This window comes from Streptomyces sp. NPDC058872, assembly GCF_042743065.1.
In the GTDB taxonomy this organism is placed as follows: Bacteria; Actinomycetota; Actinomycetes; order Streptomycetales; family Streptomycetaceae; genus Streptomyces.
Genome location: NZ_JBHYMK010000059.1, coordinates 1 through 49,335 on the forward strand (window position 1 = coordinate 1; position 49,335 = coordinate 49,335).

Consider the following 49,335-nt stretch of genomic DNA (forward strand, 5'->3'; position numbering starts at 1 on the left):
GGTGACGACGTCGCCCTCCCCGGCCCTTCCGCGTGCGCGCCGACCGGCCGGTCAACCGCCCATCAGGAGTGCCTGGTCGAGTGCCTGCAAGAACCGGTTCGTCGTCACCCGGTCGCGCACCGCGAGCCGCAGCCAGTTCCGGTCGAGCCCCGGGAAGGTGTCGCCCCGTCGGGCGGCGAACCCGAGCGAGCGCAGCCGCTCCCGGACGGTGTCCGCCCCGTCGATCCACAACAGGACGAAGGGGCCCTCGGCACCCGCGACCGTCCGCACCTCGTCGAACTCCGCAAGCCCGGCCAGCAGGTGGGACCGCTCCACGTCGATCCGGTGCGCCGCGTATTCCGCCTCCGCGAGCGCCGCCCGCGACATGCAGGCTTCGGCCGCCACCAGGGCCGGTGTCGACACGGGCCACAGGGGCTGCGTCCGCTCCAGTGCCGCTATCGTCTCCGGTTCGGCCAGTACGTAGCCGATGCGCAGGCCGGCGAGCCCCCAGGTCTTGGTGAGGCTCCGCAGCACCACGAGCCCGGGCACGTCGGTCCGGCCGGCCAGCGATTCCCGCTCGCCCGGCACCGCGTCCATGAAGGCCTCGTCCACGACCAGGATCCGCCCGGGGCGGGCGAGCGAGGCGATCGAGGCCGCCGGGTGCAGCACGGACGTCGGGTTCGTCGGATTCCCGATCACCACCAGGTCGGCGTCCTCCGGCACCTGCGCCGGGTCCAACCGGAAGCCGTCCTCCGCGCGCAGCAGCACCCGGTCCACCTCGTGGCCCGCGTCCCGCAGCGCCGCTTCCGGCTCGGTGAACTGGGGGTGCACCACCACCGGTCGTCGTATCGGAAGTGCCCGTGCGAGCAGCACGAACGCCTCCGCGGCCCCGGCCGTCAGGAGCACCCGCTGCGAGGGCAGGTCGTGCCGCTCGGCCACCGCCGCCCGTGCTGCCCGGCCGTCCGGGTAGGCCGCGAGGCCGGTCAGCGAGTCGGCGATCCGCTTCCGTAGCCAATCCGGCGGGGTGCCCGTCCGGACGTTGACCGCCAGGTCGACGAGCTTCTCGTCCCGGACCTCTGCGTCACCGTGGTGGCGCAGGTCGTGTGCGTCGGGGTGGGTGTGGGTGTCCATGGCCGCCGTGTGGGGGGTGAGGGGGATGGTGGGGGGTGAGCCAGGCTCGCCAGCGATGTACCCGGGCGTCAAGGGCAACAACCGTGCGACAGACGTCACTTCGTATGGACGAAAGGACGCAAATCCGGCTATTGCGCACGTCGCGCGTCGGGTTTTCCGCTTCGGTAAGAGCAGCATCGCGCCCGCCCCGGTGCCGCCCGCCGCCAGCAGCGCCGCCGCCTCCGCCACGGATGCCGTCCCCGTACCGGCCAGTGGCAGAGCCGACGGGTTCGGTACGGGCACGGCGGCGAGCTCCTCCGCCGCGAACCCCCGCACCGGCACCCCGAGCCGTGCGGCCGCCGCCACGATCCCCGGCTCCGCGGTGCGGGCGTCGAGCGTGCCGACCGACCGCACCCGCTCGGCCGCCAGCCCGGCCTCCCGCAGTGCCGCGCCGATCAGCCCGAGCACCTCCTCCGCCGGAACCCCGGCCCGGGCGCCGACGCCGAGGTGCACACCCGGCGTCCCATCCGATAGCAAAGCCCCATGGCAGTAGTCGTCGCGCTCGGCGCGTTCCTCATGACGCTCTTCGGCGGCTGGGTCGCCGGACGCGTCACCGACCGCCGCCACCTCGTCCTCGGCCTCGCCGGTGGACTCATGCTCGGCGTCGTCGGACTCGACCTCCTGCCCGAGGCCCTGGAGGCCGCGGGCCACGAGGTCTTCGGCGTTCCGGAGGCCCTGCTGCTCTTCGTCGGGGGCTTCCTCTTCGCCCACGTCGTCGAGCGCCTGCTCGCCGTCCGCCGGGCCGCGCGCGGCGTCGGAGCCGACGAGAGGGCTCCCCAGGTCGGACTCACGGCGGCCTCCGCGATGGTCCTCCACAGCCTCATGGACGGCGTCGCGCTCGGCGCCGCCTTCCAGGTCGGCGGCGGCATGGGGGCCACCGTCGCGCTCGCCGTCATCACCCATGACTTCGCCGACGGCTTCAACACGTACACGATCACGAGCCTCTACGGGAACGCCCGCCGCAGGGCCCTCGCGATGCTCGTCGCGGACGCCGTCGCCCCGCTCCTGGGTGCCGCCTCCACCGTGCTGTTCACCCTTCCGGAGGAACTGCTCGGCAGCTATCTCGGCTTCTTCGGCGGCGCCCTGCTCTACCTCGCCGCCGCCGAGATCCTGCCGGAGGCCCACCACGCGCACCCCGCCCGTTCCACCCTGCTGTGCACGGTGGCGGGCGTGGCCTTCATCTGGCTCGTGGTGGGCGTCTCCGGCGGCTGACCTCACGCGCAGTGCTCCACGAACCGCACGGCGACCTCGGGGGACCCCGCCCAGTGGGTGTGCACATAGCTGGCGTGGACCCCGTCCTGCACGAAGCCCTCCACCCGCCGCACCGGCTGCCGCAGCCCCCAGGCCGCCCGCGCCCCGGCATCCGGCTCGATCACGGTGCGGTGGAACTCGTGCCCCCGCATCCGTGCCCCGGCCGGCACCAGGACGCTGTCGCTCACCGCGACCGCGTCCCGGTAGCCCAGGGTCAGCCGCTCCGACATCCGTGCGTCGGCGTCGAGCACCCCGCACATGGGCGCGCCGTCGAGGGACCGCGCCAGGTAGAGGAGCCCGGCGCATTCGGCGACGACGGGCGCCCCGGAGGCGGCGAGCTCGGCGACGGCCTTGCGGAGGCGCTCGTTGGCGGACAGTTCGGGTCCGTACATCTCGGGGAAACCACCCCCGATGACGAGCCCGCGGGTGCCCTCGGGGAGGGTTTCGTCCCGCAGCGGGTCGAAGGTCACGACCTCGGCCCCGGCAGCCCGCAGCAACTCCGTGTGCTCGGCGTACGAGAAGGTGAAGGCCGCCCCGCCGGCCACCGCCACCCTCGGGGCGGACGGCTGCTCCGCCGGCGTGCCGGAACCGCTCGTGCCCGACCGGCCGGCGACCTCCGGTGCCCAGGGCTCGACGGGCAACGGCGGTGCCGACCGGGCGAGCGCCCACAGGGCGTCCAGGTCACAGCCGGCGCGCACCTGCTCCGCCTGTGCGGCCACCGCCTCCACCGCCTGGGCCTGCCGCTCGGCCACCGGCACGAGCCCCAGGTGCCGCGACGGCGTGGCGACCGCGGGCGCCCGCCGCAGGACGCCGAGGACCGGCACTCCCGATTCCCCGAGCGCTTCCCGCAGCAGGTGCTCGTGCCGGTCCGTCGCGACCTTGTTGAGGATCACGCCCCCGATCCGCACCTCCGGGTCCCAGGAGGCGAAGCCGTGCACCAGTGCCGCCACCGACCGGGACTGCGAGGAGGCGTCGACCACCAGCACCACCGGGGCCTTGAGCAGCTTCGCCACCTGCGCGGTGGACGCCAGCTCGCCCTGGTCGGCGGCCCCGTCGTACAGGCCCATGACCCCTTCGACCACGGCCAGGTCGCAGTCGCGCGCCCCGTGGGCGAAGAGCGGCGCGATCAGTCCCGTGCCGCACATGTACGCGTCGAGGTTGCGCCCCGGCCGGCCGGTCGCGAGCGCGTGGTAGCCCGGGTCGATGTAGTCGGGCCCGACCTTGTGCGGGGAGACGGCCAGACCACGGCCCGCGAACGCGGCCATCAGGCCGGTCGCGACCGTGGTCTTGCCCGCGCCGGAGGAGGGCGCGGCGATGACGAGACGTGCTACCACTCGATGCCCCGCTGGCCCTTCTGGCCGGCGTCCATCGGGTGCTTGACCTTGGACATGTCGGTGACGAGATCGGCGAAGTCCACGAGCTCCTGCGGCGCGTTGCGGCCGGTGATGACGACGTGCTGCTGCCCGGGACGGTCGCGCAGCACCTCGACGACCTCCTTGACGTCGATCCAACCCCAGTGCAGCAGGTACGCGAACTCGTCGAGGACGTAGAACGTGTACTTCTCCTCGGCCAGGTCCCGCTTGACCTGCTCCCAGCCCTCGCGCGCCTTGTCCTCGTGCGACTGCTCGCCCTCGGCGACCTCGCGCTGGATCCAGGACCAGCCCTCGCCCATCTTGTTCCAGGTGACGGTGCCGCCCTTGCCGGTCTCGCCGAGCGCCTTGAGGGCGTTCTCCTCGCCGACCCGCCACTTGGCGGACTTGACGAACTGGAACACCCCGATCGGCCAACCCTGGTTCCAGGCGCGCAGCGCCATGCCGAACGCGGCGGTCGACTTCCCCTTGCCCACACCGGTGTGCACCATCACCAGTGCCCGGTTCCGGCGCTGACGGGTGGTCAGACCGTCGTCGGGCACGACGGTCGGCTGTCCCTGCGGCATTATGCGGCCCTCCTGTTTGTCTGTCCTGCTGCCTGTACGTCTCTGACGAGGCCGGCGATCGAGTCGGCGCGCAGCTCGTCCAAGGTGACGGCGGTTCCGCCGAGTTCGCGCGCCAGGGTGCCCGCGAGGCCCAGCCGCACCGGTCCGCTCTCGCAGTCCACGACCACCGCGGCCGTGCCCTCGGCGGCGTGCAGCCGTGCGGCACGGGCCGCAAGGCCCACCGGGTCGGCGCCGCCGGTCGCCCGGCCGTCGGTCACGACGACGAGCAGGGGGCGGCGCGAGGGGTCCCGCAGCCGTTCGACCCGCAGCACCTCGTGGGCCTTCAGCAGACCGGCGGACAGCGGGGTCCGGCCGCCCGTCGGAAGCTGTTCGAGCCGGGCGGCGGCGGCGTCCACGGAGGAGGTCGGCGGCAGCGCGACCTCGGCGTCGCGCCCCCGGAAGGTGACCAGACCGACCTTGTCGCGCCGCTGGTACGCGTCGAGCAGGAGCGAGAGCACCGCGCCCTTGACGGCGCTCATCCGCTGCCGGGCGGCCATCGAGCCCGAAGCGTCCACGGCGAACAGCACCAGATTGCCCTCCCGGCCCTCCCGGGTCGCCTGCCGCAGGTCGTCCCTGCGGACCACCAGACCGGGCCCGGACCGACCGCGCGCCCGTTGGTGCGGGGCGGCGGCCCGGACGGTCGCGGCCAGGTGCAGCTTGGTCAGTGCGCCCCGGGGGCGGGTGGATCCGGTGGTGCGGCCGTGCTCGGTGCGGGCGCGGGAGCGGCGCCCGGCCGCGCCCTCGCCGAGACCGGGCACGCTCAGCACCTTCGTGCGGAAGGGTTCGGCGGCCTGCACGGCGGCGCGTTCACCGGTGCCGGGCGAGGGCGCGGGAGCGGGCGCCCCTCCGGGAGCGGGAAGGTCCTCGGGCGCCGGCACGTCCTCGGGCGCCGGCCCCTCGCCCTGCGGCGGGACCCCGCCGCCGTCGGGGCCGCCGCCGGGACCACCATCGCCCGGGCCGTCCGGTTCCGGGTCCTCGTCGTCGCCCTTGAACTGCTCCAGGGTCTCGTCGAGCTTGTCCTCGTCCAGGCCTGGCGCGTCGAAGGGCGAGCGCCGCCGTCGATGGGGGAGCGCCAGCAGGGCGGCCTGCCGCACGTCCTCCGAGGTGACCCCGGTCCGCCCCGCCCAGGCGGCGAGCGCGGTCGCGGTGCGGGCCATCACGATGTCGGCGCGCATGCCGTCCACCTCGAAGGCGGCACAGGTCGCGGCGATCTGCAGCAGCACCGCGTCCCCGAGCGCCACCTGCGGGAGCAGGGCGCGGGCGGCGACGATCCGGTCCCGCAGCGCGGCCTCCTCGCCGGCCCAGCGGGCGGCGAAGTCCACCGGGTCGTCCTCGAAGGCGAGGCGCCGCCGGACCACCTCCACCCGCTGCTCCGGATCCCGCGACGCCGCCACCTCCACGGTGAGCCCGAAGCGGTCGAGCAGCTGCGGACGGAGCTCCCCCTCCTCGGGGTTCATGGTTCCGACGAGCAGGAACCGGGCGGCGTGCCGCACGGAGACGCCTTCGCGCTCGACGTGCGAGGCCCCCATCGCGGCGGCGTCGAGCAGGTGGTCGATCAGGTGGTCGGAGAGCAGGTTGACCTCGTCCACGTACAGGATGCCCCGGTGCGCGGCGGCGAGGAGGCCCGGCTCGAAGGCCTTCACGCCCTCGGCCAGCGCCCGCTCGATGTCGAGCGCACCGACGAGCCGGTCCTCGGAGGCGCCGACGGGCAGTTCGACCATCCGCGCGGGGCGGGAGGTCCCGGGCGCGTCCTCGTGCGGCCCGTCCGGGCAGCTGCGATCGGGTGCCTCCGGGGCACAGCTGAAGCGGCAGCCGGCGACCACCGGCACCTCCGGCAGCAGCTCGGCGAGCGCACGTACCGCCGTGGACTTGGCGGTTCCCTTCTCGCCCCGCACGAGGACCCCGCCCACGGCCGGGCTGACGGCGTTGAGCAGCAGCGCGAGCCGCAGGTCGTCCATGCCGACGACGGCAGTGAACGGATACCGGGTGCTCATCGGGTCTTCCTTCCCTCACGTCCGTTCCGTCCGCCGGCGGTCGCCGACGACGGGTCCGTCCCCTGCCGGCGGCCGGAGCCGTTCGGCGGGTGCGGGTGGGAGCTGCGGCCCGGTCGGGGGCCGGGCGCCCCCCGGGTCACGGCGCGCCCGGCGGCACGAAGGGCAGTCCCGACGGCGCACCGCCCTCGATCAGCCGCAACAGCGCGTCGGTGTCGGCGTGCTCCTCGATCAGGTCGCCGAGCCGGTCGAGCTGCTCTTCCCGCAGCGCGCCGAACGAGGTGTCCGGCGCCGGGACGAACCGTCGGCCCGAAGCCGCCGCGACCTCCCGCAGGAACGCCCGGCGAAATCCGTCGCCCTCCAGGGAGCCGTGCCAGTGGGTGCCCCACACGGAGCCGACCCGACAGCCGTCGAGGAACGGTTCCCCACCCCGTACGTCCGCCACGCCGTGGTGGATCTCGTACCCCTCGACCCGTTCGCCCAGGGCCTCGCCGACCGGTCGGGCGAGGATCTTCTCGACCCCGAAGCGGACCCGTACGGGCAGCAGCCCCAGCCCGTCGACGAGGCCGGCCTTGGACTCGACCTCGTCCTCGATGCGCTCGCCCAGGGCCTGGAAGCCGCCGCAGATCCCGAGCACCGGACGCCCTTCGGCGGCCCGCAGGGCCAGCGCGTCAGCGAGGCCGCGCTCCCGCAGCCAGGCCAGGGCCCTGACCGTGCCCCGGGTGCCGGGCACGACGACGAGGTCCGCGTCGACCAGCTCCTCGGGCCGGTCGACGAAGCGGACGACGACGCCCGGTTCGGCGGCCAGCGCGTCCACGTCCGTGAAGTTGGACATCAGCGGTACGGCGCACACGGCGACCCGCAGGACGTCCGCGCCGACCGGCGGTGCCACGACCGACTCGCGGACCGTGCCCCGCAGGGAGACGCGCAGGCCGTCCTCCTCGTCGATGCCCAGCCCGTGTGCGTACGGCAGGACGCCCAGCGTGCTGCGCCCGGTCAGGCCGTGCAGCATGTCGAGGCCCGGTTCGAGGAGCGTCACGTCGCCCCGGAACTTGTTGACCAGATAGCCCGCGACGAGCGCCTGGTCCTCGGGTGCGAGCAGGGCCGTCGTGCCGAAGAACTGGGCGAAGACCCCTCCCCGGTCGATGTCCCCGACCACCACCACGGGCAGTCGGGCGGCCCGCGCGATGCCCATGTTCACGATGTCCGTGCGCCGCAGATTGATCTCGGCCGGGCTGCCGGCCCCTTCGCAGATCACGGCGTCGTACGTGCCCCGGAGCTCCTCCAGGCACGCCATGACCGGCTCGAAGAGCTCCTTCTGCCGGCCCCCGTGGTAGCCGCGGGCACTCAGCTCTCCCACCGGCTTGCCCATGAGCACGACCTGGCTGGAGCGGTCGCTGCCGGGCTTGAGCAGCACCGGGTTCATGAGCGCGCTCGGCTCGACCCGGGCGGCCTGGGCCTGCATGGCCTGGGCCCGGCCGATCTCGGCGCCCTCCCGGGTGACGAAGGAGTTCAGGGACATGTTCTGCCCCTTGAACGGTGCGACCTTCACGCCCTGCCGCACCAGCCAGCGGCAGATGCCGGCCGTGACCACGCTCTTGCCCGCGTCGGACGTGGTCCCGGCGACGAGCAACCCCCCACCCCTCATGCCTTCCTCCCCTTCAGCGCTCCGGCGATCGCGCGACCGCCCGCGCAGGCGACCAGGGCCAGCCAGGTCACCCGGCGGGACAGCCGGACCGCCCGGTCGATGTCGGCGACCTCCACGGGCCGCCCCGTTCCGTTCAGGACGGGTCGGTGCTCGACCCGTCCGCCGTACGCGAGGGTGCCGCCGAGCCGTACGCCGAGCGCACCGGCGAAGGAGGCCTCGACCGGGCCCGCGTTGGGGCTCGGGTGCTTCGCCGCGTCGGCCCGCCAGGCCCGTACGGCCCCGCGCGGGTCGTCCCCGGCGACGGCGGCGAGGGCGGCGGTCAGCCGGGCCCCGGGCCAGCCGGCGAGGTCGTCGAGGCGGGCCGAGGCCCAGCCGAAGCGGCGGTACCGGTCGGACGTGTGGCCGACCATCGCGTCGAGGGTGTTGACGGCACGGAAGCCGAGGAGGCCCGGTACGCCCGCGACGGCGCCCCAGAAGAGGGCGCCGACCACGGCGTCGGAGGTGTTCTCGGCGACCGACTCGACGACCGCACGGGCCATCGCGGGGCCGTCCAGGGAATGCGGGTCGCGTCCGCACAGGTGCGGCAGTCGCTCGCGGGCGGCCTCCAGGTCCCCGGCGGCGAGCGCCCCTCCGACGGTGCGGGCCTCGCGGCCCAGGGTGGTGCCGCCGACGACGGACCAGACGGCGGCGGCGGTGAGCGCGACGGACGCGGCACGGTCGTTCCGGACCGCGCGGGCGGCGACCGCTCCGACCGTCGCCACGGTTCCGGCGCAGACCGCCGCGTGCAGTGCGCCCCACCCGCGGTGGTCGCGCCAGAGGACCCGCTCGACGGCCGAGGCCGTACGGCCGAACGCGGCGACGGGGTGCCCGCGGCGCGGATCCGCGAGGACCCGGTCGAGGGCGAGGCCGGCCGCCGCGCCGTACGCGAAGACACCGGTGGCTCTGCTTCTGGAGACGCTGCGGCCGCGGCCGGGCATGGCGCTCTGTCCTCACTCAGGGTCCGCGCCCTGGATCGACGTGACCGGCGGCGAGAGTTCCTGACTTCCGGACCCCTGGGATCCGGTCACAGTGGCGGGACCGCGCCGGATTCGCACCGGACTTCCTCTCCTGCAGCCGTATGGCCCCGGCAGTCCACCACGGTCCGAGAACAGCCGTCAACTCACCCTTGACCTGCAACGGGTCACTGTGCGAAGCACCACAAACACGACGGCCGGGCGGCCCGCACCCGAAGGTGCGGACCGCCCGGCCGAGGTACCGGGGACCGTCAGGCGACGATCAGGTAGATGCCGTACGCCACGGCCGCCAGGCAGAGGCCGAAGCAGGCGTAGGCGCCGGTGCGGGCGGGGGCGGCGGAGCCTCCCCGGGCCACGGCCTCCTCCTGCTTGGAGAGGGCGACGATGCCGAGGGTGAACAGGCCCACGAGGGCGACGGTCGCGACGAGGCTGATGCCGAAGACGGAGCCGAGAGCTGCCCAGTCGATCTTCATGTGCGGGGTTCCAGTTCCGTGAGCGCGGTCAGACCGCGGTGGCGGGAGCCGGGGGAGCGGCCGGGTCCGCGGGGTTCGGGGTGGGGATGGTGGCCTTCAGGTCCTCGTCCGCGACGGCGGCGACGGAGCCGGCCGGCGGCGGGGTCACGGCCGCGATGGCGGTGGTGACGACACCCGCGGTCTCGGTCTCGTCCTTGGCCTCGGTCTCGACGTCGTTGACGTTGGTGTGGTCGACGACCTGGCGGCGGGAGAGCAGCCAGATGCCCAGGCAGGAGGCGACCAGGAAGGTCGCGACGGTGTAGACGCCCCAGTCGCCCTGGCGGGCCACGAACTCGGCTCCGGCGGCGACCAGGCCGGCGGCCGGCAGGGTCAGGCCCCAGGCGACGAACATGCGGGTGGCGGTCGACCAGCGGACGACGCCGCCCTTGCGGCCGAGTCCCGCGCCCATGACGGCACCGGAGACGGAGTGCGTGGTCGAGAGGGAGAAGCCCAGGTGGGAGGAGGCCAGGATGACCGTCGCCGCGCTGGTCTGGGCGGCGAAGCCCTGCTGCGGCTGGAGGTCGGTGAGGCCCTTGCCCATGGTGCGGATGATGCGCCAGCCGCCCAGGTAGGTGCCGAGCGCGATCGCCGTACCGGCGGAGACGATGACCCAGAGGGGAGGGTTGGAGCCGGGGGCCAGAACGCCGCCGGCGACCAGGGCGAGCGTGATGATGCCCATCGTCTTCTGGGCGTCGTTGGTGCCGTGGGCGAGGGAAACGAGGCCGGCGGAGGCGATCTGGCCGGCCCGGTAGCCCTTCTCCGTCGTCTTGCGGTCCGCCTTCTTGTCGAGGCGGTACGTCAGGCGTGCGGAGAACATCGCGGCCAGACCGGCGACCAGCGGGGCGGCGAGGGCCGGGATGAGCACCTTGGTGACGACGACGTCGCCGTGGACGCCACTGATGCCGATCGAGGCGACGGTCGCACCGATGAGGCCGCCCATCAGGGCGTGGGAGGAGCTGGACGGCAGACCGACCAGCCAGGTCACCAGGTTCCAGAGGATCGCGCCGACGAGCGCGGCGAGGATCACTTCGGGCTGGATGCCCTCTTCGTTCACCAGTCCCTTGGAGATCGTCTTGGCGACCTCCACGGACAGGAACGCTCCGACGAGGTTCAGCACGGCGGACATGGCCACCGCCGTCTTGGGCTTGAGCGCACCGGTCGAGATGGTCGTGGCCATCGCGTTGGCGGTGTCGTGGAAACCGTTCGTGAAATCGAACACGAGAGCTGTCACGACCACAATGGCGAGCAGCAGCGTGATGTGTTCCATTTACCCAGGCAATCGTTTGACGTCAGTGGCTGGTTGAACTTAGGCAACCTGGGTGAACGGAAGGTGAACTGAGACGGGCGACGTGGTGTCTCTATCTGGTGTCAAGAGATTCCGTTTAGGCGCTCCTGGTCCTCGATGTCCACGATGTGGTCACCTTGTGACCTCCGGTAACCCTTTTCCCTCCCGGCCCCCGCACCCCACCCCGGCCACTTCCCCGCTTCTCGGTCCCGCTCCCCGGACGCGGTCGGGCGACCCGAAGGGCCTCCTGGAGGAGACCCATGTCACGCCCCGGAGCCCTCCTCCGCTTTCCCCCCGTCGGCGCCCGTCCGGTGGCAGCCCCCCGTCACCCTGCCGAGACTGGGAGCGTGCGCCCGGCTACAGCGACGGCAGCGGCCGTCACCACCCTGATCGGTGTCGGTGCGGCTGCGGTCGCAGCCGGCCGGTACGCCAGCGACGTCGCCCTCAGGGCGCCGTCCGGACGACCACTGCCCGGAGACCCCAAGCTCACCGTGCACGCCACGGGGCCCGAGCGGATCACCCTCACCCGCAGCCTCGCCTCGCTGCGCCCCGGTACCTACGGGATGGAGGCCCCCGGTCTGCACGCCGTCCTCGGCCCCGTCCTCGACCGGGTCCCCCACACCGCCGACACCGTCGTCCGCCGCCTGGAGCGGGTCGAACTCGGGGTGCTCGGACCCGGTGCCCGCGTCCGACTCACCCCGCAACTCCACCGCGGCACGCCCACCGGCGCCCTCGGGCTGGCCCACGAGGACGTGGAGATCCCCAGCGAGCTCGGACCGCTGCCCGCCTGGCTCGTCGGGGGGCCCCGCACCACCTGGGTGATCGCCCTGCACGGCCTCGGCACCACCCGCGAGCACCCGCTGAACCTCGTCCCCTTCCTCCACCTGCGCAAGATCCCCGTCCTCCTCCCCGCCTATCGGGGCGACGAGGGGGCGCCGGCCTCCCCGGACGGCCTCGCCCACCTCGGGGACTCCGAGTGGCGGGACGTCGACGCGGCCATCCGCTACGCCGTCCGCCGCGGGGCCCGGAAGGTCATCCTGCACGGCTGGGGGACCGGAGCCTCGATGGCCCTGCGGGCCGCCGCGGAGTCCGGGGTGCGCGACCGGATCAGCGGCCTGGTCCTCGACTCTCCGGTGCTGGACTGGGAGGCCACCCTCCGCCACCTCGCCGCGGCCCACCACGTCCCCGGCCCCCTCCTGCCCCTTGCCGTCCGCGCCGCCCAGGCCCGTACGGGGCCGCACGGAGACCGCCTCGCCGCCGCCTCCTCACCGGACGCGCTCCACGTCCCGGTCCTCCTCTTCCACGGTCCCGACGACACGATCGCCCCTTGGGAGTCCTCCGTGGAGCTCGCCGCCCGCCGTCCCGACCTGGTCAGCCTGCAGACCGTGCGGCAGGCTCCGCACGCCTCGATGTGGAACGCCGACCCGGTCCGCTACGAGGAGTCCCTGCGCCGCTTCCTCACCCCCCTGCTCTGACGCCCCCGTTCCGCCGGGCTCGGGCCGCCGCGGCGCCCGTTCCGACGGGGCCTTCGATTCCGATTGGGCTTTCGGGCCGTCAGCGGGAAGACTGCCCTCGTGACGTCTCGAAAGCCCGATGAACCATTGGTGCGCAACTCCAGACTCCGACTCGTCCGCCCGCAGGCGCTGGCTACCGCTCGACGGGCCGTGACGACCCGGCGGACCCGGCCGGTGCCGAGGCCCCCCGAGGGCACTCCGCCCCGGGCGGAGCTCGCCCGTCAGGCCCGGCAGGTGCTTGCCGACGCCGTACGGATCGCCCGCTGGGTCGCCGTCGAGCGCGGGGCCGATGCGATGTCCCGGACCGACTCCGGCACCGTTTCCGTCGAGGAACGGGTCGCGACCGCCCTGGACCTGACACCCGGCCAGATCCGCGTCGGCTGGGACCGCGCGCGGCTCGCCGGACTCGTCGAGCTCCACGGTGACACCGCCCGCCCCGGCTGGCGGCTGCACGCCTGGGACCGTGACGACTCCGCCGTCCTGCGCGGCTGGGTCGCCCTCTTCGACGCCTGGTCACTGGTGCACCCGGCCCCCGAGGGCGTCGCCCCGAGCGCCGTCGCCGAAGTCGTCGAGGCCGTCCCGCAGGTCCTCTCGCTGCTCCAGCTCTCCCAGGGGCCGGTCCCGGTCCCCGCCCTCCTCGACCTCCTCGACCAGCGCGTCGAGGAGCTCCGTGGAGAACGCTGCGAGGTGCCTCCCGGCTCCGACGAGGAGGGCGAACCCGCGCTCGACCGGGGGATCGGCCGTGCCTCCGGGGCTGCGGAACCCCCAGCCGGTGACGGGCTCCCGGCCCTCCTGGACTGGGCCCTCGAAGGCTTGGCCTCGGTCGGCGCGCTGACCCTGGAACCCGGTACGGCAGACCGCCATGCCACCCTGACCCCCCTCGGCAATTGGGCGGTCTGGGTCAAGCTGGAGCAGATCTGCGTTGCCGCACAGAGCCCCGCGGGCAACATCGAGCAGTCCGCCGGGGACATGCTCCGCGGCTGCGCCCGGCTCACCCCCGGTCCGGCCCGCGACGAGTACCGCGCCTGGCTGGCCGCCCGCACCCTGTCCAGCGCCGTGAGCGAACTCCTGACCGTCGCCCGCGGTGAAGACGCCCTCCTGCGCGGGCTCGCCTTCGAGGCGCTCAGGGTCGTTGGCGCCCCGGCGGAGGCCGAGGTGCGAGCCACCGTCGCCGAACCCCCGCTCCGCCCCTACGCCTTGTTGTGGCTGGCCGAGTACGAGGGGGCCGACGCCGACGACGCCCAAGAGGTGCTGACCCGCGAGGAATCGACCTGGCTCTGGGTGGACACCGCGGCGGCCGTCGCCGACCACGGCGAGAGCGAGCTGCTCGTCCGCCACCTCGACTCCGCCGTGCAGGGCAATGTGCCGGCGCTGCTCGAAGAGGTGCGCGCCGTCGGCCATCCCCGTACCGTCCAGGTCCTGGTCGCCCTGGCCGCGGCCCATCCGGACCCGGCCCTGGCCAAGGCGGTCCGGCGGGCCGCCTTCCAGGTCCACACCGGCGGGGCCTGAACGCCGGACTATCCGGCCACGCCGGGGGCGTACGTGCCGAAGCTCCACACGTTGCCCTCGGCGTCACGGGCCGAGTAGTCCCGCGAGCCGTACTCCTGGTCCGTCGGCGGCATCACGATCTCCACGCCCTGCGCCACCGCCCGGGCGTGGTGCTCGTCCACGTCGTCCACGCGCACGTAGACCGTGACCGGTCCGCCGCCGGCCACGAGCCGGTCGAAGTCGGTGCCGCCGCCCTTGCTGCCGAGCATCACCATTCCGTTCCCGTACGACAGCTCGGCGTGCCGCACCCGGCCGTCCTCGCCCTCGTACACCGCGCGTTCGGTGAAGCCGAAGCCCTCCGTGAGCAGCTTGACCGCCGCCTTCGCGTCCTCGTACCGCAGCGTCGGGCAGATGTCGGACGTCCCGACCATCCCGACCACCTCCTCTGGATGTGACCTGGATCTCAGTCTTGCAGTCGCCACTGACAACTCAGCGGAAGGTGTTGCACCGGGCCATGTCGCCGGTGCGGTAGCCCTCGTAGAACCACTGCTGCCGCTGGGCCGCCGATCCGTGCGTCCAGCTCTCCGGCGTCACCCGGCCCTGGAACTTCTCCTGGATCCGGTCGTCCCCCACGGCCGCCGCCGCGTCCAGGCCGTCCTGGACGTCCTCGTCGGTGAGCCGCGTCAGCAGCGGCCGGCCGGTCTTCTCGTCCGGGGTGGTCGTCGCGTGCCGCGCCCACACCCCGGCGTAGCAGTCGGCCTGGAGCTCGACGCGCACGGCGTTGGAGTCGGCCCCGGTCCGTCCGTCCTGGGCGCGGCTCAGGGTCCCCATCAGGTTCTGGACGTGGTGCCCGTACTCGTGCGCCACCACGTAGGCCTGGGCGAAGGGGCCGCCGCTCGACCCGAACGTGGTGCGCAGCTCCTCGAAGAAGCCGAGGTCGAGGTAGACCCGTCGGTCGCCGGGGCAGTAGAAGGGGCCCACGGCGGAGGTGGCCGACCCGCAGGCGGTGCCGACCCGCTGGTTGAACATCACCGTGGTGGCGTTCGCGTAGTCGCCGCCCCGGCGCGGGTACTCGCTCCGCCAGTAGTCCTGGAGGCTGTTGACGACGGCGACGATCCGGCAGTCCTGGCGCGCGTTGGCGTCCGCGCCCTTCTTGCAGCTCTGGTCCACCTGGGTCGCGGAGGAGGAGCTCGCGACCGGTTGGTCGCCGCCGGAGGAGAGTCCGAGCTGATCGGGGCCGACGCCGAAGAACAGTCCCAGGACCAGGGCGACGAGGCCGATGACGCCGCCGCCGACGGTCGCCCTGCCGCCCGGGATGCGACCGTTCCGGACGTCCCGCACCTCCGAGGTGTCCAGATCGGCGTCGTCGTCGAACTGCACGGTCCACCATCCTCCGCGTCACCGTCGCGGCAGTGGCCGCCGTCCTGCACCGAGTATCGGACGACCTCGCGCGCACCGCCCCTTTTCCAGGGCATGGGCGGGAACCTCGGAAAGGCGCCATCCCGTTCCCCTGCCACGCATGGCCGAAAAGCAGTTGCAGGGGCCCGTTAGACTGGCTCCATGGACAGTCTTCCCCGGCACACCCTCCCCTGGGTGCATTAGCGGCGTCGCAGCCCGTCGCCAGTCGTCCCTTCCGCCGTTCCCACCGCCCTGGAGTCTGTCCGTGATCACCGCTTCCGGTATCGAGCTGCGCGCCGGCGCCCGCATCCTCATCGAGTCCGCCTCCTTCCGCGTCGCCAAGGGCGACCGCATCGGCCTCGTCGGCCGCAACGGAGCGGGCAAGACCACCCTCACCAAGTGCCTCGCGGGCGAAGGCCAGCCGGCCGGCGGCACCATCGCCCGCTCCGGCGAGGTCGGCTACCTGCCGCAGGACCCGCGCACCGGCGACCTCGACGTCCTGGCCCGCGACCGGATCCTCTCCGCCCGCGGGCTCGACGTCCTCATCAAGAAGATGCGGATGAACGAGGAGCGCATCGCCAACGGGGCCGGCGCCACCCGCGACAAGGCCCTGCGGCAGTACGAGCGCCAGGAGACGGAGTTCCTGACCAAGGGCGGATACGCGGCCGAGGCCGAGGCGTCCACGATCGCAGCCGCCCTCGGCCTCCCGGACCGGGTCATGGGCCAGCCGCTGCACACCCTCTCCGGCGGTCAGCGCCGCCGGGTCGAGCTCGCCAGGATCCTCTTCTCGGACGCCGACACCCTGCTCCTCGACGAGCCCACGAACCACCTCGACGCCGACTCCATCGTCTGGCTCCGGGACTACCTGAAGACCTACCGCGGCGGCTTCATCGTCATCTCCCACGACGTCGACCTGGTCGAGACCGTCGTGAACAAGGTCTTCTACCTGGACGCCAACCGTTCCGCGATCGACGTCTACAACATGGGCTGGAAGCTCTACCAGCAGCAGCGCGAGGCCGACGAGAAGCGCCGCAAGCGCGAGCGGCAGAACGCCGAGAAGAAGGCCGCGGCCCTCAACTCCCAGGCCGACAAGATGCGGGCCAAGGCCACCAAGACCGTTGCCGCGCAGAACATGGCCAAGCGCGCCGAGCGACTGCTCTCCGGCCTGGAGGCGGTGCGCGCCTCCGACAAGGTCGCCAAGCTCCGCTTCCCCGAGCCGGCACCCTGCGGCAAGACCCCGCTGACCGCCGAGGGGCTCTCCAAGTCGTACGGCTCGCTGGAGATCTTCACCGATGTGAGCCTCGCCATCGACAAGGGGTCGCGCGTCGTCATCCTCGGCCTCAACGGTGCGGGCAAGACGACCTTGCTGAGGCTCCTCGGCGGCGTCGAGAAGCCCGACACCGGCGAGGTCACCCCGGGCCACGGCCTGAAGCTCGGTTACTACGCCCAGGAGCACGAGACCCTCGATCCCGAGCGGACCGTGCTGGAGAACATGCGCTCGGCCGCGCCCGACCTCGACCTGGTCGACGTGCGCAAGACGCTCGGTTCCTTCCTCTTCTCCGGTGATGACGTCGACAAGCCGGCCGGGGTGCTCTCCGGCGGAGAGAAGACCCGGCTCGCGCTCGCGACCCTGGTCGTCTCCTCCGCCAACGTGCTGCTCCTCGACGAGCCCACCAACAACCTGGACCCGGCCAGCCGCGAGGAGATCCTCGGCGCGCTGCGCACCTACAAGGGCGCCGTGGTCCTGGTCACCCACGACGAGGGCGCCGTGGAGGCGCTCGACCCGGAGCGGATCATCCTGCTCCCGGACGGCGTCGAAGACCTGTGGGGTGCGGACTACGCGGACCTGGTGACCCTCGCCTGACGCTCCGGACGGGTCCTTCGGGGCCCGGGTGATCGTTCTCCACTGGATCATTCGGCTCATGGGTGATCCATCATCTGAGTGAGAGCGTCTCGTACCCCCTTGCCCGGTGCCCCGTCGAATCCTTCCGACCGGGCGACGCCCCTCACGCGTCCTTTCCGGGGCGCTGACCTGGAACTTCCCGTACCGCACGATTGATCCCTGGGTCTCCAGGGCATCGGAATGAGAGATTCCGATCGTGAGGGCTGCGTACTCGTCCACAAACCCGACGGGGCGGACCTCGTCGAATGGGTGGCCAGGAGACCCGAGAGGGGTGATCATGAGAAGTCCAGAGCGCACTTCCCATGAGGAGGCACGGGTGGCCGAGACTCTGAAGAAGGGCAGCCGGGTGACCGGCGCCGCGCGCGACAAGCTCGCGGCAGACCTGAAGAAGAAGTACGACTCCGGTGCGAGCATCAGGGCGCTGGCCGAGGAAACCGGCCGCTCCTACGGGTTCGTCCACCGGATGCTCAGTGAGTCCGGAGTCACGCTGCGTGGACGCGGCGGGGCGACACGGGGCAAGAAGGCGGCCTCGGCCTGACAACGGGGCGGCCCGACCGGTCCACCGGGGCCTCCCGGTGGGCACCCGGTCGGCCCTTTGGCCGACCAGGTGGTTACTGTGCAGTCACTTAGCATGTCTCGTGCAGTGCTGCACCGTACCGGAGGCGCCCCATGACCACGCCCGACGACTCTGAGCTCGTATTCGACAAGGACGGTGTACGGCTCACCGTCGAGGACGCCGTTGCCACGGTGACCCTGACCAATCCGGCGAAGCGCAACGCCCAGTCTCCCGCTCTGTGGCGGGCGTTGACGGAAGCCGGTCGGTCATTGCCCGGCAGCGTGCGGGTCGTCGTCCTGCGCGGCGAGGGCAAGTCCTTCTCCGCCGGACTCGACCGGCAGGCGTTCACGCCCGAGGGCTTCGACGGCGAGCCGTCCTTCCTGGACCTCGCCCGTGGTTCCGACGAGGACCTCGATGCGGTCATCGCCGAGTACCAGGAGGCCTTCACCTGGTGGCGCCGCACCGACCTGGTGTCGATCGCGGCCGTCCAGGGCCATGCCATCGGTGCGGGCTTCCAGCTCGCCCTCGCGTGCGACCTGCGGGTCGTCGCCGAGGACGTGCAGTTCGCCATGCGCGAGACCAGCTTGGGCCTCGTCCCGGACCTGACCGGGACCCACCCGCTCGTCTCGCTCGTGGGCTACGCCCGTGCGCTCGAGATCTGCGCCACCGGTCGTTCCGTGCACGCGGAGGAGGCCGAGCGCATCGGCCTCGCCAACCTGTCCGTGCCCGCCGAGGAGCTCGACGCGGCGGTACGGGACCTCGGCGCCGCCCTGCTGGCCGCGCCGCGCGCCGCGGTCACCGAGACCAAGGCGCTGCTGCAGGGCGTCTCCGGCCGCTCCTACGAGGAGCAGCGCGTCGCCGAGCGGGCCGCCCAGGCCCGTCGTCTGCGCGACCTCGCCGGCCTCGGCGACTGAGCCGCGCTCAGCGCAGTTCCGACACCAGCACCGTGACCGCCGTCGCCTTGCCGGCGGCTGCGGCCACGGCCTTCTGGACCGCCCGGGCCACGTCGAGGGGGCGGTGGCCGGACGTCACGGCCAGCTCCACGCGCACTCCGTCCGGGCCGCGGTGCACCGGCGGGCCCCAGGCGTCGGTCACGCCCGCCACGCCCTCGACCCGCAACACCGCGAGGGTCGTCGCGTCCGCTGCGGCCGGGGAGGGGCGGCCCGGTGGGGGAGTGGCGGGCCCGACCTCCGCCGGTGCCGCGTCGAGCAGTTCCGTCACCTCCAGGTCCACGGCCGCCACGGGCAGCCCGAGCCCTTCGCGGGCCGCCGTGAGCAGGGCGGTCCGCAGTTCCCCGGCCAGTTCCGGCAGCGGGCGGTCGCCCATCACCACCCCGAAGCCGGTGCTGATCCGCAGGGGGCCCGGGGTGAGGGCGCCCGGTGGAGCGGGGGCTGCCCCTCCGCCGTCTCCTGCCGCGGGGGCCGCTTCGAAGCGCAGTTCACCCGGCACCAGACCCCGTACCGCCGTCGCGGCCGGATCGAGGACCTGCCGCGCCGCGCGCTCGGTGATCCACGCCCGGTCCCCGGCCGAACCGAGCGGCAGCAGCCTGCCCGGAGCGAGCAGGTCCCGTACCGCAGCCGTCCATCCCTCAGCCGTCGTCATTCCCCCAGCCTGCCGCATCCCCAGGGCGAATACCGGCAAACGCCCTTAATGTGAGCGAGGAACCCCGAAATATCCCAGAAGGGGCGAAAACTCATGACGGACACCACGCACTCCGGGGACTCGACGAGGGACGAACAGCGCGAGTCGCGCCGCACCTCCGTGACCAAGCGGGGCGGCGGGGCGGCGGCCTCCCGCGGCCGGACCACGATCGCCGACGGCGTCGTGGAGAAGATCGCAGGACTCGCCGCACGCGACGTCGTCGGCGTCCACGCCATGGGCAGCGGACTCTCCCGCACCTTCGGCGCCGTCCGCGATCGGGTCCCGGGTACGGGGGGCGGCAAGGCGAACGTCACCCGAGGGGTCAAGGCCGAGGTCGGCGAAGTGCAGACCGCGCTCGACCTGGAGATCGTCGTCGACTACGGCGTCTCGATCGCCGATGTCGCCGGGGACGTCCGGGAGAACGTCATCGCCGCCGTGGAGCGGATGACCGGTCTCGAGGTCGTCGAGGTCAACATCGCGGTCAGCGACGTGAAGCTGCCCGACGAGGAGGACACGGAGCAGGAGTCGCGCCTCCAGTAGGCGCCGACACACCGACGGGGGCCAGGAAAGGGAATCGGAATGAGCATGGCAGTGGCCGGCCTCTTGGCCGGCATGGCTCTCGGCTTCGCCGGATACTTCGGTGGCTTCGGCGCTTTTCTGCTGGTCGCGGCCCTCGGGGCGGTCGGCTTCGTGGCCGGCCGGTTCCTCGACGGAGACCTCGAAGCGGGCGATCTGTTCCGCGGACGCGGCGATCGGCGGCGGTGACCCGAGGTGGTGACGGAGCTGGCAGACGACCCGGTGGCGGACCGGACCCGGGACCGCGGGGCGACCACCATCGCCGACCGGGTCGTCGCGAAGATCGCCGCCCAGGCGGCGCGGGAGGCGATCGACGGCGTCCCCGAAGGGGGATCCAAGCCGCACGCCTCGGTCGTCGTCCACCGCGACGCCGCCCGCATCTCGGTCAGCCTCGACCTCGACTACCCCTCGGACGTCGGCAGACAGTGCGGCGCCGTCCGGAGCCGGGTGCGGGCCCGGGTGGAACGGCTCGTCGGACTGGAAGTCCACGAGGTGGCCGTCCAGGTCGAGCACCTCCATTCCGCACACACCCGACACACCAAGCCGAGGGGCCGCCTCGCATGACCGCCACGCCGGAACCGGATCCGTCGAGCCCGGAGCACCGTGCCGGCGCCCGCCCCGAACCGGACGCCGGCGCCGCCCCCGACGCCCCCGTCCGGCGCTTCTGGGCCGTGCGCCGCATTCCGGCGGCCCTGCTCGCGGCGGTGCTCCTCGGCGCCACCGGGCTGCTCCTCTACGACGTCGCGGCCGTCCGTGCCGACCGCTCCGCGATGGCCTGGAGACGGGAACTCGCCGACGCCCTCGCGACCCGGCCGCTCGACGACACCGCGATCGTCATCGGCGCCGCGGTCGCCGTCCTGCTCGGCCTCTGGCTCCTCGTCCTGGCGTCCACCCCCGGGCTGCGCGCCGTCCTGCCGATGCGCCGCGAGCACGCCGACCTGCGGGCGGGGCTGGACCGCGAGGCCGCGGCCCTGACCCTGCGGGACCGCGCCATGGAGGTCTCCGGGGTGCAATCCGTCCGGGTGCGCGTCGGCCGTGCCAAGGTCGCCGTCCGCGCGGTGTCGCACTTCCGGGCCCTCGACGAAGTGCGCGCCGACGTCGAGGCGGTGCTCGCCAACGGGGTGGACGAGCTCGGCCTCGCCCACCCGCCCGCGGTGACGGTACGGGTGGCCCGACCGCCCCGGAAGGGATGAAGCGATGCACCACCGGAGAGGGAAGAGCCCGTGACCGTGGTCCTCCGGCGCGTCAACCGCGCCCTGCTCGGCCTCGCCGGGCTGTTCCTCGTCCTGGGCGGCGGGGCCGTCCTCGCCGCTTCCCAGGACCTGTCCGTGCCGTCCTGGTGGCCCTGGTCGGGCCCGGCCGACGTGCTGCTCTCGACCGCCGACCGACAGCGCTGGCGGGACGAGGGATGGTGGTGGCCGGTGGTCATCGCCGCCCTCGGGCTCGTCGTCCTGCTCGCCCTCTGGTGGCTGCTCGTCCAGTTCCGCAGGGCTCGGCTCCGTGAGCTCCTCGTGGACACCGGCGACGGGGAGGCGGCGGTCCTGCGCGGCCGTGCCCTGGAGGGCGTCCTGGAGGCCGACGCCGCCGCCCAGGACGGCGTGGCGAAGGCCCGGGTCTCGCTGACCGGCCGCCGAGGCGCCCCCCGCACCCGGATCGCGCTCCTCCTGGAGCCGCACGCCTCCCCGGGTGCCGCCCTGAACCGCCTGAGCTCCGAGGGGCTCGCCCACGCCCGCACCTCGGCGGGCCTCTCCGCGCTGCCCACCGAGGCGCGCCTGCGCGCGGTCAAGCACCGGGCCCGCCGGGTCGCCTGAGCCCGGGAGGCGTTCGAAGGGCCCCCTCCGGCCCGCCGCGCCCCCGGACGGGCGGCAGCCCTCAGAAGCCGGAGCGGGCCCCTCCGTCGACCGGCAGCATCAGTCCGGTGAGGTACGAGGCGGCCGGCGACAGCAGGAAGGCCGCCGTGCGCCCGAACTCCTCCGGGGTGCCGTAGCGGCGCAGCGGGATCGTGAGCTCGTTCGCCGCGCGGGCCGCGTCCGCGTCGCCGGAGAGCGCGTCCAGGGAGCGGACCCGGTCCGTGTCGATCCGGCTCGGCAGCAGGCCGACCACCCGGATCCCGCGCGGGCCCAGGTCGTTGGCGAGGGACTTGGCGAAGCCGGCGAGCCCCGGGCGCAGCCCGTTGGAGAGGGTCAGCCCGGGGATCGGTTCGTGGACCGAGCCGGACAGGACGAAGCCGATGACCCCGCCCTCGCCGAGGGCGTCGGAGGCGGCCCGCGCCAGCCGCACCGCCCCCAGGAAGACCGTGTCGAAGGCGGCTGCCCACTGCTCGTCGGTGTTGTCCGCGGCGAAGCCCGGCGCCGGGCCGCCGACGCTGATCAGAACGCCGTCGAAGCCGCCGAACCGCGCCCTCGCCCCGGCGATCAGCCGGGCCGGAGTTTCCGGGTCGGTGTTGTCGGCGGCGATTCCGGCCGCGCCCTCGCCCAGAGCCGCCACCGCGTCGGCGACCGCCTTCTCCTCGCGCCCGGTGATCAGCACCTTCGCGCCCTCGGCGAGCAGCGCCGCTGCGGAGGCCCGGCCCAGCCCCCGCGTCGCACCGGTCACCACGTACACACGGTCCTTCAGTCCCAGATCCATGTGCCTATCCTGCCGCCTCCTCGGCGGCGAGGGCGAAGGCGGTACCGACCAGGCCGATGTGGCTGAACGCCTGCGGGAAGTTCCCGAGCTGGCGTCCCGTCACCGGGTCGTACTCCTCCGCGAGGAGCCCCACGTCGTTGGTGAGCGACACGAGCCGCTCGAAGAGCTCGCGCGCCTCCTCGACGCGCCCGGTCATCCGCAGCGCGTCCGCCAGCCAGAACGAGCAGACGAGGAAGGTCCCCTCCTGGCCCGGCAGGCCGTCCACGGACTCCGCGCCGGAGCTGTAGCGGCGCAGGAACCCGCCGTGCAGCAGCTCCGTCCGCACCGCGTCGACGGTGCCCACCACCCGGGGGTCATCCGGCGGCAGGAAGCCGACCTGCGGGATGAGGAGGGTGGCGGCGTCCAGTTCGCGCGAACCGTACGACTGGGTGAAGGTGTTCCGCTCCGGATCATACGCCCGGGCGCACACCTGCTCGTGGATCTCGTCCCGCATCGCCCGCCACCGTCCCGCGTCCCCCGGCAGCGAGGGGTCGGCCTCCAAGGTGCGGACCGCCCGGTCGGCCGCGACCCAGGCCATCACCTTGGAGTGGGTGAAGTGGCGGCGAGGTCCGCGGACCTCCCACAGGCCCTCGTCGGGCTCCCGCCAGGTGGACTCCAGGAAGCCGAGCAGGCTCAGCTGGAGGTTCCAGGCGTGCCGCTCCGCCGGGATGCCCGCTTCCCGAGCGCGGTGGAGGGAGTCCATGACCTCGCCGTACACGTCCAGCTGGAACTGGTCCACGGCCGCGTTCCCGGTGCGCACCGGTGCCGAGTCGGCGTAGCCGCGCAGCCAGGGCAGGCTGGTTTCCGGCAGCCTGCGCTCCCCGGCCGGCCCGTACATGATCTGCAGGTCGGCCGGGTCGCCGGCGGCCGAGCGCAGCAGCCAGTCCCGCCAGGCGGCCGCCTCCTCGTCGTACCCGGCGGCGAGCAGGGCGCCGAGCGTCAGGGAGGAGTCGCGCAGCCAGCAGGCGCGGTAGTCCCAGTTGCGCACGCCCCCTAGCTCTTCCGGCAGGGAGGTGGTCGGGGCGGCCACGATCCCGCCCGTCGGGGCGTAGGTGAGGGCCTTGAGGGTGATCAGGGAACGCATCACCGGCTCCCGGTGCGGTCCCGCATAGGTGCAGCGGGCCGACCACTCCCGCCAGTCCGCGAGGGAGTGCTCCAGGGCCTCGAAGGGGTCGACGAGGTCGGGCCGGGGCTCGTGCGAGGGGTGCCAGGTCAGTACGAAGGCCACCCTCTCGCCGGCGGCGACGGTGAAGGAGGACTGCGTGGAGAACTGCTGGCCCCAGGTCTTCACCGGCGGCTCGCTGCGCAGCCAGACCGAGTCGGGGCCCGCGATCGCGACCCGGTGGCCGTCCGACCTGCGCACCCAGGGCACGATCGAGCCGTAGTCGAAGCGGAGCCGCAGCACGGCGCTCATCTCGACGCTGCCGCTGACGCCCTCCACGATCCGCATCAGGTCGGGAGCCGTGTCCCGCTGCGGCATGAAGTCGATGACCTTGACGGTGCCGGTTCGGGTCTCCCAGTACGTCTCCAGGACCAGGGAGTCCTCGGCGTAGCGGCGGTCGGTGCAGTTCGTGGCGCCTTTGGGGGCGATCCGCCAGTGGCCGTTGTCCTCGTCGCCGAGGATCGCGGCGAAGCAGGCGGCGGAATCGAAGCGGGGCAGACACAGCCAGTCGACCGACCCGTCGCGGCCGATGAGCGCGGCGGTCTGGAGATCGCCGATGAGGGCGTAGTCGTCGATACGTTGCGTCACGCTTTGGGCTGTTCCCGGAAGCGGGGGCGGTCAATCAGGGGGACGGAGTGGCCTGCGCCTCCCTGGGATCCGCTTCTGCGGATCCGGGGACGTCAGGAGCGGCGGCGGACTCCCGGTCGCGCTTCTCCCGGCGCACCAGGATCACCCAGCCGACGGGCACCCCGGCGGCGAAGAGCCACCACTGGACGGCGTACGCCATGTGTGCGCCGATCGAGTCGTGGTCGGGTTCGGGGACCGGTTCGGGGGTGCCTCCGGACGGTCGGGGCGCGGTGAGCTCCAGATAGCCGCCGAGCACCTCGCGGCCGATGAGCTCGGCCTGCTGCCGGCTGTTGATCAGCATGACCTGGCGGTCGGGCAGGCCCTTCAGGTCCTTGATGCCGCTCGCGCCGGTCGTCTCGTCCGCCTTGAGCCGGCCGGTGACGGTGACCTCGCCCCGGGGAGCGGGCGGCACCGCGGGGAAGGCGTGCTGGTCGGCGGCGGCCGGGACCCAGCCGCGGTTGACCAGGACGATCCTGCCGTCCCGGAGGACCAAGGGGGTCAGCACGTGGACGCCCACCCGGTCGTCGGAGGAGGTGCGCCTGCGGACGACGACCTCGTGCGCGGTGTCGAAGGTGCCGGTCGCGGTGACCTGCCGCCAGTAGTCGGCGCGCGGGACGGTGTGGCCGGGGGAGGTGAGCCCTTCGACCGGGACCGGCTCGGCCTTGAGGTTGTCCGCGATCAGGGCGTTCTGGGCGACCCGGTGCTCGTGCCGGTGGAACTGCCAGAAGCCCAGCTCGATCATCGTGGGCACGAGGACCAGGGCGACGAGGGTGAGGATCACCCACTGCCGGGACAACAGGAAGCGGTACACCCCACGACCGTACAGCGCGGGTCGCGGGGCGTACGCACGGGGGGTTCGGGCCGGTTCGCCCGGCTGTCCGGAACCGTTTCCTCACACCCTGTCGACGATGCCCACCTTTCCCTCCGCGCGGGCGCAGTGCCCGCCGCAGTACCAGCTGCCCTCGACCTCGACGCCCTGCCCGATGATCTGGACCCGGCAGTGCTCGCAGATGGGCGCCATGCGGTGAATGGCGCAGGCGAAGCAGTCGAAGACGTGCACCGCGCCCTGCGCGTGCACCTCGAAGGACATGCCGTAATCGTTTCCGCAGACCTCACAACGTGCCATGCGCCACAGGGTGGAGCGCCCGGCGTGCGTGCGCAGCACGGCGCGCCCGCCGGGCCGGGGGCGTCACCCGTCTGCCGGGTCCACGTCCCGCAGCAGCTGCGCGTAGGCCGCTTCGTCGACGATCGGCGTGCCGAACGACTTCGCCCGCACCGTTTTGGAGGTGGCGGCGTCGGGGTCGTTGCTGACGAGCAGACTGGTCAGCCGGGAGACGCTGGTGGCGACGTGGAGGCCGGCTTCGACGGTGCGGTCCTCCAGGAGCTCGCGGTCCACGGAGGTGTCGCCGGAGAAGGCCACCCGCATGCCCTGCTTGAGCGGCTTGTCCGCCTCGTACCGTCCGGGGTTGGGGTACGGGCACGCCGGACGCTTCCGCGCGGGGCGCCAGCTGCCCGCCCGGTAGGCCGGCTGCCGGCCGACCTGCGAACCCCCGGACGACGAGGCCCATTCCGTCAGCGGCCGGCACTCCAGGAGCGGCAGCCGCACGTTGCGCTCGGCCGCCGCGTGCAGGCTGGGGCGGAACGCTTCGGCGAGCACCCGGGCGTCGTCGAGCGCATGGTGCGCGCGCTGCTGCACGACGCCGAAGTGCGCGGCCAGCGACTCCAGCTTGTGGTTGGGCAGCGGCAGCGACAGCTCCTTGGCGAGGGCGATCGTGCACAGCCGCTGGCGCACGGGCGCCGCGGACCGTGCGCGCGCGTACTCCCGGGCGATCATCTGCCAGTCGAACATCGCGTTGTGTGCGACCAGCACCCGTCCGTCCAGCCGTGCGGCGAACTCCGCCGCGATCTCCGGGAAGAGCGGTGCGCCCTCCAGGACGTCGCTGGTCAGGCCGTGGATCCACACCGGCCCGGGGTCGCGCTCGGGGTTGACGAGGGTGTACCAGTGGTCCTCGACGTTCCCCCGCGCGTCCAGCCGGTAGACGGCAGCCGACACTATCCGGTCGTCGCGGGCGAGTCCGGTGGTCTCCACGTCGACGACCGCGTACCCCGGTGGGTAGGCGGTCGGCCACGGCCCTGCTGTCGTGCGGTCCTCAAGCATGGTCATTGAGAATACGGCCCGCGGCCGACAGGACCCTCCCCGGCGTCCCGGGCACCGTCGCCGCCGCGGACGGTCGGCGCTTCCCCGGGGTGCCCGGCGGCGCCGGCGAGCAGCCCGGCCACCAGGGCCCGGACGGAGTCCTCGAAGAGCTGCTCGGAGTCGATCGGTGCGGCCAGCGCGCGGGCGAGGGTGTCGTCCTCCACGCCCCCTGCCTGCCACGGCTCCTCCTCGACGGGGGACCGGGCCGGCGCCCGCTCGCGGTTGCGCTCCACCAGGACGTGCCCGACGACCTGGAACTGCACGGCGTGGACCGCACGGGCGGCGTCCGCCCCGCGCAGCCCCGCCGCGTGCGCCTCGTGGACCAGGGCGCGCCGGGCCGGCAGGAACATCCGCTCGGTCAGTCCCCGCTCGTGGACCATCGCCACCAGGTGCGGGCGGGCGCGCAAGGAGCGGCGCAGCGCACGGGCGACCGAGACGATCCGCTCGGCCGGGGTCGCCCCTCGGGGGCTGATCGTGCCGAGGTCGGCGATCGTGCGGTTGACGAGCGCGTCGAGGAGCGACTCGCGGTTGCCGACGTGCCAGTAGATCGAGGTGACCGCGGTGCCGAGCTCGGCTGCGAGCCGACGCATGGTCAGGGCGTCCGGGCCGTGCTCCCTCACCAGGGCCGCCGCGGCGTCCAGGACCTCGTCCCGGGACAGTGCGGAGCGTGTCATCGGTTCCCCAACTCCTCTGTGTGCACGCCTCTTTACCCTGCGCCGCCATCGTGTAACTGTGTTACAGGCCGACGATCCCGAAGGGCGGTACGTCATGGCACGAGTACGGTACGGGGCGCGCAGCGAGGCCGAGGCGGCGGCGGCCCGCGAGCGGTCCGCGAGGCTCCCCGACATCTGGTCCACCGGTGTGGTCGCCGTCTGGGAGACCGACCCGGACGTCGTGGCGGCGGTCCTGCCGCCGCCGCTGAAGCCCACCGCGCACCCCCTCGTGCGCGCCACCATCAGCAAGGTCGACCTGCCCGGCCACCCCCTCGGCGCCGGCTCGGTCGCCGTCGCCGCCGCCCACGGCGACCGGGAGGGCTGGTACCCGCTGGTCATGCCGATGACCCACGAGCGGGCCCTGACCGGAGGGCGCGAGGTCTTCGGCGAACCGAAGAAGCTGGGCGAGGTGACGGTCGGGCGCGACGGGCTCGTGGTGCGCGCCGCCCTCGCCCGGCACGGCATCGCGTTCGTGGAGGTGCGGGGTGCCGTCTCCGGTCCGCTGCCGTTGCCGGAACCGGTGGAGAAGACCGACTTCTACTTCAAGTTCCTTCCGGGAGTGGAGGGCGCCGGCTTCGACGCCGACCCCGTCCTCGTCCACTGCGTCCGCAACGAGAGGGTGCGGAAGCTGGAGCGGGTCACCGGCGACGTGGTCCTGCGCGAATCCATGTACGACCCGGTCGCCGACCTCCCGGTGCGCCGGCTCGTCGAGATCACGATCGGCGAGAAGACCACCGACCAGAAGGGCACGGTCGCCGAGCGGGTCTCGGCCCGGGCCCTGCTGCCCTACGTCCACCAGCGGTACGACGACCCGATGCAGGTCTTCGACGCACCGCCCGACACGGGTGCCCGAACGGAGGTCTCCGATGGAGCTGCGTGAGGGGCAGGTCGCCGTCGTCACCGGCGCGGCGAGCGGCATCGGGCTCGCGATGGCCCGCCGCTTCGCCGCCGAGGGCCTCGCCGTCGTGCTCGGGGACGTCGAGCGGGACGCCCTGGAGGCGGCGGCCGACGAGCTGGCGACGGGCGGGGCGCAGGTCCTCGCCCGGACGGTCGACGTCTCCGACCCCGAGGCGGTCCGGTCCTTCGCCGACGCCGCGTACGACGCCTTCGGCGCCGTCCACGTCCTCTGCAACAACGCGGGCGTCGGTTCCGGTGCCGAGGGGCGCATGTGGGAGCACGAGCCCAACGACTGGAAGTGGGCCTTCTCCGTCAACGTCTGGGGCGTCTTCCACGGCGTCCAGGCCTTCGTCCCCCGCATGCTCGCCGGCGGCGAACCCGGCCACGTCGTCAACACCTCCTCCGGCGACGGGGGGATCGCCCCGCTGCCCACCGCCTCCGTGTACGCGGTCACCAAGGCGGCCGTCGTCACCATGACCGAGTCCCTCTACGCCCACCTCAGGGCGGAGCGCGCACCGGTCGGCGCCTCGGTCCTCTTCCCGGGCCCGCACATGCTCCGCACCGGGCTGTGGGAGTCGCACCGCAACCGGCCCGAGCGGTACGCCAAGCAGCGGCCGCGCAGGACCCCGTACCGCAGCCTCGCCCAGTGGGAGGCGGCCATGAAGGAGGCCGGTCGCGAGGTGGCCTTCACCCCGGTCGAAGAGGTCGCCGCGCACGTCGTCGACGGCATCCGCGCCGACCGCTTCTGGATGCTGCCGGCGAGCGAGCACAGCGACCGTCAGATCAGGGCGCGCTCCCGCTCGATGCTCGACCGCACCAACCCCTCCTACCTGGAGGGCTTCATCCTCGACGGACGCGACTGAAGGGCTTCGCCATGAGCCACGAGGACCCGTACCTGATCATCTCCTCCGACTGCCACGCCGGGCTGCCCACCGAGGAGTACCGGCCCTATCTCGACCGCCGGTTCCACCGGGACTTCGACGACTTCCTGGCGGGACGACAGGCCCGTCAGGAAGCCATGACCCGGCTCGGGGTGCGCAACGAGGCCTTCGCCGACAAGTGGTTCAGCGACAACGAGGAGGGCCTGCGCGGCGGTTGGGACGCCGCCCGGCGCATCAAGGAGCTCGACGGCGACGGGGTGGCCGCCGAGGTCGTCTTCCCCGACGCGGACGCCGTCGACAGCCGGACCGCAGCGCCCTTCGGCGTCGGCCTCGGTCTCTCCGGCGACCAGGACCCGGAGCTCGGCATGGCCGGCGCACGGGCGCACAACCGGTGGCTCGCGGAGTTCGTCTCCGCGAACCCGCTCCGGCACTGCGGGGTCGCCCTCCTCCCCGTCACGGCCGACGTCCGCGAGGTCGTCGCCGAGGTCCACCGCGCCAAGGAGTCCGGGCTCGGCGCGCTCATGATCCCCTCCATGTGGGTGGACAGGGCCCCCTACCACGACCGTTGCTACGACCCGGTGTGGGCGGCGGCCGCCGAGACCGGCATGCCGGTGGTCACCCACTCCGGCGCGGCGCCGCGCGAGGAGTACGGCGACCACCTCGGCATCTACGTCTCCGAGGTCACCTGGTGGCCGGCCAGGCCGCTGTGGTTCCTGCTCTGGTCGGGAGCCTTCGAGCGCCATCCCGGCCTGCGGTTCGGGATCGCCGAATCGGGATGTTGGTGGCTGCCGAACCTGCTCTGGTTCATGGACCGGCTCTACCTCGGCGCCCACGGGGGGAAGAAGCTGTCCCCGTTCGCGGAGCTGAAGCGACCTCCGAGCGAGTACCTGGACCGGCAGGTCTTCGTCTGCGCCACCAACACCAAGCGGCGCGAGCTCGCCCAGCGCTACGAGATCGGCGTCGACAACATCCTGTGGGGCTCGGACTTCCCCCATCCGGAAGGCACCTGGCCCGACACGCGCGCATGGCTCCGGAAGACCTTCCACGACATCCCGGTCGAGGAGACCCGTCGGATGCTCGGTCTCGCAGCCGCCGAGGTCTTCGGGTTCGACCTCCCCGCGCTGGCCCCCCTGGCCCGCCGGATCGGCCCCGTCCCCGCCGACCTCGGCCAGCCCGTCGACCAGACCGCCGTCGAGGCGTCCTGGGACCGCTCGCGCCGGGTCGGCCGGCACTGGCTCACCGACCACGACTTCCCGGTCGTCGGAGCGGACCGGTGAACGGCGAGCGGAGCGACGGCGCACCGGCGCGCGAGGAGGAACGGGCCGGCGAACAGCCGGACCGGTACACCGTCGTCTCCGCCGACTGCCACGCGGGCGCCGACCTCCTCGACTACCGGCCGTACCTGGAGGGCAAGCACCACGACGCCTTCGACGCCTGGGCGGCCGGCTACGTCAACCCGTACCAGGACCTCCTCGCCGACACCGCGGACCGCAACTGGAACTCCGAGCGCCGGCTGCGCGAGCTGGAGGCCGACGGGATCGTCGCCGAGGTCGTCTTCCCGAACACCATCCCGCCGTTCTTCCCGTCCGCCTCGCTGACGGCCCCCGCACCGACCCGCGAGGAGTACGAGCTCCGCTGGGCCGGACTGCGCGCCCACAACCGCTGGCTGGCCGACTTCTGCGCGGAGGCGCCGGGCCGCAGGGCGGGCGTGGCCCAGATCCTCCTGAACGACGTGGAGGAGGCGGTGCGGGAGGTGCGCCGCACCAAGGAGGCCGGGCTGACCGGCGGCATCCTGCTGCCCGGCGCGCCACCGGGCTCCGGGGTGCCCGAACTGTACTCCCGGTCCTACGACCCGCTCTGGGCGGTCTGCGCGGAGCTCGACGTGCCGGTGAACCACCACGGCGGCTCGGCCTCGCCCCCGCTCGGTGACGAACCCGCGGCCCGCGCCGTCTTCATGGTGGAGACCACGTGGTTCTCCCACCGGGCGCTGTGGCACCTGGTCTTCGGCGGAGCGTTCCGCCGCCACCCGGGCCTGCGGCTCGTCCTGACGGAACAGGGCTCGGGCTGGATCCCCGGGATCCTGGACATGCTGGACTACTACCACGGGCGACTGGTCACCGCGGCCTCCCGGGCCGCCACCGCCGAGTCCAAGTTCGGCACGGGGCTCGCGGACTCCATGGGCAAGGGCCCCAGCGAGGTCTGGCGCGACAACTGCTTCGTCGGCGCCAGCTTCATGCGCCCCCACGAGGTGCCGCTGCGCGACCGGATCGGCCTCGACAAGATCATGTGGGGCAGCGACTACCCGCACGACGAGGGCACCACCCCGTACTCCCGCGAAGGGCTGCGCATCGCCTACGCGGGACTGCCCGAGGACGAGGTCGCCGCCATGGTCGGCGGGAACGCCGCCCGGGTCTACGGCTTCGACCGCGAGTTCCTCGACCGCCTGGCCGCCGTCCACGGCCCCGCCGTCGAGGAGATCGCCCAGCCCTTGAAGGAGGTCCCCGAGGGCGCCACCAGTCCGGCCTTCGCTCCGGGCGGGTCGGTCCGCGTCTGGTGAGCCGTCGGGTGCGACCCTCCTGACGTGACCGAACCCCCCGCACACGACGAGGCCCACGGTGGCGGCCTCGGCTCCCGTCTCAACTGGCTCCGGGCGGCCGTGCTCGGAGCCAACGACGGCGTCGTCTCCACCGCCGGCCTCGTCGTCGGCGTCGCCGGTGCCACCACGTCCCAGGCCGCCCTGCTCACCGCCGGCCTCTCCGGGTTGCTCGCCGGCTCGATGTCGATGGCCGCGGGGGAGTACGTCTCGGTCTCCAGCCAGCGCGACTCGGAGAAGGCCGCGCTCGCCCAGGAGAAGCGCGAACTGCGCGAACAACCGGAGGCCGAACTCGCCGAACTGACCGGGCTGCTCGAGGCCCGCGGCCTCTCCCGGGACGTGGCCCGGGAGGCCGCCGAGCAACTCACCGCCCGCGATGCGCTCCGCGCCCACGCACGGGTGGAACTGGGCATCGACCCCGATGCCCTGACCAATCCCTGGCACGCGGCCGGTGCCAGCTTCCTCGCCTTCACCGTCGGAGCCCTGCTCCCGCTCCTCGCGATCGTCCTGCCCCCGGCCTCGGCCCGCCTCTGGATCACCGTGCTGTCCGTCCTCGCGGCCCTCGCCCTCACCGGTTGGTGGTCCGCCCGACTGGGTGCGGCTCCGGCCGGCCGCGCCGTCCTCCGGAACGTCTGCGGCGGTGCGCTGGCGATGGCGGTCACCTACGGCGCGGGGTCCCTGCTGGGGGCGGCGGGCGTCTAGCGAGCGCTCCGAAAACGGCTCCCCGCCCGTCCGGAGGGCGGTGCGGGACCCGCGAAACGCGGCCCGGAGGACTCCCCTGCTTGTCGGAAGGTGCCAAAGCTTGCTGACAAGCCGTCTCGCATACTTGTTGGTAACAACGTCTAGCCCTCCTCCGGTCCGCGCCTCTACCGTCAACGGCATGCCGAACCTGCCCGATGTCGTGCTCTGGTCCATACCGGCGTTCGTCCTGCTCACCGTCGTGGAGATGGTCAGCCACCGCATCCATCCCGACGAGGACGCCGTCGGGTACGAGGCCAAGGACGCCGCCACCAGCGTCGGCATGGGGCTGGGGAGCCTCGCCTTCGACGCGCTGTGGAAGATCCCCGTGGTCGCGATCTACACCGCCGTCTACGAACTGACTCCGCTCCGCGTCCCCGTCCTGTGGTGGACGATCCCGCTCATGCTGCTCGCGCAGGACTTCTTCTACTACTGGCAGCACCGCGGGCACCACGTCATCCGCATCCTCTGGGCCTGTCACGTCGTCCACCACAGCAGCCGGAAGTTCAACCTCACCACCGCCCTGCGCCAGCCGTGGACCAGCGTGACCTCCTGGCCGTTCTACCTGCCGATGATCGCCCTCGGCGTGCACCCGGCGGCGCTCGCCTTCTGCTACTCGGTGAACCTCGTCTACCAGTTCTGGATCCACACCGAGCGGGTCGACAAGCTGCCCCGCCCCTTCGAGTACGTCCTCAACACCCCCTCGCACCACCGCGTCCACCACGCCTCCCAGGGCGGCTACCTGGACCGGAACTTCGGCGGCATCCTCATCCTCTGGGACCGGATGTTCGGGTCCTGGGTGGCGGAGACGGAGCGGCCCGTCTACGGGCTCACCAAGAACATCGAGACCTACAACCCGCTGCGCGTCGCCACCCACGAGTACGCCTCCATCGCCCGCGACCTCCGGGCCGCGCACGGCTGGCGCGAACGGGCCGGACGGGTCTTCCGCGGGCCCGGCTGGCAGCCCTCCGCCCCCCAGGCCCCGGAGGTCGCCCCCGCGACCCCGGAGGCCGTCCTCCCCACCGCCCCGGAGGCCGCCGCGTGACCACCGCCACCGCCACCGACCGCACCCTCCCGCCCGCCGCCTCCCGCGCCCTGCTCGCCGCCTTCGGTCTCGCGGCCGTCGTCGACCTGGTCTCCCTGCTCGCCGGGGCCGAGCTCGGCCACCAGATCGCCAAGCCGCTCCTGATGCCCCTCCTCGCCGGGTACGCCCTCACCCGCAGTGCCCCCGGGCCGCTGGTCGCCGCGCTCCTGTTCGGCTGGGGCGGCGACGTCTTCCTGCTCTCCGACGCGGACTGGGCCTTCCTCGTCGGCATGGGCTCCTTCGCCGCCGGACACGTCTGCTACCTCGTCCTCTTCGGTCGGGGACGCACGTCCCCGGCGCTCGGCGCCCTGTACGGAGTCGTCCTCGTCGCCACCGTCGCCCTCCTCTGGCCCGACCTCCCCGCCGAGCTCCGGATCCCCGTCGCCGGCTACTCGCTCCTGCTCACCGCAATGGCCTACCGCGCCGGCGCGCTCGGACTCCTGGCCGGCCTGGGCGGCACCCTGTTCCTGTTGTCCGACACCCTCATCGCCACCGGCGTCGCCGACTGGCCCCAGCTCCCGGCCCCCGCCTTCTGGGTCATGCTGACCTACGTGGCGGCGCAGTACCTGCTGACGGTCGGAGGGCTGCGCGATGTACGGTGAACGTCGTATGACCGCCTGACAGCAAGGACCGCCTCCCCCATGCGCGCCACCACCATCCACGCCCCGTTCGACATGCGCGTGGAGAACGTGCCCGACCCGGTGATCCGGGACTCCACGGACGTCGTCCTGCGCGTCCTGCGTGCCTGCATCTGCGGCAGCGACCTCTGGGCCTACCGCGGCGAGGCCGCCCGACAGCCCGGCCAGCGCATCGGCCACGAGTTCCTCGGCATCGTCGAGGCGGTCGGCTCCGAGGTCACCGGCTTCGCCGCCGGCGACCTCGTCGTCGCCCCCTTCGTCTGGTCCGACGGCACCTGCGAGTACTGCGCGGAGGGCCTCCAGACCTCCTGCCCGCGCGGCGGCTTCTGGGGCTCGGTCGGCTCCGACGGCGGCCAGGGCGAGGCGGTGCGCGTCCCCTTCGCCGACGGAACCCTCGTCAAGCTCCCCGCCGAGGCGGCCTCCGACGACCGGCTCCTGACCGCACTGCTCGCCCTCTCCGACGTCCTGGGCACCGGCCACCACGCCGCCCTCGGCGCCGGGGTGAAGCCCGGCTCCACGGTCGCCGTCGTCGGCGACGGCGCCGTCGGCCTCTGTGGCGTCCTCGCCGCCAAGCGGCTCGGGGCCGAGCGGATCATCGCGCTCGGTCGGCACACCGCCCGCACGGACATCGCCCGCGCCTTCGGCGCCACCGACGTCGTCGCCGAGCGCGGCGAGGCTGCCGAGGCCGCCGTCCGCGAACTCACCGGCGGCCAAGGCGCCCACGGCGTGATCGAGGCCGTCGGCACCGAGCAGTCGATGCGCACCGCGGTCGCGATCACCCGCGACGGGGGCTCGATCGGTTACGTCGGCGTCCCGCACGGCAGCGGCACCGGCCTCGACCTGTCCGTCATGTTCGACCGGAACATCGCCCTGCGCGGCGGCGTCGCGCCGGTGCGGGCGTACATCCCGGAACTCCTCCCGGACGTCCTGTCCGGCACCATCGACCCGTCCCCGGTCTTCGACCTGACGGTCGACATCGAGGGCGTCCCCGACGGCTACCGGGCCATGGACGACCGCACGGCCCTGAAGGTCCTGGTCAAGCCGTAGCCCGGCGCCGTCCGTCACGCGGACGTCCACCCGCCCGCGCCGCAGGACCGGGGCGGGCGGGGCATCCTCGGCGCCCCGGACCGGGACCGACCGGCACGGCCGTCAGGCCCCCGACCACTCCGGCGCATCGGCCCCCGCGAGGCCCGGGGGGCGCGTCCAGGAGGAGGGGCCGCCTTCGTACGACACCGGTGACAGGGCGTGCCGGAGGCGCCCGAGCGGTCCCTCCGACTCCGTGAGGTGCCGCTCGGGCTCGTACCGCGGCAGGGCGTGGGTCAGCCAGTGCCCCGTCTGCGCCAGTGCCAGCCGTACCAGCCGGCTCCCGCCGTCCCGTTCCTGCTCGGTCAGCGACCGCAGGACCGCCGCTGCGAGCAGATAGCCCGTGCCGTGGTCCAGGGCCTGGGCGGGCAGCGTCCCGGGCTCTTCGGCCGAGCCCTCCGTCACCGCGATGCCCGTCGCCACCTGCACCAGCGAGTCGAAGCCGCGCCGGTTGCCCCACGGGCCGTAGTCGCCCCAGGCGGAGAGCCGGGCGGTCACCAATCCCGGCCGCTCCAGGTCGAAGCGGTCGAGCGCGCCCGGCCGGTAGCCGGTCACCAGGACGTCGGCCGCGTCGAGGAGTCCGTCGAAGGTCCGCCGGTCCGACGGCCGGTCCAGATCCAGGGCCGCGGTCCGCTTCCCGACGTCCGCATCGGCGTGCTGGTCCGGCAGTTCGGGCCTGCCCGGCGGGTCGATCCGCAAGACGTCGGCGCCGAGCAGCGCCAGCGACCGGGTCGCGACGGGACCGGCGATCACCCTGGTGAGGTCCAGGACCCGCAGCGGGCCGGTGCGCCGCCGGGGCGCGGCCCCGTCGAGCCGTTCCCGCGTCAACAGCGGCCGTGCCGCGACCTCCCGCCCCTGCTCGCCCGTCGCCCACTCCTCGGGCGTGCGCAGGGCGACGGCCAGCCCCCCGGCCGCGTACACCGCCGTCTCGACCTCGACGGCCCGCCGCCCCCCGATCGCCTCCGCGACGGCCTCGACGGCCTCGACGGAGTCGGTGACGTCCAGCGCGGTGAGCAACGCCGCTTTGTGGTGCGGGTAGTTGGCGTGGGTGCGGACCCATCCGTCGGCGGCCCGCCAGAAGCGGGAGAGCGGCGCGAAGGTGACCGGGGCCCGTCCGTCGACCCGCAGGTGGCGCTCGCTCACGAAGGCCGTGGCGACGGCGCCGTCGTCGATCCGCACCGGCCCCGGAAGCCCCGCGTGCTCCACCGCGGCGAGCGCACAGACCGCAACGGTCGCCCTGGCCAGGTCCATCACGGGCAGCCGTGCGGGCAGCAGCCCGGAGACACCGCCGTACTCCACCCGGTCGACGTGGGCGGGATCGCCGCCGAGGGCCGACCACAGCAACTCCGTACCGGTGCGCACCCCGTTGTCCATGCCCTCGTCCATGGGGGTCACTATCGCACCGGATGCCGTGCGGAGGGCCCCGGTGTGGCGCACCACACCGGGGCCCTCCCCACTGCCGTACTGCTTACTTCACCGCGTCCAGGGCGTCGACCATGCCGGCGCCGTAGAAGCCGTTCTTGTGCTTGCCGCCCTCACAGACGGCGTCGACGGTGCCGTCGCCGTTGATGTCGTACGGGTTGGTGCAGGCGTGCTCGTCGGCCTGCGCGTACAGCAGCGCCTTCAGCGCCGCCGGGCTCGCGTGGGGGTGCGTCGACTTGAGCAGCGCCAGCACGCCGGCAGCGTGCGGCGAGGCCATCGACGTACCGGCCTTGTAGTTGTAGCCGCCGTTGACCGTGGTCGACAGGATGCGGCCGTTGACCGCCGGGGCGTCCGGCGTCTGGTACTCGGTGCGGTCGCCACCGGGCGCGGCGACGTCGATCACGCCGAGGCCGTAGTTGGAGTACGACGCCTTCAGGTCCTTGGCGCCGGTCGCGGAGACCGTCACCACGCCCGGCAGCATCGCCGGGTAGTCGAAGCACTCCCGCGGGTTGATGTCACGGGTGCCCGGGGTGGAGTCGTTCGGGCTGCTGGTGTCGGTGATCGTGTCGGCCGCCAGGTCGAACCTGGAGTTGCCGGCCGCGGCGACGTTGACCGTGCCCTTCTTCTCCGCGTAGCGGGTCGCCCGGGTGACCGCCTCGATGAGGGCCTTCTGGTCCTCGTCGGTCTTGCAGGCGAACATCCAGGGGTCGGTGTAGTAGCTGTTGTTCGTGACGTCGACGCCGTGCTCGGCCGCCCACACGAAGCCGCAGACCACGGCCTCGGTGTAGAAGTAGCCGTCCGGGGTCGAGACCTTGATGCCCGCGACCTTCACGCCGGGCGCGATGCCGGTGATGCCGATGCCGTTCTTGGCGGCGGCGATCGTGCCGGCGACGTGCGTGCCGTGGTCGCTCTCGCCCTCCATCGGGCGCCACGAGCCGGCGGTGGTGTCCGGCTTGCCGGAGACGCAGTTGGCCGAGGCGGCGGCGTTGAAGTTCGGCGCCAGGTCCGGGTGGGTGTCGTCGACGCCGGTGTCGATGACACCGACGGTGACGCGCTCGCTGCCGAGCGTCTTCTGGTGGGCCTTGTCGGCCTTGATGGCCGGCAGGTCCCACTGGAGGGGCTCGAACGGGTCCTGGTCGTCGGAGGCGGCCTCGGCGGCGGCCTTGGCCTCGGCCGCGGACAGCGTCTGCGCGCCCTCGTCGACGGAGTCGTCGGACTGGACGGAGAGCGGGGCGTGGCGGGTCGCACCGGCCGACACCACACCGCGCGCCTGGCGGATCGTCTTCGCGAACTCGGGGTTCTGCGAGTGGACGACTATCACGCCTATCTGGTCGTACGAGATGACCACTTCGCCGCCGGCCGCGGCAATCGCCTTCTTCACCGAAGCGGCGGTCCAGCGACCCCCCGCGACGTTGACGACGTACGAGAGCTTGGGGCCGTTGGTCGCCTCGGTGGCGACCGTCGGAGCGTCACTCAGTTCCGCGGCGGAGGCGGCGCCGGAGGGAAGGAAGCCGAGCGAGGCCGTGAGCACGAGACCAGCAGGCAGAGCAAGAGCTCGGCCGCGCCTCGATCCCAGATGAGCCATGGGTTCTCCACATCATCCGTATGTACTGTCCGCGCGCGGGTTTGCGCGCGGACAGGTGCATGACGAGTGAAGCTATCGCTGATCTTCCCGAAGCTTCAATGAGTTGAGAAGACTTCATGAAGATCTGTTCGAAGAAATCCCCCGTGTGAACCGCTTCGCTTCCGCCTCCGTGCCGTTGGGCAGGGGAGGGGCTCCGCCCGGAGCCCCGATTCCCGCACCCCTGGTGAGGACCCCTTGACCATGTCGCCCGCCCCCGCGTCACGAGGAGAATCCGTGGCTACCGAAGCACCGCCGCCACCCAGAAACGGCACGGACGTCGACACCGGTTCCGTCCGGCCCACGACGGAGGAGTTCGTCACCGTGCAGGAAAGCGCGGAATTCACCGAACTGCGCCGTACTTACCGTTCGTTCGCCTTCCCCCTGACGATCGCCTTCATCGCCTGGTACCTGCTCTACGTGCTGCTCTCCAACTACGCGGGCGGCTTCATGGGGACCCGGGTCTTCGGCAACGTCAACGTGGCGCTCGTCCTCGGCCTCGGCCAGTTCCTCACCACCTTCCTCATCGCCTGGCTCTACTCCCGGCACGCGGCGAACCGGCTCGACCCCCGGGCCGACGCCATCAGGAACCGCATGGAGGGCGACGCATGAACACCCCCGTCCTGTTTGCGGCGGGCAACGCCACCGCCGAGCACCGCACCCTGATCATCGCCCTCTTCGGCGCCTTCGTCCTCGCGACCCTGGGCATCACCGTCTGGGCCGGCCGCCAGACCCGCAGCGCCGCCGACTTCTACGCCGGCGGACGCCAGTTCACCGGCTTCCAGAACGGTCTGGCGATCTCCGGCGACTACATGTCCGCCGCGTCCTTCCTCGGCATCGCCGGGGCCATCGCCCTCTTCGGGTACGACGGCTTCCTCTACTCGATCGGCTTCCTCGTCGCTTGGCTCGTCGCCCTGCTCCTGGTCGCCGAACCACTGCGCAACTCCGGCCGGTTCACCATGGGCGACGTCCTCGCCTACCGGATGCGCCAGCGTCCCGTCCGCACCGCCGCCGGCACCTCGACGATCGTCGTCTCGATCTTCTACCTGCTCGCCCAGATGGCGGGTGCGGGCGTCCTGGTCTCGCTCCTGCTCGGCATCACCAGTGACGGCGGCAAGGTCGCGATCGTCGCCCTGGTCGGGCTCTTGATGATCGTCTACGTGACCATCGGCGGCATGAAGGGCACCACCTGGGTGCAGATGGTCAAGGCCGTCCTGCTCATCGCGGGCACGCTCCTGATCACCTTCCTCATCCTGCTCAAGTTCCACTTCAACGTCTCGGAACTGCTCGGCGCCGCGGCGACCAACAGCGGCAAGGGCGGGGCGTTCCTGGAGCCCGGCCTCAAGTACGGCGCGACCGCCACCTCCAAGCTGGACTTCCTCTCGCTCGGCATCGCGCTCGTCCTCGGCACGGCCGGCCTGCCCCACATCCTCATCCGCTTCTACACGGTGCCGACCGCCAAGGCCGCCCGCAAGTCGGTCAACTGGGCCATCGGCATCATCGGCGCCTTCTACCTGATGACGATCGTCCTCGGCTTCGGTGCCGCCGCCCTCCTCAAGAACGGCGACATCATCGCCTCCAACAAGGCGGGCAACACCGCTGCCCCGCTCGCGGCCCTGGAGATCGGCGGCGGCGCCGACTCCACCGGCGGCGCGATCCTGCTCGCCGTCATCTCCGCCGTCGCCTTCGCGACCATCCTCGCCGTCGTCGCCGGATTGACCCTCGCCTCCTCCTCGTCCTTCGCCCACGACATCTACGCCAATGTGATCAGGCGCGGAAAGGCCACCGAGGAGGAGGAGGTCAAGGCCGCCCGCTGGGCGACCGTCTTCATCGGCATCGTCTCCATCGCGCTGGGCGCCCTCGCCCGCGACCTCAACGTCGCCGGCCTGGTCGCCCTCGCCTTCGCCGTCGCGGCCTCGGCCAACCTGCCCACGCTCCTCTACTCCCTCTTCTGGAAGAGGTTCACCACTCAGGGTGCGCTCTGGTCGATCTACGGCGGTCTGGTCTCCGCCGTCGTCCTGGTGCTCTTCTCGCCCGTGGTCTCCGGCAAGCCCACGGCGATGTTCAAGACGGTGGACTTCCACTGGTTCCCGCTGGAGAACCCCGGCCTCGTCTCCATCCCGCTCGGCTTCCTGCTCGGCTGGCTCGGTTCGATCCTCTCCAAGGAGGAGCCGGACAAGGGCAAGTACGCGGAACTGGAGGTCAAGTCCCTCACCGGAGTCGGAGCGCACTGAACCACCTGAGCTCCGCCGTGCCCCGCCGGCCGCGTCGTATGGTTCTACGACGCGGCCGCGTCGGTCCTCGTGACAATCTGCCCTGCTCGTTGTCGGTCCGCTCGCGTAGGCTCGGACCACAGGCATCCGGAATCCAGGGAGGGGGCCCACAGTGCTCATCGACACCTACGGCCGTGTGGCCACTGACCTGCGCGTCTCGCTCACCGACCGGTGCAACCTGCGGTGCACCTACTGCATGCCGGAAGAGGGGCTCCAGTGGCTCGCCAAGCCGGACCTCCTCACCGACGACGAGATCGTCCGGCTGATCCGCATCGCCACCACCGACCTCGGCGTCACCGAGGTCCGCTTCACCGGTGGCGAGCCACTGCTCCGCCCCGGCCTCGTCGGAATCGTCGAGCGCTGCTCCGCCCTGGAGTCCCGCCCGCGGATGTCCCTCACCACCAACGGCATCGGTCTCCGACGCACCGCCGCGGCCCTCAAGGCCGCCGGCCTCGACCGGGTCAACGTCTCCCTCGACACCCTCCGGCCCGAGGTCTTCAAGACCCTCACCCGGCGGGACCGGCACCAGGACGTGCTGGACGGCATGGCAGCAGCCCGGGAGGCCGGCCTCACTCCGGTGAAGGTCAATGCCGTCCTGATGCCCGGGCTCAATGCCGACGAGGCCCCCGAACTGCTGTCCTGGGCGATCCGGGAGGGGTACGAGCTCCGCTTCATCGAGCAGATGCCCCTGGACGCCCAGCACGGCTGGAAGCGCGAGGGCATGATCACCGCCGGGGACATCCTGGAGTCCCTGCGCACCCGCTTCGTCCTGACGTCCGAGGCCTCGGAGGAGCGCGGATCGGCCCCCGCCGAGCGCTGGGTGGTCGACGGCGGACCGCACACGGTCGGCGTCATCGCCTCCGTCACCCGCCCGTTCTGCCGTGCCTGTGACCGCACCCGGCTCACCGCCGACGGGCAGGTGCGCACCTGCCTCTTCGCCACCGAGGAGACGGACCTGCGGGCCGCGCTCCGCTCCGACGCCCCCGACGCCACGGTCGCGGAGATCTGGAAGAAGGCCATGTGGGGCAAGAAGGCGGGCTCGGGCCTCGACGACCCGGACTTCCTCCAGCCGGAGCGCCCGATGTCGGCGATCGGCGGCTGAAGCCCGGAAAGGGGGGGAAGCGCCCGATTCCTAGGAAGGCCGGTCCTCGGACTCCCAGTCGTCCAGCAGGACCACGTCCTTGAGGAAGCCCCGCACGCCCAGGAACTGGGAGAGGTGCTCGCGGTGTTCCTCGCACGCCAGCCAGGTCTTGCGCCGTTCCGGGGCGTGCACCTTGGGGTTGTTCCACGCCAGGACCCAGACGGCGTCGGCGCGGCACCCCTTCGCGGAACAGATCGGATTTTCTTCGCTCACGGGACCGTTGATCACCGGATCATTGTCCAGCAAGGGCGATGCCGAGCAGCCACGGGGGGAGCTGCCCGGCATCGGTCCGTCGCTCCGACGGGGGATGCGGAGCGCGTAGGCAGTATGTCACGGCACATGGGGTGCGGTGCACTGGAACCTCATGATTGATCTGAGCTTTTCTTGAGCTTTTCGGTCACTTCGCGTGAGCGGTTCGGGCCTGACGGTCAGGGGTTCGCCCTCATGGTCGACGGGCTTCGGCCCCCTCCAGCGGCTCTCCGGCGCCCAGTGCGGGGCGTACCGGGGGCGCGACGAAAGTGGAGGGAAGGGACGGGGCCGTCTCCCGGCCCGCATTGGCGATCACCACGGCGATGTAGGGGAGTACGGCGCCCAGCACCAGGGCCACGACGGCCACGTGGCGCTCCACGTTCCACAGGACGGTCGCCGCGATCACGGAGAGCGTCCGGACGCTCATCGAGATCACGTAGCGTCGCTGTCGCTTCCGCACGTCCTCGGCGAGGCCCTGCCGGGCCCCCGTGATCCGGAAGACCTCGGCCCCACCACGCTTCGGCATCGCCGTTCACCACCTACCGGTCGTGCCGGACGCTCCCCGGTCCGGACCTCGTTCCACCGTACGCCCGCCCGGTGGCGCCGACGAGGCCGGGGCACGTACGCCGCCGTCCGACGTGCGCCGTACGGTCGATGGGCCGAGACTGGGCGCACATGCGTACAAGGAGGCGGCGATGAGTTGGTTGTGGGCGATCATCGTGGGACTCGTCCTCGGTCTGATCGCGAAGGCGATCCTGCCCGGGAAGCAGCAGATCCCGCTGTGGTTGACGATCGTGTTCGGCATGCTCGGCAGCGTGCTCGGCAACGCGGTCGCGACCTGGATCGGAGTCAACGACACCCGGGGCATCGACTGGACCCGGCACCTGCTCCAGCTGATCGGCGCCGTCGCCGTCGTCGGCGTCGGAGACATGGTCTGGGCCGCGCTCAAGGGCAACAGACAGCGGGCCTGACCGGCGCGCGGAACACACGAGGGGCCCGGTGCCGCGCACGAAGCGCGACACCGGGCCCCTCGCACGGAGCAACGGCGGCCGGGGTACGGCGGGAAGGTCCCTCCCGGGCCCCGCCCGCCCTCCTGATGGACGGGGTCGCCCTAGCCGGTGAACTCGATCGCCGCCAGGTTCTTCTTGCCGCGCCGCAGCACCAGCCAGCGACCGTGCAGCAACTCGTCCGCGGTGACCACCGCGTCCTCGGCAGTCACCTTGGTGTTGTTCACGTAGGCCCCGCCCTCCTTCACCGTGCGCCGGGCCGCCGACTTGCTCGCCACCAGACCGACCTCGGCGAACAGGTCCACGACCTGGCCCAGCTCGGACACCTGCGCGTGCGGCAGCTCGGACAGCGCGGCGGCGAGCGTCGCCCCGTCCAGCTCGGCCAGGTCGCCCTGCCCGAAGAGCGCCTTGGAGGCGTTGATGACGGCCGCGCACTGCTCGGCCCCGTGCACCAGGGTGGTGAGTTCCTCGGCGAGCGCCCGCTGGGCGGCACGCGCCTGGGGGCGCTCGGCGGTCTGCGCCTCCAGTTCCTCCAGTTCCTCGCGGGACTTGAAGGACAGGATCCGCATGTAGGTGGAGATGTCGCGGTCGTCCACGTTCAGCCAGAACTGGTAGAACGCGTAGGGCGTGGTCATCTCGGGGTCCAGCCAGACGGCCCCGCCCTCGGTCTTGCCGAACTTGGTGCCGTCGGCCTTGACCATCAGCGGAGTCGCGAGCGCGTGCACCTCGGCGCCCGGCTCCAGGCGGTGGATCAGGTCGAGACCGGCCACCAGGTTGCCCCACTGGTCCGAACCGCCCTGCTGGAGCGTGCAGCCGTAGCGCCGGTACAGCTCCAGGAAGTCCATGCCCTGCAGCAGCTGGTAGCTGAACTCGGTGTAGCTGATGCCCTGCTCGGACTCCAGGCGACGGGCGACGGAGTCCTTGGTCAGCATCTTGTTGACCCGGAAGTGCTTGCCGATGTCCCGCAGGAACTCGATCGCCGACATCCCGGCGGTCCAGTCCAGGTTGTTCACCATGACGGCCGCGTTCTCCCCCTCGAAGGAGAGGAAGGGCTCGATCTGCGAACGCAGCCGGTTCACCCAGTTCGCGACCGTCTCGGGATCGTTCAGGGTGCGCTCGGCCGTCGGCCGCGGGTCACCGATCTGCCCGGTGGCCCCGCCGACCAGCGCCAGCGGCCGGTGCCCGGCCTGCTGGAGGCGGCGCACGGTGAGGACCTGGACCAGGTGGCCGACGTGGAGACTGGCCGCGGTCGGGTCGAAACCGCAATAGAACGTGACGGGACCGTCCGCGAGAGCCTTGCGCAGTGCGTCCTCATCGGTGGACTGGGCGAAGAGCCCGCGCCACTTCAGCTCGTCGACGATGTCCGTCACGATCGTCCGTCTCCTCAGAAAGTTGTCAGTGGTACGACGACTCAGTCTAGGGGGGTCAGACCCCCTTGCTGACCGAGCTCATGTTGAAGTCCGGCACCCGCAGGGCGGGCATCGCGGCCCGGGTGAACCAGTCGCTCCACTCGCGCGGCAGCGTCTTCTCGGTCCGCCCCGCCTCCGAGGCGCGCGACAGCAGGTCCACCGGCGACTCGTTGAACCTGAAGTTGTTCACCTCGCCGACCACCTCGCCGTTCTCCACGAGGTAGACGCCGTCCCGGGTCAGTCCGGTCAGCAGCAGCGTCGCCGGATCGACCTCGCGGATGTACCAGAGGCAGGTCAGCAGCAGGCCCCGCTCCGTGGCGGCCACCATCTCCGCCAGGGAGCGCTCGCCGCCGCCGTCCAGGATCAGGTTCCCCGCTCCCGGCGCCACGGGCAAGCGAGTGAGTCCCGCCGTGTGCCGGGTGGTGACCAGGTGCGCCAGGCTGCCCGCTTCCATCCAGTGCACCGGCTCGATCGGCAGGCCGTTGTCGAAGACGGACGAGTCGTCGCCGGAGGAGTGCGCGATCACGAACGGGGCGGATTCCAGGCCCGGCTCGTTCGGGTCGCTGCGCAGCGTCAGCGGCAGCGGGGAGAGCGCCTCGCCGAGCCGGGTGCCCCCGCCGGGCTTGGAGAAGACGGTACGGCCCTCCACCGCGTCCCGGGCCGTCGAGGACCACATCTGATAGATCAGCAGGTCGGCGACGGCGGTCGGCGGCAGCAAGGTCTCGTACCGGCCGGCGGGCAGCTCGATCCGCCGCTCCGCCCAGCCGAGGCGGGTCGCGAGCTCGCCGTCGAGGCCGATCGGGTCGACGTCCTTGAAGTCCCGGGTCGAGCGCCCGGCCCAGGCGGAGCGCGACCGGTCGGGCGACTTGGCGTTCAGTTCCAGCGTTCCGTTGGGCTGGTCGTGGCGGAGCCTCAGCCCGGTGGAAGTGCCCAGATAGGTCGAGGTCAGCTGGTGGTGGGCGAAGCCGTAGAGCTCGCGACCGCCGGCCCGGGCACGGGCGAAGGACTCGCCGAGCGCCGGGGCGAAGTCGGTGAAGACGCTCGACGAGGTCTCCGCGGGGGCGTCCGTGAAGTCGGGGGAGGAGGGCACCCCCGTCACCAGGGGCTGGGCGTCCTCGGCGGGTCCCGCGGAGCGGGCCGCCTCCTCGGCGGCCCGGACCAGCGGCTCCAGGTCGTCGACGGTCACCGCGGACCGCGAGACGACGCCGGAGGCGGTGCCCTGGGCCCCGTCGACGGTGGCGATCACCGTGAGGGTGCGGCCCCGGGTGACGCCGTTCGTGGTGAGGGCATTGCCCGCCCACCGCAGATTGGCCGAGGACTCCTCGTCGGCGATGACGACGCACCCGTCGGCGCGGGACAGTTCGAGGGCCCGCTCGACGATCTCGTACGGCTTGCTGACGCGGCTCATCGACCGGCCTCCTGCGTCGTGTTGAGGATGTTGACGCCCCGGAAGAGGGCGGAGGGGCAGCCGTGCGAGACGGCGGCGACCTGGCCCGGCTGGGCCTTGCCGCAGTTGAAGGCGCCGCCGAGCACGTAGGTCTGCGGGCCGCCGACCTGCTCCATCGAGCCCCAGAAGTCGGTGGTCGTCGCCTGGTACGCGACGTCCCGCAGCTGGCCGGCGAGCCGGCCGTTCTCGATGCGGAAGAAGCGCTGACCGGTGAACTGGAAGTTGTAGCGCTGCATGTCGATCGACCAGGACCGGTCGCCGACCACGTAGATCCCGCGCTCCACGCCGCCGATCAGGTCTTCCGTCGACAGTCCGCCCGGATCCGGCTGGAGCGACACGTTCGCCATGCGCTGCACCGGCACGTGGGCGGGGGAGTCGGCGAAGGCACAGCCGTTCGACCGGCCGAGGCCCGTCAGCTTCGCCATCCGCCGGTCCAACTGGTAGCCGACGAGGGTGCCGTCCTTCACCAGGTCCCAGCTCTGCGCCTCGACGCCCTCGTCGTCGAAACCGATGGTGGCCAAGCCGTGCTCGGCGGTCCGGTCACCGGTCACGTTCATGATCGAGGAGCCGTAGGCGAGCTTGCCCAGCTGGTCGAAGGTGGCGAAGGAGGTGCCCGCGTAGGCCGCCTCGTAGCCGAGCGCCCGGTCCAGCTCGGTGGCGTGACCGATGGACTCGTGGATCGTCAGCCACAGGTTCGACGGGTCGACGACCAGGTCGTACCGGCCGGCTTCCACGCTCGGTGCCCGCATCTTCTCGGCGAGCAGCCCCGGGATCTCCTCCAGTTCCCTGTCCCAGTCCCAGCCGGTTCCGGTCAGGTACTCCCAGCCGCGCCCGACCGGAGGAGCGATCGTCCGCATCGAGTCGAACTCGCCCGTCCTCCCGTCCACGGCGACCGCCGTGAGCTCCGGGTGGAGACGGACGCGCTGCTGGGTGGTCACGGTGCCGGCGGTGTCCGCGTAGAACTTGTTCTCGTGGACGGTCAACAGGGAGGCGTCCACGTGCGCCACGCCCTCCGCCCCGAGCAGCCGCCTGCTCCAGTCGGCGAGCAGCGCGCTCTTCTCCTCCGCCGGGACGGAGAAGGGGTCGATCTGGTACGAGGAGATCCAGGTGCGTTCCGCGTGCACCGGCTCCTCGGCCAGCTCCACCTTTCCCCGAGGACCCCCTCCGGGAAGCCCCTCGGGGTCGGAGCCCGCCGCAGCGAGCACCTTCGCCGACAGCTTCGCCATGGCGACCGCCTGCGAGGCGACGCGCGCGGCCCCGTCCATGCTCAGGTCGACGCCGGAGGCGAAACCCCAGGCCCCGCCGTGCACGACCCGCACCGCGTAACCGAGGTCCGTGGTGTCCGAGGAACCGGACGGCTTGGCGTCGCGCAGTCGCCACGAGGCACTGCGCACCCGTTCCAGACGGAAGTCGGCGTGCTCGGCGCCGAGTGCGCGCGCTCGGGCGAGCGCGGCATCGGCGAGCGCCCGCAACGGCAGCGCGACGAACGAAGGGTCGATCTGATGGACCACGAGCGGCCTCGCTCTCGGCGATGGAAGGCGGTGGTTGAACTGCCCCGGAAGTCAATCACGTGACGGGGGGTCGGATCGGCGCATTGGGAGCGCGCACCCGACGGGACGGCCCCGATGGAGTCCCGCCCGAAGGGGACGGAGCGGGGCATCGACAGGGCCGGCGACCGCTCCGACCCGTGGCCGCCGACCCGCGGCCCGGGCGGGTGGGCCCGCTCCCGGAGCGCGGGGCGGCACGTGGCGGGCGCCGGCCCGCGGCGCTGCGGCACCCCGGTTCCTCGGGATGGCGCGAAATGTACGGGTGCCCCGTCCGGTGCCCCGTGGTCGCGGGCCCGACGAGCGGTACGGCGCGTTCCTCCGGGGGATCCGTGCGTCCGTACGGCGTCCGTGCCGAGCGCGCCGCATGCCCTCCCAGCTGTAGGGATCCGACAGTGACGCCCGTACGCCACTGTCGGAGGTCGATTCCCCATGTCGGGAGCGATACCGATAGGTTTTCGGCTATCAGACCGCTATCGAAAGGGTGATCCGTTGAGCCGCTCGGTTCTCGTCACCGGAGGAAACCGGGGCATCGGCCTCGCCATCGCCCGCGCGTTCGCCGAGGCCGGCGACAAGGTCGCGATCACGTACCGCTCCGGCGAGCCCCCGGCCGCCCTGGTCGAGCTCGGCTGCCTTCCCGTCAAGTGCGACATCACCGACGCGGAGCAGGTGGAGACGGCCTACAAGGAGATCGAGGAGAAGCACGGCCCGGTGGAGGTCCTCGTGGCCAACGCCGGCGTGACGAAGGACCAGCTCCTGATGCGCATGACCGAGGAGGACTTCACGTCCGTCCTCGACACCAACCTCACCGGCACCTTCCGGGTGGTCAAGCGTGCCAACCGCGGGATGCTGCGCGCCAAGAAGGGCCGCGTCGTCCTGATCTCCTCGGTCGTCGGTCTGCTGGGTTCCGCGGGCCAGGCCAACTATGCCGCCTCCAAGGCCGGGCTGGTCGGCTTCGCCCGCTCCCTGGCGCGTGAGCTCGGCTCCCGCAACATCACCTTCAACGTCGTCGCGCCCGGCTTCGTCGACACCGACATGACCGCGGTGCTCACCGACGAGCAGCGTGCGGGCATCGTGTCGCAGGTGCCGCTGGGCCGCTACGCGAAGCCGGAGGAGATCGCCGCCGCGGTCAGGTTCCTCGCTTCCGACGACGCCTCGTACATCACTGGAGCCGTCATCCCGGTTGACGGCGGATTGGGCATGGGTCACTGATCACATGAGCGGAATTCTTGAGGGCAAGCGCATTCTGATCACCGGTGTGCTGATGGAGTCCTCCATCGCCTTCCACACCGCGAAGCTGGCCCAGGAGCAGGGTGCGGAGATCATCCTCACCGCGTGGCCGCGGCCCTCGCTGACGGAGCGCATCGCCAGGAAGCTCCCCAGGCCCGAGAACGTCAAGGTCCTGGAGCTCGACGTCTCCAACGACGAGCACCTCGCCCGTCTCGAGGGCCAGGTCCGCGAGCAGTTCGGAGACCGCCTCGACGGCATCGTCCACTCGATCGGTTTCGCCCCGCAGGACGCCCTCGGCGGCAACTTCCTGAACACGCCGTTCGAGTCGGTCGCCACCGCCATGCACGTCTCCGCCTTCTCGCTGAAGTCGCTGACGATGGCGCTGCTGCCGCTGATGACCGAGGGCGGCTCCGTCGTCGGTCTCACCTTCGACGCGCAGTTCGCATGGCCGCAGTACGACTGGATGGGTCCGACCAAGGCCGCCCTCGAGGCCACCAGCCGCTACATGGCGCGCGACCTCGGCAAGCAGAACATCCGCTGCAACCTGGTCTCCGCGGGCCCGCTCGGCTCCATGGCCGCGAAGTCCATCCCGGGCTTCGGCGAGCTGGCGTCCGTGTGGGACAGCCGCTCCCCGCTGGAGTGGAAGCTGGACGACCCGGAGCCGGCCGGCCGCGGCATCGTCGCCCTGCTGTCGGACTGGTTCCCGAAGACCACGGGCGAGATCGTCCACGTGGACGGCGGTCTGCACGCGATCGGCGCGTAAGCAGGCGGAACGGCGGGGGCCCGTGCCCCGCCCCGACGGGGGCGGAGGC

49 protein-coding genes and 1 riboswitch are annotated in these 49,335 nt (G+C 72.5%); of the genes, 25 read left to right on the forward strand and 24 right to left on the reverse strand.

The window, feature by feature from the left end; genetic code table 11:
* Positions 1 to 51: 51 nt before the first annotated feature.
* A complete protein-coding gene (cobC, locus tag ACFW22_RS28995; RefSeq protein WP_386410004.1) occupies positions 52 to 1,602 on the reverse strand; it encodes an Rv2231c family pyridoxal phosphate-dependent protein CobC in 1,551 nt (516 codons plus the stop codon).
* Between the two features lie 30 nt (positions 1,603 to 1,632).
* Here cobC and ACFW22_RS29000 point away from each other — a divergent pair, with 30 nt between their 5' ends.
* On the forward strand, positions 1,633 to 2,361 hold the full coding sequence (locus ACFW22_RS29000) for a ZIP family metal transporter (protein WP_386410006.1): 729 nt from the start codon (positions 1,633 to 1,635) through the stop codon (positions 2,359 to 2,361).
* Between the two features lie 2 nt (positions 2,362 to 2,363).
* Here the strand turns inward: ACFW22_RS29000 and ACFW22_RS29005 are convergent, their stop codons facing one another.
* The 7 genes from ACFW22_RS29005 to ACFW22_RS29035 form a co-directional block, all read right to left on the reverse strand.
* Entirely contained in the window at positions 2,364 to 3,734 is a 1,371-nt protein-coding gene (locus ACFW22_RS29005) for a cobyrinate a,c-diamide synthase (RefSeq protein ID WP_386410008.1), read from the reverse strand.
* Positions 3,728 to 4,336, reverse strand: coding sequence for a cob(I)yrinic acid a,c-diamide adenosyltransferase (gene cobO, locus ACFW22_RS29010; protein WP_306330455.1), 609 nt, complete (start codon positions 4,334 to 4,336; stop codon positions 3,728 to 3,730). The genes ACFW22_RS29005 and cobO overlap by 7 nt, the downstream gene beginning before the upstream one ends.
* Positions 4,336 to 6,369 (reverse strand): putative cobaltochelatase, encoded by a 2,034-nt coding sequence (locus tag ACFW22_RS29015; RefSeq protein ID WP_386410010.1) that lies wholly within the window; start codon positions 6,367 to 6,369, stop codon positions 4,336 to 4,338. The genes cobO and ACFW22_RS29015 overlap by 1 nt, the downstream gene beginning before the upstream one ends.
* A 136-nt stretch (positions 6,370 to 6,505) precedes the next feature.
* On the reverse strand, positions 6,506 to 8,014 hold the full coding sequence (locus ACFW22_RS29020; protein WP_386410012.1) for a cobyric acid synthase: 1,509 nt from the start codon (positions 8,012 to 8,014) through the stop codon (positions 6,506 to 6,508).
* On the reverse strand, positions 8,011 to 8,991 hold the full coding sequence (locus tag ACFW22_RS29025) for a cobalamin biosynthesis protein (RefSeq protein ID WP_386410014.1): 981 nt from the start codon (positions 8,989 to 8,991) through the stop codon (positions 8,011 to 8,013). Before ACFW22_RS29025 ends, ACFW22_RS29020 begins: the two co-directional genes overlap by 4 nt.
* A 31-nt stretch (positions 8,992 to 9,022) precedes the next feature.
* A riboswitch (cobalamin riboswitch) is annotated at positions 9,023 to 9,165 on the reverse strand.
* A gap of 113 nt (positions 9,166 to 9,278) precedes the next feature.
* Entirely contained in the window at positions 9,279 to 9,500 is a 222-nt protein-coding gene (locus tag ACFW22_RS29030) for a hypothetical protein (protein ID WP_386410016.1), read from the reverse strand.
* 28 nt (positions 9,501 to 9,528) lie between these two features.
* A complete protein-coding gene (locus tag ACFW22_RS29035) occupies positions 9,529 to 10,806 on the reverse strand; it encodes an anion permease (RefSeq protein WP_384886718.1) in 1,278 nt (425 codons plus the stop codon).
* 365 nt (positions 10,807 to 11,171) lie between these two features.
* On the opposite strand from ACFW22_RS29035, the gene ACFW22_RS29040 reads away from it, so the two are divergent.
* Both ACFW22_RS29040 and ACFW22_RS29045 read left to right on the forward strand, forming a co-directional pair.
* Positions 11,172 to 12,299, forward strand: coding sequence for an alpha/beta hydrolase (locus ACFW22_RS29040; RefSeq protein WP_386410019.1), 1,128 nt, complete (start codon positions 11,172 to 11,174; stop codon positions 12,297 to 12,299).
* 99 nt (positions 12,300 to 12,398) lie between these two features.
* On the forward strand, positions 12,399 to 13,847 hold the full coding sequence (locus ACFW22_RS29045) for a hypothetical protein (RefSeq protein WP_386410021.1): 1,449 nt from the start codon (positions 12,399 to 12,401) through the stop codon (positions 13,845 to 13,847).
* An 8-nt stretch (positions 13,848 to 13,855) separates the two neighbouring features.
* Here the strand turns inward: ACFW22_RS29045 and ACFW22_RS29050 are convergent, their stop codons facing one another.
* Both ACFW22_RS29050 and ACFW22_RS29055 read right to left on the reverse strand, forming a co-directional pair.
* Positions 13,856 to 14,257: a VOC family protein gene (locus tag ACFW22_RS29050; RefSeq protein WP_386410023.1), complete on the reverse strand. Its 402-nt coding sequence runs from the start codon at positions 14,255 to 14,257 to the stop codon at positions 13,856 to 13,858.
* A gap of 58 nt (positions 14,258 to 14,315) precedes the next feature.
* A complete protein-coding gene (locus ACFW22_RS29055) occupies positions 14,316 to 15,206 on the reverse strand; it encodes a neutral zinc metallopeptidase (protein WP_386410025.1) in 891 nt (296 codons plus the stop codon).
* Positions 15,207 to 15,489: 283 nt separating this feature from the next.
* Between ACFW22_RS29055 and ACFW22_RS29060 the strand changes: the two genes are divergently transcribed.
* The 3 genes from ACFW22_RS29060 (at position 15,490) to ACFW22_RS29070 (ending at position 18,597) form a co-directional block, all read left to right on the forward strand.
* Complete coding sequence (locus tag ACFW22_RS29060) at positions 15,490 to 17,088, forward strand: ABC-F family ATP-binding cassette domain-containing protein (RefSeq protein WP_386410027.1); 1,599 nt, start codon at positions 15,490 to 15,492, stop codon at positions 17,086 to 17,088.
* Positions 17,089 to 17,443: 355 nt separating this feature from the next.
* Complete coding sequence (locus ACFW22_RS29065) at positions 17,444 to 17,665, forward strand: helix-turn-helix domain-containing protein (protein ID WP_006123601.1); 222 nt, start codon at positions 17,444 to 17,446, stop codon at positions 17,663 to 17,665.
* A gap of 131 nt (positions 17,666 to 17,796) precedes the next feature.
* Positions 17,797 to 18,597, forward strand: a complete 801-nt coding sequence (locus tag ACFW22_RS29070; protein WP_386410029.1) for an enoyl-CoA hydratase/isomerase family protein — start codon at positions 17,797 to 17,799, stop codon at positions 18,595 to 18,597.
* A 7-nt stretch (positions 18,598 to 18,604) separates the two neighbouring features.
* Here ACFW22_RS29070 and ACFW22_RS29075 read toward each other — a convergent pair whose 3' ends face one another.
* Complete coding sequence (locus ACFW22_RS29075; protein ID WP_386410031.1) at positions 18,605 to 19,285, reverse strand: hypothetical protein; 681 nt, start codon at positions 19,283 to 19,285, stop codon at positions 18,605 to 18,607.
* Positions 19,286 to 19,378: 93 nt separating this feature from the next.
* Between ACFW22_RS29075 and ACFW22_RS29080 the strand changes: the two genes are divergently transcribed.
* The 5 genes from ACFW22_RS29080 to amaP are packed head-to-tail and all read left to right on the forward strand — an operon-like array spanning position 19,379 to position 21,711.
* The gene (locus ACFW22_RS29080; protein WP_386410033.1) at positions 19,379 to 19,864 is read left to right on the forward strand and encodes an Asp23/Gls24 family envelope stress response protein; all 486 of its coding nucleotides are present in this window, start codon (positions 19,379 to 19,381) and stop codon (positions 19,862 to 19,864) included.
* A 39-nt stretch (positions 19,865 to 19,903) separates the two neighbouring features.
* A complete protein-coding gene (locus ACFW22_RS29085) occupies positions 19,904 to 20,089 on the forward strand; it encodes a hypothetical protein (protein WP_386410035.1) in 186 nt (61 codons plus the stop codon).
* Positions 20,090 to 20,098: 9 nt separating this feature from the next.
* Positions 20,099 to 20,464, forward strand: a complete 366-nt coding sequence (locus tag ACFW22_RS29090; RefSeq protein WP_386410037.1) for an Asp23/Gls24 family envelope stress response protein — start codon at positions 20,099 to 20,101, stop codon at positions 20,462 to 20,464.
* The gene (locus ACFW22_RS29095; protein WP_386410039.1) at positions 20,461 to 21,093 is read left to right on the forward strand and encodes a DUF6286 domain-containing protein; all 633 of its coding nucleotides are present in this window, start codon (positions 20,461 to 20,463) and stop codon (positions 21,091 to 21,093) included. Before ACFW22_RS29090 ends, ACFW22_RS29095 begins: the two co-directional genes overlap by 4 nt.
* Positions 21,094 to 21,123: 30 nt before the next feature.
* Positions 21,124 to 21,711 (forward strand): alkaline shock response membrane anchor protein AmaP, encoded by a 588-nt coding sequence (amaP, locus tag ACFW22_RS29100; protein ID WP_386410041.1) that lies wholly within the window; start codon positions 21,124 to 21,126, stop codon positions 21,709 to 21,711.
* A 61-nt stretch (positions 21,712 to 21,772) separates the two neighbouring features.
* Here the strand turns inward: amaP and ACFW22_RS29105 are convergent, their stop codons facing one another.
* From ACFW22_RS29105 to ACFW22_RS29130, 6 genes are all read right to left on the reverse strand, one after another.
* The gene (locus ACFW22_RS29105; protein ID WP_386410043.1) at positions 21,773 to 22,528 is read right to left on the reverse strand and encodes an SDR family oxidoreductase; all 756 of its coding nucleotides are present in this window, start codon (positions 22,526 to 22,528) and stop codon (positions 21,773 to 21,775) included.
* Positions 22,529 to 22,532: 4 nt separating this feature from the next.
* Complete coding sequence (locus ACFW22_RS29110) at positions 22,533 to 24,317, reverse strand: glycoside hydrolase family 15 protein (protein ID WP_386410045.1); 1,785 nt, start codon at positions 24,315 to 24,317, stop codon at positions 22,533 to 22,535.
* A gap of 34 nt (positions 24,318 to 24,351) precedes the next feature.
* Positions 24,352 to 25,167, reverse strand: a complete 816-nt coding sequence (locus ACFW22_RS29115) for an SURF1 family protein (protein ID WP_386410047.1) — start codon at positions 25,165 to 25,167, stop codon at positions 24,352 to 24,354.
* A gap of 81 nt (positions 25,168 to 25,248) precedes the next feature.
* Entirely contained in the window at positions 25,249 to 25,482 is a 234-nt protein-coding gene (locus ACFW22_RS29120; RefSeq protein ID WP_030691654.1) for a hypothetical protein, read from the reverse strand.
* 63 nt (positions 25,483 to 25,545) lie between these two features.
* Positions 25,546 to 26,520: a DEDDh family exonuclease gene (locus ACFW22_RS29125; protein ID WP_386410049.1), complete on the reverse strand. Its 975-nt coding sequence runs from the start codon at positions 26,518 to 26,520 to the stop codon at positions 25,546 to 25,548.
* Positions 26,517 to 27,227, reverse strand: a complete 711-nt coding sequence (locus ACFW22_RS29130) for a TetR/AcrR family transcriptional regulator (protein WP_386410051.1) — start codon at positions 27,225 to 27,227, stop codon at positions 26,517 to 26,519. Before ACFW22_RS29130 ends, ACFW22_RS29125 begins: the two co-directional genes overlap by 4 nt.
* Positions 27,228 to 27,321: 94 nt before the next feature.
* Between ACFW22_RS29130 and ACFW22_RS29135 the strand changes: the two genes are divergently transcribed.
* From ACFW22_RS29135 to ACFW22_RS29170, 8 genes are all read left to right on the forward strand, one after another.
* The gene (locus ACFW22_RS29135; RefSeq protein WP_386410053.1) at positions 27,322 to 28,146 is read left to right on the forward strand and encodes an acetoacetate decarboxylase family protein; all 825 of its coding nucleotides are present in this window, start codon (positions 27,322 to 27,324) and stop codon (positions 28,144 to 28,146) included.
* Positions 28,133 to 29,026, forward strand: a complete 894-nt coding sequence (locus tag ACFW22_RS29140; protein WP_386410055.1) for an SDR family NAD(P)-dependent oxidoreductase — start codon at positions 28,133 to 28,135, stop codon at positions 29,024 to 29,026. The genes ACFW22_RS29135 and ACFW22_RS29140 overlap by 14 nt, the downstream gene beginning before the upstream one ends.
* A gap of 11 nt (positions 29,027 to 29,037) precedes the next feature.
* On the forward strand, positions 29,038 to 30,321 hold the full coding sequence (locus ACFW22_RS29145; RefSeq protein ID WP_386410057.1) for an amidohydrolase family protein: 1,284 nt from the start codon (positions 29,038 to 29,040) through the stop codon (positions 30,319 to 30,321).
* Positions 30,318 to 31,601, forward strand: a complete 1,284-nt coding sequence (locus ACFW22_RS29150; protein WP_386410059.1) for an amidohydrolase family protein — start codon at positions 30,318 to 30,320, stop codon at positions 31,599 to 31,601. The genes ACFW22_RS29145 and ACFW22_RS29150 overlap by 4 nt, the downstream gene beginning before the upstream one ends.
* Positions 31,602 to 31,625: 24 nt before the next feature.
* Entirely contained in the window at positions 31,626 to 32,339 is a 714-nt protein-coding gene (locus ACFW22_RS29155) for a VIT family protein (RefSeq protein ID WP_386410061.1), read from the forward strand.
* A 178-nt stretch (positions 32,340 to 32,517) separates the two neighbouring features.
* Entirely contained in the window at positions 32,518 to 33,420 is a 903-nt protein-coding gene (locus tag ACFW22_RS29160) for a sterol desaturase family protein (RefSeq protein ID WP_386410063.1), read from the forward strand.
* Positions 33,417 to 34,061, forward strand: coding sequence for a lysoplasmalogenase (locus ACFW22_RS29165; RefSeq protein WP_386410065.1), 645 nt, complete (start codon positions 33,417 to 33,419; stop codon positions 34,059 to 34,061). Before ACFW22_RS29160 ends, ACFW22_RS29165 begins: the two co-directional genes overlap by 4 nt.
* A gap of 39 nt (positions 34,062 to 34,100) precedes the next feature.
* Positions 34,101 to 35,144: a zinc-dependent alcohol dehydrogenase family protein gene (locus tag ACFW22_RS29170; protein WP_386410067.1), complete on the forward strand. Its 1,044-nt coding sequence runs from the start codon at positions 34,101 to 34,103 to the stop codon at positions 35,142 to 35,144.
* A gap of 102 nt (positions 35,145 to 35,246) precedes the next feature.
* Here the strand turns inward: ACFW22_RS29170 and ACFW22_RS29175 are convergent, their stop codons facing one another.
* Together ACFW22_RS29175 and ACFW22_RS29180 are read right to left on the reverse strand one after the other, a co-directional pair.
* A complete protein-coding gene (locus tag ACFW22_RS29175; protein WP_386410069.1) occupies positions 35,247 to 36,566 on the reverse strand; it encodes a CoA transferase in 1,320 nt (439 codons plus the stop codon).
* An 82-nt stretch (positions 36,567 to 36,648) separates the two neighbouring features.
* The gene (locus ACFW22_RS29180) at positions 36,649 to 38,187 is read right to left on the reverse strand and encodes a S8 family serine peptidase (protein WP_386410071.1); all 1,539 of its coding nucleotides are present in this window, start codon (positions 38,185 to 38,187) and stop codon (positions 36,649 to 36,651) included.
* Positions 38,188 to 38,460: 273 nt separating this feature from the next.
* On the opposite strand from ACFW22_RS29180, the gene ACFW22_RS29185 reads away from it, so the two are divergent.
* The 3 genes from ACFW22_RS29185 (at position 38,461) to moaA (ending at position 41,598) form a co-directional block, all read left to right on the forward strand.
* The gene (locus tag ACFW22_RS29185) at positions 38,461 to 38,835 is read left to right on the forward strand and encodes a DUF485 domain-containing protein (protein ID WP_386410073.1); all 375 of its coding nucleotides are present in this window, start codon (positions 38,461 to 38,463) and stop codon (positions 38,833 to 38,835) included.
* A complete protein-coding gene (locus tag ACFW22_RS29190) occupies positions 38,832 to 40,457 on the forward strand; it encodes a cation acetate symporter (protein ID WP_386410075.1) in 1,626 nt (541 codons plus the stop codon). Before ACFW22_RS29185 ends, ACFW22_RS29190 begins: the two co-directional genes overlap by 4 nt.
* 151 nt (positions 40,458 to 40,608) lie before the next feature.
* Positions 40,609 to 41,598, forward strand: coding sequence for a GTP 3',8-cyclase MoaA (gene moaA, locus ACFW22_RS29195; protein WP_386410078.1), 990 nt, complete (start codon positions 40,609 to 40,611; stop codon positions 41,596 to 41,598).
* A 30-nt stretch (positions 41,599 to 41,628) separates the two neighbouring features.
* Here moaA and ACFW22_RS29200 read toward each other — a convergent pair whose 3' ends face one another.
* Positions 41,629 to 41,850 (reverse strand): hypothetical protein, encoded by a 222-nt coding sequence (locus ACFW22_RS29200; protein ID WP_384885855.1) that lies wholly within the window; start codon positions 41,848 to 41,850, stop codon positions 41,629 to 41,631.
* Between the two features lie 229 nt (positions 41,851 to 42,079).
* Positions 42,080 to 42,412: a DUF3099 domain-containing protein gene (locus tag ACFW22_RS29205; protein ID WP_386410081.1), complete on the reverse strand. Its 333-nt coding sequence runs from the start codon at positions 42,410 to 42,412 to the stop codon at positions 42,080 to 42,082.
* Positions 42,413 to 42,581: 169 nt separating this feature from the next.
* Here ACFW22_RS29205 and ACFW22_RS29210 point away from each other — a divergent pair, with 169 nt between their 5' ends.
* Positions 42,582 to 42,857: a GlsB/YeaQ/YmgE family stress response membrane protein gene (locus tag ACFW22_RS29210; protein ID WP_386410084.1), complete on the forward strand. Its 276-nt coding sequence runs from the start codon at positions 42,582 to 42,584 to the stop codon at positions 42,855 to 42,857.
* 140 nt (positions 42,858 to 42,997) lie between these two features.
* On the opposite strand, the gene tyrS is transcribed toward ACFW22_RS29210, so the two are convergent.
* The 3 genes from tyrS to ACFW22_RS29225 are packed head-to-tail and all read right to left on the reverse strand — an operon-like array spanning position 42,998 to position 47,260.
* On the reverse strand, positions 42,998 to 44,263 hold the full coding sequence (tyrS, locus tag ACFW22_RS29215; RefSeq protein ID WP_386410087.1) for a tyrosine--tRNA ligase: 1,266 nt from the start codon (positions 44,261 to 44,263) through the stop codon (positions 42,998 to 43,000).
* Between the two features lie 55 nt (positions 44,264 to 44,318).
* The gene (locus ACFW22_RS29220; protein WP_386410090.1) at positions 44,319 to 45,710 is read right to left on the reverse strand and encodes a metallopeptidase TldD-related protein; all 1,392 of its coding nucleotides are present in this window, start codon (positions 45,708 to 45,710) and stop codon (positions 44,319 to 44,321) included.
* The gene (locus ACFW22_RS29225; RefSeq protein ID WP_386410093.1) at positions 45,707 to 47,260 is read right to left on the reverse strand and encodes a TldD/PmbA family protein; all 1,554 of its coding nucleotides are present in this window, start codon (positions 47,258 to 47,260) and stop codon (positions 45,707 to 45,709) included. The genes ACFW22_RS29220 and ACFW22_RS29225 overlap by 4 nt, the downstream gene beginning before the upstream one ends.
* A 525-nt stretch (positions 47,261 to 47,785) precedes the next feature.
* Between ACFW22_RS29225 and fabG the strand changes: the two genes are divergently transcribed.
* A complete protein-coding gene (fabG, locus tag ACFW22_RS29230) occupies positions 47,786 to 48,505 on the forward strand; it encodes a 3-oxoacyl-[acyl-carrier-protein] reductase (RefSeq protein ID WP_386410097.1) in 720 nt (239 codons plus the stop codon).
* Positions 48,506 to 48,509: 4 nt separating this feature from the next.
* The gene (fabI, locus tag ACFW22_RS29235) at positions 48,510 to 49,286 is read left to right on the forward strand and encodes an enoyl-ACP reductase FabI (protein WP_386410100.1); all 777 of its coding nucleotides are present in this window, start codon (positions 48,510 to 48,512) and stop codon (positions 49,284 to 49,286) included.
* Positions 49,287 to 49,335: the final 49 nt, after the last annotated feature.

Excerpts from the sequence above, each read along its gene's own strand:
- ACFW22_RS29000 (WP_386410006.1), top strand. The coding sequence starts at position 1,633 with ATGGCAGTAGTCGTCGCGCTCGGCGCGTTCCTCATGACGCTCTTCGGC.
- cobO (WP_306330455.1), bottom strand. The coding sequence starts at position 4,336 with ATGCCGCAGGGACAGCCGACCGTCGTGCCCGACGACGGTCTGACCACC.
- ACFW22_RS29015 (WP_386410010.1), bottom strand. The coding sequence starts at position 6,369 with ATGAGCACCCGGTATCCGTTCACTGCCGTCGTCGGCATGGACGACCTG.
- ACFW22_RS29020 (WP_386410012.1), bottom strand. The coding sequence starts at position 8,014 with ATGAGGGGTGGGGGGTTGCTCGTCGCCGGGACCACGTCCGACGCGGGC.
- ACFW22_RS29025 (WP_386410014.1), bottom strand. The coding sequence starts at position 8,991 with ATGCCCGGCCGCGGCCGCAGCGTCTCCAGAAGCAGAGCCACCGGTGTC.
- ACFW22_RS29030 (WP_386410016.1), bottom strand. The coding sequence starts at position 9,500 with ATGAAGATCGACTGGGCAGCTCTCGGCTCCGTCTTCGGCATCAGCCTC.
- ACFW22_RS29035 (WP_384886718.1), bottom strand. The coding sequence starts at position 10,806 with ATGGAACACATCACGCTGCTGCTCGCCATTGTGGTCGTGACAGCTCTC.
- ACFW22_RS29050 (WP_386410023.1), bottom strand. The coding sequence starts at position 14,257 with ATGGTCGGGACGTCCGACATCTGCCCGACGCTGCGGTACGAGGACGCG.
- ACFW22_RS29070 (WP_386410029.1), top strand. The coding sequence starts at position 17,797 with ATGACCACGCCCGACGACTCTGAGCTCGTATTCGACAAGGACGGTGTA.
- ACFW22_RS29075 (WP_386410031.1), bottom strand. The coding sequence starts at position 19,285 with ATGACGACGGCTGAGGGATGGACGGCTGCGGTACGGGACCTGCTCGCT.
- ACFW22_RS29080 (WP_386410033.1), top strand. The coding sequence starts at position 19,379 with ATGACGGACACCACGCACTCCGGGGACTCGACGAGGGACGAACAGCGC.
- ACFW22_RS29085 (WP_386410035.1), top strand. The coding sequence starts at position 19,904 with ATGAGCATGGCAGTGGCCGGCCTCTTGGCCGGCATGGCTCTCGGCTTC.
- ACFW22_RS29095 (WP_386410039.1), top strand. The coding sequence starts at position 20,461 with ATGACCGCCACGCCGGAACCGGATCCGTCGAGCCCGGAGCACCGTGCC.
- ACFW22_RS29105 (WP_386410043.1), bottom strand. The coding sequence starts at position 22,528 with ATGGATCTGGGACTGAAGGACCGTGTGTACGTGGTGACCGGTGCGACG.
- ACFW22_RS29120 (WP_030691654.1), bottom strand. The coding sequence starts at position 25,482 with ATGGCACGTTGTGAGGTCTGCGGAAACGATTACGGCATGTCCTTCGAG.
- ACFW22_RS29125 (WP_386410049.1), bottom strand. The coding sequence starts at position 26,520 with ATGACCATGCTTGAGGACCGCACGACAGCAGGGCCGTGGCCGACCGCC.
- ACFW22_RS29130 (WP_386410051.1), bottom strand. The coding sequence starts at position 27,227 with ATGACACGCTCCGCACTGTCCCGGGACGAGGTCCTGGACGCCGCGGCG.
- ACFW22_RS29135 (WP_386410053.1), top strand. The coding sequence starts at position 27,322 with ATGGCACGAGTACGGTACGGGGCGCGCAGCGAGGCCGAGGCGGCGGCG.
- ACFW22_RS29140 (WP_386410055.1), top strand. The coding sequence starts at position 28,133 with ATGGAGCTGCGTGAGGGGCAGGTCGCCGTCGTCACCGGCGCGGCGAGC.
- ACFW22_RS29145 (WP_386410057.1), top strand. The coding sequence starts at position 29,038 with ATGAGCCACGAGGACCCGTACCTGATCATCTCCTCCGACTGCCACGCC.
- ACFW22_RS29160 (WP_386410063.1), top strand. The coding sequence starts at position 32,518 with ATGCCGAACCTGCCCGATGTCGTGCTCTGGTCCATACCGGCGTTCGTC.
- ACFW22_RS29170 (WP_386410067.1), top strand. The coding sequence starts at position 34,101 with ATGCGCGCCACCACCATCCACGCCCCGTTCGACATGCGCGTGGAGAAC.
- ACFW22_RS29175 (WP_386410069.1), bottom strand. The coding sequence starts at position 36,566 with ATGGACGAGGGCATGGACAACGGGGTGCGCACCGGTACGGAGTTGCTG.
- ACFW22_RS29180 (WP_386410071.1), bottom strand. The coding sequence starts at position 38,187 with ATGGCTCATCTGGGATCGAGGCGCGGCCGAGCTCTTGCTCTGCCTGCT.
- ACFW22_RS29190 (WP_386410075.1), top strand. The coding sequence starts at position 38,832 with ATGAACACCCCCGTCCTGTTTGCGGCGGGCAACGCCACCGCCGAGCAC.
- ACFW22_RS29205 (WP_386410081.1), bottom strand. The coding sequence starts at position 42,412 with ATGCCGAAGCGTGGTGGGGCCGAGGTCTTCCGGATCACGGGGGCCCGG.
- ACFW22_RS29210 (WP_386410084.1), top strand. The coding sequence starts at position 42,582 with ATGAGTTGGTTGTGGGCGATCATCGTGGGACTCGTCCTCGGTCTGATC.
- ACFW22_RS29220 (WP_386410090.1), bottom strand. The coding sequence starts at position 45,710 with ATGAGCCGCGTCAGCAAGCCGTACGAGATCGTCGAGCGGGCCCTCGAA.
- fabI (WP_386410100.1), top strand. The coding sequence starts at position 48,510 with ATGAGCGGAATTCTTGAGGGCAAGCGCATTCTGATCACCGGTGTGCTG.